Source organism: Kribbella sp. DT2, from assembly GCF_049844575.1.
Lineage (GTDB): Bacteria > Actinomycetota > Actinomycetes > Propionibacteriales > Kribbellaceae > Kribbella.
The window spans coordinates 594,802-637,230 of record NZ_JBNCLH010000005.1; the positions used below are offsets into that span (position 1 = coordinate 594,802).

At 70.5% G+C, this 42,429-nt stretch carries 40 protein-coding genes (1 of these 40 only partly in view); 12 read left to right on the forward strand and 28 right to left on the reverse strand.

Annotated features, from left to right (window positions below):
* Positions 1-1,508, reverse strand: partial view of a succinic semialdehyde dehydrogenase gene (locus tag ACLQ2O_RS24370; RefSeq protein ID WP_425835181.1) — the 5' portion only. It extends 85 nt beyond the left edge of the window; 1,508 of the gene's 1,593 nt are visible here — the first part of the coding sequence; its start codon is at positions 1,506-1,508; its stop codon lies beyond the left edge, outside the window.
* A gap of 137 nt (positions 1,509-1,645) precedes the next feature.
* Here ACLQ2O_RS24370 and ACLQ2O_RS24375 point away from each other — a divergent pair, with 137 nt between their 5' ends.
* Positions 1,646-3,091, forward strand: coding sequence for a hypothetical protein (locus tag ACLQ2O_RS24375; RefSeq protein WP_425835183.1), 1,446 nt, complete (start codon positions 1,646-1,648; stop codon positions 3,089-3,091).
* An 8-nt stretch (positions 3,092-3,099) separates the two neighbouring features.
* Here the strand turns inward: ACLQ2O_RS24375 and ACLQ2O_RS24380 are convergent, their stop codons facing one another.
* The 11 genes from ACLQ2O_RS24380 to groES form a co-directional block, all read right to left on the reverse strand.
* Entirely contained in the window at positions 3,100-3,492 is a 393-nt protein-coding gene (locus tag ACLQ2O_RS24380; RefSeq protein ID WP_425835185.1) for a hypothetical protein, read from the reverse strand.
* 78 nt (positions 3,493-3,570) lie between these two features.
* Complete coding sequence (locus tag ACLQ2O_RS24385; protein ID WP_425835187.1) at positions 3,571-4,299, reverse strand: alpha/beta hydrolase; 729 nt, start codon at positions 4,297-4,299, stop codon at positions 3,571-3,573.
* Positions 4,296-5,402 carry a GuaB3 family IMP dehydrogenase-related protein gene (locus ACLQ2O_RS24390; protein WP_425835189.1) on the reverse strand — a complete coding sequence of 369 codons (1,107 nt, stop codon included), beginning with the start codon at positions 5,400-5,402 and terminating at the stop codon, positions 4,296-4,298. Before ACLQ2O_RS24390 ends, ACLQ2O_RS24385 begins: the two co-directional genes overlap by 4 nt.
* Positions 5,403-5,477: 75 nt before the next feature.
* On the reverse strand, positions 5,478-6,197 hold the full coding sequence (locus ACLQ2O_RS24395; RefSeq protein WP_425835191.1) for a hypothetical protein: 720 nt from the start codon (positions 6,195-6,197) through the stop codon (positions 5,478-5,480).
* 12 nt (positions 6,198-6,209) lie between these two features.
* Complete coding sequence (gene guaB, locus ACLQ2O_RS24400; RefSeq protein ID WP_425835193.1) at positions 6,210-7,721, reverse strand: IMP dehydrogenase; 1,512 nt, start codon at positions 7,719-7,721, stop codon at positions 6,210-6,212.
* A 163-nt stretch (positions 7,722-7,884) separates the two neighbouring features.
* Positions 7,885-9,237: a hypothetical protein gene (locus ACLQ2O_RS24405; RefSeq protein ID WP_425835195.1), complete on the reverse strand. Its 1,353-nt coding sequence runs from the start codon at positions 9,235-9,237 to the stop codon at positions 7,885-7,887.
* Positions 9,230-9,835, reverse strand: a complete 606-nt coding sequence (shbA, locus tag ACLQ2O_RS24410; protein ID WP_425835275.1) for an RNA polymerase sigma factor ShbA — start codon at positions 9,833-9,835, stop codon at positions 9,230-9,232. The genes ACLQ2O_RS24405 and shbA overlap by 8 nt, the downstream gene beginning before the upstream one ends.
* A 121-nt stretch (positions 9,836-9,956) precedes the next feature.
* Positions 9,957-10,688: a MerR family transcriptional regulator gene (locus ACLQ2O_RS24415; RefSeq protein WP_425835197.1), complete on the reverse strand. Its 732-nt coding sequence runs from the start codon at positions 10,686-10,688 to the stop codon at positions 9,957-9,959.
* Positions 10,689-10,736: 48 nt separating this feature from the next.
* Positions 10,737-12,449, reverse strand: coding sequence for a CocE/NonD family hydrolase (locus tag ACLQ2O_RS24420; RefSeq protein ID WP_425835199.1), 1,713 nt, complete (start codon positions 12,447-12,449; stop codon positions 10,737-10,739).
* 194 nt (positions 12,450-12,643) lie between these two features.
* On the reverse strand, positions 12,644-14,263 hold the full coding sequence (gene groL / locus ACLQ2O_RS24425) for a chaperonin GroEL (protein ID WP_425835201.1): 1,620 nt from the start codon (positions 14,261-14,263) through the stop codon (positions 12,644-12,646).
* Positions 14,264-14,383: 120 nt separating this feature from the next.
* Positions 14,384-14,680, reverse strand: coding sequence for a co-chaperone GroES (gene groES / locus ACLQ2O_RS24430; protein WP_184798551.1), 297 nt, complete (start codon positions 14,678-14,680; stop codon positions 14,384-14,386).
* Positions 14,681-14,998: 318 nt separating this feature from the next.
* Between groES and ACLQ2O_RS24435 the strand changes: the two genes are divergently transcribed.
* The 3 genes from ACLQ2O_RS24435 to ACLQ2O_RS24445 all read left to right on the forward strand — a co-directional run bounded on the left by ACLQ2O_RS24435 (position 14,999) and on the right by ACLQ2O_RS24445 (position 18,185).
* Positions 14,999-15,607 carry a peptidoglycan-binding domain-containing protein gene (locus tag ACLQ2O_RS24435; RefSeq protein WP_425835203.1) on the forward strand — a complete coding sequence of 203 codons (609 nt, stop codon included), beginning with the start codon at positions 14,999-15,001 and terminating at the stop codon, positions 15,605-15,607.
* 83 nt (positions 15,608-15,690) lie between these two features.
* Positions 15,691-17,007 carry a family 43 glycosylhydrolase gene (locus ACLQ2O_RS24440; protein WP_425835205.1) on the forward strand — a complete coding sequence of 439 codons (1,317 nt, stop codon included), beginning with the start codon at positions 15,691-15,693 and terminating at the stop codon, positions 17,005-17,007.
* 14 nt (positions 17,008-17,021) lie between these two features.
* Positions 17,022-18,185, forward strand: coding sequence for a THUMP-like domain-containing protein (locus ACLQ2O_RS24445; protein WP_425835207.1), 1,164 nt, complete (start codon positions 17,022-17,024; stop codon positions 18,183-18,185).
* 119 nt (positions 18,186-18,304) lie between these two features.
* Here ACLQ2O_RS24445 and ACLQ2O_RS24450 read toward each other — a convergent pair whose 3' ends face one another.
* The gene (locus tag ACLQ2O_RS24450) at positions 18,305-18,754 is read right to left on the reverse strand and encodes an SgcJ/EcaC family oxidoreductase (RefSeq protein ID WP_425835209.1); all 450 of its coding nucleotides are present in this window, start codon (positions 18,752-18,754) and stop codon (positions 18,305-18,307) included.
* A gap of 77 nt (positions 18,755-18,831) precedes the next feature.
* Between ACLQ2O_RS24450 and ACLQ2O_RS24455 the strand changes: the two genes are divergently transcribed.
* Positions 18,832-19,284 (forward strand): MarR family winged helix-turn-helix transcriptional regulator, encoded by a 453-nt coding sequence (locus tag ACLQ2O_RS24455; protein ID WP_425835211.1) that lies wholly within the window; start codon positions 18,832-18,834, stop codon positions 19,282-19,284.
* Between the two features lie 3 nt (positions 19,285-19,287).
* Here ACLQ2O_RS24455 and ACLQ2O_RS24460 read toward each other — a convergent pair whose 3' ends face one another.
* Genes ACLQ2O_RS24460 through steA form a run of 7 tightly spaced genes read right to left on the reverse strand, consistent with a single transcriptional unit; the run spans position 19,288 to position 27,261 of the window.
* On the reverse strand, positions 19,288-19,953 hold the full coding sequence (locus tag ACLQ2O_RS24460) for an NUDIX domain-containing protein (protein WP_425835213.1): 666 nt from the start codon (positions 19,951-19,953) through the stop codon (positions 19,288-19,290).
* Positions 19,950-21,674: a CTP synthase gene (locus ACLQ2O_RS24465; RefSeq protein ID WP_425835215.1), complete on the reverse strand. Its 1,725-nt coding sequence runs from the start codon at positions 21,672-21,674 to the stop codon at positions 19,950-19,952. The genes ACLQ2O_RS24460 and ACLQ2O_RS24465 overlap by 4 nt, the downstream gene beginning before the upstream one ends.
* Before the next feature lie 21 nt (positions 21,675-21,695).
* Positions 21,696-22,721 carry a glycosyltransferase family 4 protein gene (locus ACLQ2O_RS24470; RefSeq protein WP_425835217.1) on the reverse strand — a complete coding sequence of 342 codons (1,026 nt, stop codon included), beginning with the start codon at positions 22,719-22,721 and terminating at the stop codon, positions 21,696-21,698.
* Entirely contained in the window at positions 22,718-24,307 is a 1,590-nt protein-coding gene (gene murJ / locus ACLQ2O_RS24475) for a murein biosynthesis integral membrane protein MurJ (RefSeq protein WP_425835219.1), read from the reverse strand. Before murJ ends, ACLQ2O_RS24470 begins: the two co-directional genes overlap by 4 nt.
* Positions 24,308-24,335: 28 nt before the next feature.
* Positions 24,336-25,139 carry a hypothetical protein gene (locus ACLQ2O_RS24480; protein ID WP_425835224.1) on the reverse strand — a complete coding sequence of 268 codons (804 nt, stop codon included), beginning with the start codon at positions 25,137-25,139 and terminating at the stop codon, positions 24,336-24,338.
* The gene (locus ACLQ2O_RS24485) at positions 25,139-26,083 is read right to left on the reverse strand and encodes a copper transporter (protein ID WP_425835226.1); all 945 of its coding nucleotides are present in this window, start codon (positions 26,081-26,083) and stop codon (positions 25,139-25,141) included. Before ACLQ2O_RS24485 ends, ACLQ2O_RS24480 begins: the two co-directional genes overlap by 1 nt.
* The gene (gene steA / locus ACLQ2O_RS24490) at positions 26,080-27,261 is read right to left on the reverse strand and encodes a putative cytokinetic ring protein SteA (protein ID WP_425835228.1); all 1,182 of its coding nucleotides are present in this window, start codon (positions 27,259-27,261) and stop codon (positions 26,080-26,082) included. Before steA ends, ACLQ2O_RS24485 begins: the two co-directional genes overlap by 4 nt.
* A gap of 138 nt (positions 27,262-27,399) precedes the next feature.
* Here steA and ACLQ2O_RS24495 point away from each other — a divergent pair, with 138 nt between their 5' ends.
* Positions 27,400-27,882, forward strand: coding sequence for a MarR family winged helix-turn-helix transcriptional regulator (locus ACLQ2O_RS24495; protein ID WP_425835230.1), 483 nt, complete (start codon positions 27,400-27,402; stop codon positions 27,880-27,882).
* Complete coding sequence (locus tag ACLQ2O_RS24500) at positions 27,879-28,322, forward strand: hypothetical protein (RefSeq protein WP_425835232.1); 444 nt, start codon at positions 27,879-27,881, stop codon at positions 28,320-28,322. Before ACLQ2O_RS24495 ends, ACLQ2O_RS24500 begins: the two co-directional genes overlap by 4 nt.
* On the opposite strand, the gene recN is transcribed toward ACLQ2O_RS24500, so the two are convergent.
* From recN to ACLQ2O_RS24530, 6 genes are all read right to left on the reverse strand, one after another.
* Entirely contained in the window at positions 28,319-30,043 is a 1,725-nt protein-coding gene (gene recN / locus ACLQ2O_RS24505) for a DNA repair protein RecN (protein ID WP_425835234.1), read from the reverse strand. The two genes, ACLQ2O_RS24500 and recN, sit on opposite strands and share 4 nt — an antisense overlap.
* 4 nt (positions 30,044-30,047) lie before the next feature.
* Entirely contained in the window at positions 30,048-31,013 is a 966-nt protein-coding gene (locus ACLQ2O_RS24510) for an NAD kinase (protein WP_425835236.1), read from the reverse strand.
* Positions 31,010-31,828 (reverse strand): TlyA family RNA methyltransferase, encoded by an 819-nt coding sequence (locus ACLQ2O_RS24515; RefSeq protein WP_425835238.1) that lies wholly within the window; start codon positions 31,826-31,828, stop codon positions 31,010-31,012. The genes ACLQ2O_RS24510 and ACLQ2O_RS24515 overlap by 4 nt, the downstream gene beginning before the upstream one ends.
* A gap of 8 nt (positions 31,829-31,836) precedes the next feature.
* Positions 31,837-32,721, reverse strand: a complete 885-nt coding sequence (locus ACLQ2O_RS24520) for a hypothetical protein (protein ID WP_425835240.1) — start codon at positions 32,719-32,721, stop codon at positions 31,837-31,839.
* Between the two features lies 1 nt (position 32,722).
* Positions 32,723-33,271 carry a phasin family protein gene (locus ACLQ2O_RS24525; protein ID WP_425835242.1) on the reverse strand — a complete coding sequence of 183 codons (549 nt, stop codon included), beginning with the start codon at positions 33,269-33,271 and terminating at the stop codon, positions 32,723-32,725.
* A 171-nt stretch (positions 33,272-33,442) separates the two neighbouring features.
* On the reverse strand, positions 33,443-34,552 hold the full coding sequence (locus tag ACLQ2O_RS24530; protein ID WP_425835244.1) for an HAD-IIA family hydrolase: 1,110 nt from the start codon (positions 34,550-34,552) through the stop codon (positions 33,443-33,445).
* Positions 34,553-34,576: 24 nt separating this feature from the next.
* Between ACLQ2O_RS24530 and ACLQ2O_RS24535 the strand changes: the two genes are divergently transcribed.
* The 4 genes from ACLQ2O_RS24535 to ACLQ2O_RS24550 all read left to right on the forward strand — a co-directional run bounded on the left by ACLQ2O_RS24535 (position 34,577) and on the right by ACLQ2O_RS24550 (position 38,352).
* On the forward strand, positions 34,577-35,731 hold the full coding sequence (locus ACLQ2O_RS24535) for a DUF1015 domain-containing protein (RefSeq protein WP_425835246.1): 1,155 nt from the start codon (positions 34,577-34,579) through the stop codon (positions 35,729-35,731).
* A 79-nt stretch (positions 35,732-35,810) separates the two neighbouring features.
* Positions 35,811-36,395, forward strand: a complete 585-nt coding sequence (locus ACLQ2O_RS24540) for a DUF1989 domain-containing protein (protein WP_425835248.1) — start codon at positions 35,811-35,813, stop codon at positions 36,393-36,395.
* Positions 36,392-37,504 (forward strand): tRNA-dihydrouridine synthase, encoded by a 1,113-nt coding sequence (locus ACLQ2O_RS24545; RefSeq protein WP_425835250.1) that lies wholly within the window; start codon positions 36,392-36,394, stop codon positions 37,502-37,504. Before ACLQ2O_RS24540 ends, ACLQ2O_RS24545 begins: the two co-directional genes overlap by 4 nt.
* Positions 37,501-38,352 (forward strand): polysaccharide deacetylase family protein, encoded by an 852-nt coding sequence (locus ACLQ2O_RS24550; RefSeq protein ID WP_425835252.1) that lies wholly within the window; start codon positions 37,501-37,503, stop codon positions 38,350-38,352. Before ACLQ2O_RS24545 ends, ACLQ2O_RS24550 begins: the two co-directional genes overlap by 4 nt.
* Here the strand turns inward: ACLQ2O_RS24550 and ACLQ2O_RS24555 are convergent.
* On the reverse strand, positions 38,343-39,902 hold the full coding sequence (locus ACLQ2O_RS24555; RefSeq protein ID WP_425835254.1) for a PucR family transcriptional regulator: 1,560 nt from the start codon (positions 39,900-39,902) through the stop codon (positions 38,343-38,345). The two genes, ACLQ2O_RS24550 and ACLQ2O_RS24555, sit on opposite strands and share 10 nt — an antisense overlap.
* 76 nt (positions 39,903-39,978) lie before the next feature.
* Positions 39,979-40,866 carry a hypothetical protein gene (locus tag ACLQ2O_RS24560; protein ID WP_425835256.1) on the reverse strand — a complete coding sequence of 296 codons (888 nt, stop codon included), beginning with the start codon at positions 40,864-40,866 and terminating at the stop codon, positions 39,979-39,981.
* Between ACLQ2O_RS24560 and ACLQ2O_RS24565 the strand changes: the two genes are divergently transcribed.
* Complete coding sequence (locus ACLQ2O_RS24565; protein WP_425835258.1) at positions 40,831-42,258, forward strand: hypothetical protein; 1,428 nt, start codon at positions 40,831-40,833, stop codon at positions 42,256-42,258. The genes ACLQ2O_RS24560 and ACLQ2O_RS24565 overlap by 36 nt on opposite strands.
* Positions 42,259-42,429: the final 171 nt, after the last annotated feature.

A 42,429-nucleotide genomic window follows, 5' to 3' on the forward strand; every position in this document is an offset into this window, starting at 1 on the left:
GCAATGGGCACCACCCGCTGCGTCGCGATCGCCTGCGGGTCGACGTACCGGCGGATGCCCTCGACGCCTTGGCGACGGCCGAGGCCGGACGAGCGCATGCCGCCCATCGGGGTGTCGATCGAGCCGAAGGTGGCCGCGTAGCCCTCGTTCACGTTGACCGTGCCCGCCACCAGTTGCGCGGCGATCGCGCGGCCGCGGCGGCCGTCACGGGTCCAGACGCTGGCGTTCAGCCCGTACTCGCCCTCGTTGGCCCGCTCGATCGCCTCGGACTCGTCGGAGAACCGGTACAGCGACACCACCGGCCCGAAGGTCTCGTGGTCGAAGCACTCCATCTCCGGAGTCACGCCGGACAGCACGGTCGGCTCGTAGAACAGCGGACCGAGGTCCGGCCGGGCCTTGCCACCGGCCAGTACGACGGCGCCCTTGTCGCGGGCGTCGTCGACGTGCCGGCTGACCGTCTCCAGCTGCGCCTTGGAGATCAGCGAGCCCATGTCGACGTCCCAGCCGGTCCCGGCCGAGAGCTTCAGCTTCTTCACCCGGTCGAGGAACGCGGTCACGAAGGCGTCGTAGATCTGGTCGGCGACGTACAGGCGCTCCATCGAGACGCAGAGCTGGCCGCCGCTGTTGAAGCAGGCCCGGACCGCGCCCTCCGCGGCCCGGTGCACGTCGGCGTCGCGCAGCACGAGCATCGGGTTCTTGCCGCCGAGCTCCAGGCTGGCGCCGATCAGTCGCTCACCGGCCTGCTTCGCGACCAGGCGGCCGGTCCTGGTGGAACCGGTGAAGCAGACGTAGTCGACGTTCTGGATGATCGCGCCGCCGACGGTCGGGCCGTCGCCGTTCACCAACTGCCAGGCGTCACGCGGCAGACCGGCCTCGTGCAGCAGCTCGACCGCCCGGAGCGCGGTCAGCGGGGTCTGGCTGTCCGGCTTGAGCACCACCGCGTTCCCGGCCAGTACGGCGGGCAGGCCGTCGGCCATCGCCATGCTGAGCGGGTAGTTCCAGGGCGAGATGATGCCGACGACGCCTTTCGGCACGAACCGCTGCTCGGCCCGGGTCAGCACCGGGAACATGCCCAGCTTGCGCTGCGGCCCGAGCAGCTCGGCCGCCTTGCGCGCGTAGTACCGGGCGGTCAGCGCGACGTGCGCGACCTCCTCGAACGCCTGCTTGCGGGCCTTGCCGGACTCCAGGATGACCAGGTCGACCAGCTCGTGCCGGTGGTCCAGGACCAGGTCGTGGTAGCGCAGCAGGATCGCGGCCCGGTCGGCCAGCGACGTTCCCTTCCAGCTGCGCTGCGTACGCCGGGCGGAGCGGACGGCGGCGACCACGTCGTCCACGCTGGACAGCGGCAGCTCGGCGACCGGTTGGCCGGTGGCCGGCGCGTACGACGTACGGGTGCCCGCCGTGGCTCGCAGCAGGCCCGCCAGCCGCCGGACGACCGACTGGTCGGTGGCCCAGGAAGCGGTCGGGTCCAGCTCGGGGTCCGCGGGGATCGAGGTCTGCTCGCTCATTCCTCCAGGCTACCTGTGGGTAATCAGATGTGTCAGTACCGCGCCAGTGGCACGGACTCACACGCGTCAGGTGAGGTGGATCACTGCGGTTGGCACTAAGGTGATCCGTTGAGTCAGCGAAGGGGTGGAACGTCAAGATGGTGGACAGCGGGGGGCTTTGGACGCCTCCTGAGGACGAGCTCGGTGAGGCGCTGCAGACCGCCCAGGTGCTGATCGAGGAGGGCCGCGCCGACGAGGCCGGGCCCTACCAGCAACGGGTGATCGAGCTGGCCCGGGAGCGGGCCGGCGACCGGCCGGACCATTACGAGGCCAAGCACCTGATGGCGGCCACGCAGTACGAGCTGGCGGGCTCGCTGAACGCCTCCGGTCGGCACGAGGAGGCTCTGGCCGCGCTGCACGAGGCGCAGCTGGGCTACACCGAGCTGAGCGACGCCGGCGTACTGGACGCGACCTCGTTCCTGGCTGACGTCCGCGCCCGGCGTGCGATGACCCAGGCGCACCGCGGCTGGGGCGCTACCGCCGTACTGGAGATGGACGGCGCGGTGATCGCGTACGGCCAGCTCGTCGGCGGTCCGGACAGCCTGCACCACCAGCCCGACTTCGCTCGGGTGCTGGCGATGAACGCCCTGATCCTGCGCCGGTACGGCGATCCGGACCTGGCCGTGGCCTCCGCTGACGCGGCCGTTCAGCTGTTCCTGCAGCTGGCCGGGCAGATCAACGAGAGCGCCCAGTCCCTGTCGTACGCGCGCTACCTGTGCTCGGCGACGGCTGTCTCGGCCGACATCCACGCGTCCGAGCACCGGCTCGACCTGGCCCTGGAGGCGGACGAGATCGGCCTCAGCACGGCGGACACGCTCGCCGACTCCGAGTCCGCGACCGACCTGCGCACTCTGGTCGCGGCGCTGGCCCGCAAGGGCCGGCACCTCAACGAGGTCGGCCGGGTCCTGGAGGGCGAGAACTGCCTGCGGACGGCGTTCGCCACCGACGAGGAAGCGGCCCAGCGGGTCGTCGACGAGCTGGACCGCGGCATCCCGCCGTCACTGACGTCGGCGCTGGAGACAGCGGAGATCAAGCTCGGCCCGTTCGAGCAGTACTACCGGCTGCTGGCGCTGAGCGAGCCCGCGCCGGGGATGACGCTGGCGACCGTGTCCGGCCGGACCGACCCGGAGTCGGCCTGCGTCCGCGCGACCGAGCTGGCCGAGCTGGTCCGCCCGCTGCTCGCGCACGACGCGGAGACCGCGCTGACGCTCGGCCTCGAGGCGCACTACCTGTTCGCGATCTCGTCGGAGCGCGAGTCGCAGCGGATGCGCTACGAGACCAGCACGTACGCGGCGATCTGGGCGCGGCTGCTGCTCGACATCTCGGAGGCGTACCACGCGGCCGGGCAGACCGAGATGGCTCTCGACCTCGCCGGCTGGAGCGCGGAGGTGGCCACCGCGCTGATCCCGTTCAGCACGAGCAGCACCGAGGTCGCCGACCTGGCCGGCTCCTGCTACCGCCACCACGGCGACCTGCTCGCGGCCAAAGGCGACTTCCTGGCCTCGCAGCACGCTCACGAGGCCGCGGCGCAGCTGCAGACCTGAGGACGTTCTCAGTCCTGCAGGTCGGGCTTCAGGGCCCCGACGAACAGGCCTGCTTCGGCCTCGGTCATACCGGTCTCGCTGACCACCAAAGCCGTTGCCTGATGCAACTCACCGGACGCCTTCAGGGCCCGGGTGCGCTCGGCCAGGTTGGTGCCGGGCAGGCGGACGACCGGCGTACCGGTGACCGGGGGCACGAAGCGCCCGAGGCGGATGTCGTCGACCACTTCCTTGGCGTGCTTGAGCTCGGAGCCGGTGCGGTCCATCACGTACTTCACCGCGAAGACGCTCTTGCGCGTGGTCAGCAGGAAGCGAACCTGGTCGACGTCCTCGGGGGCCAGTTGCGCCCGCGCAGCGGCGAGGGCGACGTTGTCGGCTTCGGTGCGGCGGCTGAACAGTCCCATGGGTTCATCCTTCCAGAACCACCCAACCCGCGAGCGCCCGCCACAGGTGTCTCACCTCACGAACGGCGCGTCCACGCCTCAGACCTCGAGAAGCCTCAGAATGTGCGGCCACGCCCGTACGCCGAACGCCCGGTCGGCGTCCTCACTGCCACCCCGAGCCATCTGCTGGCCGGCGTTCTTCGGCTGCTCGCCCGGCAGGATCACCCGGTGCCCGGCCTCCTCCGACACCAGCACCTCGGTGACCAGCGAACCCCGACGGCGTACCAGCTGCTCGGCGAACTCCGCCGACGGCCAGACCTTGTCGTCACCACCGGCCAGCAGCAACAGCTCGCCGCGGAACCGCTCGGCCGGGATCTCCGCGTCCGTCGCCTCGGCCGGGAACTTCCGCAGCCGCTGCCGGTAGCCGTCGACGTACGCGGGCGGATCTTCGGCCGGCTCCCAGTCCAGGTCGAACGGCACGAACGGCAGCGACTTGCCCTGCCAGGTCCAGTGCGAGGTCTGTACGCCGTCCTCGATCCAGGACCAGACGTACGCGGACGGCGCCTGCGCGACCACCCCGTCGATCCGGTCGTCCACGGTGCCGAGCAGCAGCGCCGCCTCGGCACCGAACGACGTGCCCATCACGACCAGCCGATCGTTGCGGGCCGCCAGCTCGTCCAGCGGGAACGACTCCAGCGGGACCTCGCTGACCCGCGCGTCGAACCACGTCGGCGCGAGGACGTCGTACCCCGCGGCCTCCAGAACCCGCGCCCGCCCGACGTCCGGCGTACCGCTGGAGCCGTGCAGCAGGAGGACGCCGGTGCTCAACCGACGACGACCTCGACCCGCTGGAACTCCTTGAGCTCCGTGTACCCCGTGGTCGCCATCGCGCGCTTGAGGGCGCCGACCAGGTTCATCGTGCCGTCCGGGACCCAGGACGGGCCGAACAGGATCTGCTCCATCGTGCCGGTGACGCCGACCTCGACCCGCTCACCGCGCGGGAGGTCCGCGTGCCAGGCCTCGGCACCCCAGTGGAAACCGCCGCCGGGAGCGTCGCTCGCGCGGGCCAGCGGGGAGCCGACCATCACCGCGTCGGCGCCGCAGGCGATCGCCTTCGCGACGTCGCCGGAGCGGCCGACCGAGCCGTCGGCGATGACGTGCACGTACCGGCCGCCGGACTCGTCCATGTAGTCCCGGCGGGCCGCGGCCACGTCGGCGACCGCCGACGCCATCGGCACCGCGACACCGAGCACCTTGCGGGTCGTGTGCGCGGCGCCACCACCGAAGCCGACCAGTACGCCGGCCGCGCCGGTCCGCATCAGGTGCAGCGCGGCCTGGTGGGTCGCGCAGCCACCGACGATCACCGGGACGTCGAGGTCGTAGATGAACTGCTTGAGGTTCAGCGGCTCGGCCTGACCGGAGACGTGCTCGGCCGAGACCGTCGTACCGCGGATGACGAACAGGTCGACCCCGGAGTCGACCACGTGCTTGGCGAACTGCTTGGTCCGCTGCGGCGACAGCGCGCCGGCCACGGTGACGCCGGAGTCGCGGATCTCCTGCACCCGCTGGGAGATCAGCTCGGGCTTGATCGGCGCCGAGTAGATCTCCTGCAACCGGGTGGTCGCCTGCTCACGGCCGAGGGTGACGATCTCCTCGAGCAGCGACGTCGGGTCCTCGAACCGGGTCCACAGCCCCTCGAGGTTCAGCACCCCGAGACCGCCGGCCTTGCCGATCGCGATCGCGGTGGCCGGTGACATCACCGAGTCCATCGGCGCGGCCAGGATCGGCAGCTCGAACCGGTACGCGTCGATCTGCCAGGCCACCGAGACCTCCTCGGGGTCCCGGGTCCGCCGCGACGGCACGATCGCGATGTCGTCGAACGCGTACGCCTGCCGGCCGCGCTTGGCCCGGCCGATCTCGATCTCGGTCATGCCCGCAGCCTACCGAGGACCGACGGGCCGGACCTACTGCGCCCGCCCCTCCGGGTCCGTGCGGGTGATCACGTACTACGGCCGCCAGGCCCGCTGCCGGTCGAGCTCCGCGCGCAGCTTGGGGCCGAGCACGGTCTCGACCCCGGCGCCCGGTTGGCCGGGCGCGGGCAGCAGTTCGACGAACGAGACGGCGATCACGTTGTCGACATCGGGGTCCTGCTCGAACTCGCGCTCGAGGAACGCCAGCAACGGGCCGACGGCGGCGGCTCCGTGTTCGTCGTACCGGGTGCAGGCGTCGGAGACGACGCCGCCGAGGAACAAGTGGCCGAGCGGTTTCTGGTACTGCGCGAAGTGCTCCAGCACCTGCCGGTGCAGGAACGGGACCTCGTCGGCCAGGCGGTGCAGGAAGGCGACCACGGCCGGGGAGGCCGGCTTGTCGTCGTACCGGAGCTGGTCGTTCTTCAGCTCGCGCAGCTGGGGCCCGAGCAGGTCCAGGACCTCGTCGTCGCGGTCGCCCGGATCGGGCAGACAGGCGACGTACTTGGTGATGAGCTCCGCGGTCTCGAAGTCGGCGGCCTCGTCCTCCAGGAACGCGAGCAGCGCTTGGAGGTCCCGCGTCGCCTCCGTGCCGCCCTCGGCCCAGCGACGGACCGTGCTGAAACCGAGTGCGATCAGGAAGCTGCCCGGGGTCGGCGGGAGTCCGCCCTCCTGCTGGAAGGCGGACTCACGGTCCCAGTCGGCGCGGAGCGCGGGCACCGCCGCGAGCAGCCGGTCCAGGAACCGGCCCTCGGTCATCGGCGGGCCGGGTCAGCGACCGGAGTAGTTCGGTGCCTCGACCGTCATCTGGATGTCGTGCGGGTGCGACTCCTGCAGGCCGGCCGAGGTGATCCGGACGAAGCGGCCCTTGTCCTGGAGTTCGGCGACGGTGCGGGCGCCGGTGTACCACATCGACTGGCGCAGGCCGCCGATCAGCTGGTGCGCGACCGCGGCCAGCGGGCCCCGGTACGGGACCTGGCCCTCGACGCCCTCGGCGATCAGCTTCTCGTCGCTGCCGACGTCGCTCTGGAAGTACCGGTCCTTGGAGTACGACTTGCGCAGGCCACCGGACTGCATCGCGCCGAGCGAACCCATCCCGCGGTAGGCCTTGAACTGCTTGCCGTTGATGAACACCAGGTCGCCCGGCGACTCCTCGCAACCGGCCAGCAGCGAGCCCAGCATCACGGTGTCCGCACCGGCGACCAGCGCCTTGGCGATGTCACCGGAGTACTGCAGGCCGCCGTCGCCGATCACCGGGACACCGGCCGGCTTGCAGGCCAGCGACGCCTCGTAGATCGCGGTCACCTGGGGCACGCCGACGCCGGACACGACGCGCGTCGTACAGATCGAGCCCGGTCCGACGCCGACCTTCACGCCGTCCGCGCCGGCGTCGACCAGCGCCTGGGCGCCGGCCCGGGTGCCGACGTTACCGCCGACGACGTCGACGCCGCGGGTGGCCGGGTCGGCCTTGAGCTTGCGGATGATCTCCAGCTGGGACTGGGAGTGACCGTGCGCGGTGTCGACCACGAGCAGGTCCACGCCGGCCTCGACCAGCGTCATCGCCCGCTTGTACGCCTCGCCGAAGAAGCCGATCGCGCCACCGACGCGCAGCCGGCCGGCCTCGTCCTTGGTGGACAGCGGGAACTGGTCGCGCTTGACGAAGTCCTTCAGCGTGATCAGGCCGGTCAGCTTGCCGGCGTCGTCGACCAGCGGCAGCTTCTCGATCTTGTGCTTGCTGAGCAGTGCCATCGCGTCGTCGGCGGAGATGCCCTGCTTGCCGAGGATCAGCGGCTGCTTGGTCATCACCTCGCGGACCGGGCGGTCCTGGTTGGTCTCGAAGCGCATGTCACGGTTGGTGACGATGCCGACCAGGACGCCGGCGTCGTCGACGACCGGGACACCGGAGATCCGGTACTGCCCGCACAGGGCGTCGGCCTCGCCGATGGTGGCGTCCGGGCCGATCGTGATCGGCTGCGCGATCATGCCGGACTCCGAGCGCTTGACCAGGTCGACCTGCTGGGCCTGGTCCTCGATCGAGAGGTTGCGGTGCAGCACGCCCAGACCACCCTGGCGGGCCATCGCGATCGCCATCCGCGCCTCGGTGACGGTGTCCATCGCGCTGGACAGCAGCGGGATGTTCACCTCGATGTTGCGGCTGACCCGGGACCTGGTGACCGCCTCGGACGGGATCACGTCCGACTCGTTCGGCTGCAGCAGCACGTCGTCGAAGGTCAGACCGAGAACAGCGAACTTGTCGGGTACTCCGGAGGGGGTGATGTCCATGAGGGATGCAGGCACCTTTGCACGGCGAGAACGGGACACCATGGTATGCCGCCCGTGCCCGGTCCCCCGCATCGGTCCCCGGACCTGTGGACCCAGCGGGTTCCGCCCGGGAACCCGCCGGCCGTTCCGGACCCGTCTCGCAGGAGACGGGCCCGGCAATCGATCAGCGGCCGGTGGGGTGGTTCAGCACCCAGAGGATCTGGCGCAGGGTCACCGGGTTCATCGAGCCGTGGGCCCGCTCGAACGCGGCGTGCTTGCCCTCGGCGTACTGGCCGTTGGAGTGCTTGCCCTTGGCGTACTGCTGCTTGGCCCAGCCCAGCGAGTACTCGCCGTTGGAGTGCTTGGCCGCCGCCTGCAGCCGCTGGTTCACGTACTGCTCGAGGCGGGTCGGCTCGACCGGAGTCTCGGACGGCAGCGACGGCTTGGTGTCGTCGGCGGGCTTCGAGTCGCCGGCAGGCTTGGAGTCGTCAGCAGGCGGATCGGACGGCTTGGAGTCGCCCGCGCCACCGGTCTGGTCGCCCGCGCCCTCGGTCGGCTGCTCCGCCGGCTTGGTCTCGACCGACCCCGGCGCGGTCGTCTCCCCGTCGCCGGCCCCGGTCTCGCCACCCGGCGTACCGGCTTCGCCACTGCCCTCGCTCGGCGCGGTGGTCGGGTCGGTGCCCGGCGTCTCGCCGGTCTGACCGTTGCCGCCGTTGTCGGTCGGCTCGGTCGGCGGTGGGTCGGTCGGTGTCGTCGGCGGATCGGTCGGCGTGGGCGGCGGCGGCTCGGTCGGCTCGTCGATCGGCGTCGTCGGCGGGTCGCTCGGCTTGTCCGTCGGTTCGTCGATCGGCTCGTCCACCGGGGCGGTCGGCTTGTCGACCGGCTTGTCGTCGACCGGCTGGACCGGCGGCAGCAGCGGGTCGCGCGTCCCGGCCTTGATGTCCACCTTCGGCGGGGCGTACGGCGGCTTCGGCATCACCGTCTCGAGCTCGGTCAGCCCGAGCGCCAGCGGGTCGCTCAACCGCTGATCGGCCCTGCGCTCGTCGACCTCGCGCTGGTCCTTGATCTTCTGCTGGTAGTCCTTGGTGACCTTGACGATCTGCGACTTGTCGAGCAGCGGTGATCCGTCGAGCTTCTCCTGCGGGAAGCTGGTCTGCGGCCGCAGCTGCTCGACGACCTTCTCGACGATCTTCTCGTACGGCGCCAGCGGGTCACCGTTGACGGCGGCCGCGACGCCCGACACCGACAGCGCCGCCACCGCGGCGACACCGACGGCAAGACCACGGGCGGCGATCTTGCGGGTGAACGGATCGGTCACCGGGTTCAGCGCCGCGCAGCGGGCCAGGAAGCTCTCCGGGTCGTCGATCGTCTCCACCGGGAGCTCGTCCTCGACCTCGACCGCCAGCCGCAGCTCGGCCAGCAGTTTCAGGGTCGGGTCGTGCTCGCCCGCCTCCCACGCGGACTCTCCACCGGCTGCGAGCAGGTCGAGCAGCGCGTCATCGGCTTCGATCGCGTCTAAGTCAAAGCGCTCAGCCATTCCGCTCCTCCCCTGCTCCTCGCTCCAGCTTTGCCTCATGCCCCACAAACCCCCTGAGCGTGTTCAACGCCCGATGCTGTGCGACCCTCACCGCCCCCGGTGTCATCCCCAGTGCCCGGCCGGTCTCTTCGGCTGACATCCCCGCAACCACCCGGAGCCGCAGGATCTCCCGCAGTTTCTCCGGCAATCTTTCCAGCAGGCCCACGATGTGCTGGACCTCCGAGTGTCTGACCGCGTGCTCCTCCGGCGTCGGGGACTCGTCGGCCCCGTCCGGCAGGTCCGGCGTCGACACGTCGGCGACCGCGAAGGCGCGCTGCGCGTCGGCGACCTTGCGGGCCGCGATCCCGTACACGAACGCCTCGAACGGCCGACCCTCGTCGCGGTAGCGCCCGAGCGCGCCGAACACCGCCACGCAGACCTCCTGCGCGACGTCGTCGACCATGTCGGCGCCACCTGGGTAGGTCCACAGCCGGGAACGTACGTACCGGTGTGCGACAGCGCGCACCCGGGTCAACAGGTCGTTGAGTGCCCCTGGATCCCCACTCCCGGCCAATGCGGCCAGATCCCGGAGCTCGACCCGGTCATGGGTGTGCGGCATTTTCACCTCGGCCACCCTCGCCCCCTCGTGTCAGACCGGTCAGCCTGCAAGATGCTACGGCCCAGAATCCCCGCTGCCTAGAGGCAACTGATGATCAGTGAGTTATTTTCATTACGAGCTGTTACTGCCTGCGGTGCTCCGCCGGGAGCAAGCCCGCAACCTGCCGCAGCACGTCCAGCTGGGCGGGGTTGTAGAGCTCCTTGAGGGCCACGCCGACCGCGCGTCCGACCTGCCGGATCCCACCCGGCGCGTCGAACTGGGCGGCGACCACGTCGGGGTAGGTCGCGAACAGTTCGACGACATGGATGACCATCCCCTCGGCCACCTCGCGCCGGGTCTCCTCGTCCGCGCCGGCGGGCAGACTGTCGAAGTCCCGGCCGGCCTGAGTGTGCTGGTACTCGGCCAGCATCCGCCGCCACGCCTCGATCCCGCTCGGGGCCAGCACCCGGCTGTACACCACCATCATCGCCCGGTCGGCCTCGGAGAACTCCTCGATGCCCGGCGCCAGAGCGGCCGGCAGATCCGTCGGCAGGCTCTGCCGCAGGATCAGCGCCAGCTCGGCCCGGACCCGCTGGATCCGGTCCGCCGCGGCTGCCAGTTCGGCGTCCAGCAGCCGCAGTGCCTCTTCCGGGTGCTCGTCGGCGTCGCCCATCGCCGCGATCTGCGGCAACGACATGCCCAGATCGGTCAGTCGCCGGATCCGCAACAGCCGGACCAGGTGGGCGACGCCGTACTGCTTGTAGCCGTTGGTGCTGCGCTCGGGTTCCTCCAGCAGACCGACCTTGTGGTAGTGCCGCACGGTCTTCAGGGTCGTGCCGGCCAGCTCGGCCAGCTGCTTCGTGCTCCACCCCATGGTCTCCCCTTCTCGCTCGGTCCCGAAGCTACAAGCTCACCGGCCCGGTCAGCGCCGTGCGGACGGCACAATGAAGGTCGGACGGCCGATCGGCAGCTTGCTCGTGTAGCCGCTGAGGTAGGTGTCCAGGTACGGCGAGCGCGCGCCCTCGGTGGAGACGTCGTCGGCCGGGTTGTCCAGGTCCAGGTCGAGCCGGACGTCCTTGACCTTGATCATCTCCTGGCTGGGCGTGTCCACCCAGTCACCACTACGCGGCGGGACGGTGCCGATCTCGACGGCGATCCGGTGCCCGGCCGCCAGCGTCCAGTCGGTCGACTTGAGGTCGAAGGCCACCCGGCCCGGCTTCACCAGGGACACCTGCTCGTCGAACATCACGGCTTTGCCGTCCGGGGCGACGTCGTACAGCTTGATCATCAGGTTGCCGTTGCCCTTGGCGTTCAGCGCGATCCGCGGGGTGGCGGTGATGCGGGTCTTCTGGGTCAGCGGCTGCGACCAGTTGAAGATGCCGGGGCTCTTGGCGTGCTTGCCTTCGCCACCGTGGTCGACGTACGAACCGCCACGCAGCCTGATCACGGCCGAGCGCTCGATCACCGGCCACTCGTTCTGCGCGCGCCAGGTGCCGGTGCTGTCCTGGATGGAGACCTTCGGGTAGGCGATCGTCGGCTTGACGCCCTTGAGGTACTGGTCGTAGAAGGACAGCGTCTCCTTGAACCAGCCCTTGCGACCCATCTCCAGCCGTCCGTCGACGGTGACTTCGTTGCCGCGCTTGTGGTCCCACTGACCGAGCCAGGCCCGCTGGGGCCCCTTGTGGTTGGCCAGGTACTCCTGCATCGCCTCGGGTTCGGTGTTCCATTCCAGGAAGCCCTGGGTGACGAACAGCGGGGTGTCAGATCCCTTGGCGTGCTGGGCGTAGTCGCGGTCGCGCCAGTACTTCGACTGCGGGTCGGCGATCTGGTAGTCGAACAGGTTCGCGACCAGGCACTCCGGGTTCTTCTCCTCGTACTTGGCGTTGGCCTGGTACCGAGCGTCGTCGTCCGGCAACTGCGGCAGGGAGGCGATGGTGTTGTACGCACTGGGCACGGTGACAGCCGTCGTCCGGGGTACGCCGTTCGAGCGGATGTTGCGGTACAGGTCCCAGATCGGCTCCTGGGCGACGACGGCCTTCAGCGCGTCCTGATTCAGGTTGTTGCCGATCAGGCCGGTGATGGCGTCGTACGACTTGCCGTACATGCCGACCGCGCCGGTCGACCACGGCTGGCGCGCGGCCCAGTCGATCGCCGCCTTGACGTCGGCTTGCTCACCCGGTCCGGCGGCGTCGAGGCAGCCCGTGGATCCACCGAAGCCACGGGTGTCCACCATGACGAAGGCGTAGCCCTGCTTGAACAGGTCGGTGCCCTCGATGAAGTCCTGGAAGCGGTTCGAGGGACCGGTCTGCTTCCAGCCCTCCGGCGCGGTCTGCCCGGAGTGCCCGAAGTACGAGCCGGCCGACAGGATCACCGGAACCTTGGCGCTCTTGGCCAGTCCCTCCGGCAGCAGGACGTCGGCGTGCAGCTCGACGTCGGAGCCGTCGGACGACGGGAAGTAGTGCTGTGTCCAAGTTGCGCCTTCCGGGACACGGTCGTTCTGCTCGTGGGTGACCGAAACGGTCGCGGTGGCGACCGCGACCTTCGGCTCGGCCGCGGTCGCACTGCCGGCGAGTACGCCGGTCAGGGCCAGGACCAGCGCGGTGGCGACCAGTCCGGTCGCACGGAATCTCTTCACGGGGTGCCTCCAAGGTGGCGTACTGCGCGAGCGATCTCACTACGCCATCAGCCAACACTCGGCCCTCGGGGCACACTCAACTCCGCCGGCCGTGAGCCCGGTCACCCGCCGGAAAGGACCGCTGCCCGGCAGGTCCGAGGACCGGCCGGGCAGCGGGTGGTGCTTGGTACGTGGTGCTGGGTGGTACCGAGGAATCAGTGACCGTGACCGTGGCCGTGACCGGCTGCGGCGGGCTCCTCTTCCTCGGGCTTGTCGACGACCAGGGTCTCCGTGGTGAGGAGCAGGGCCGCGATCGAGCCGGCGTTGGCCAGCGCGGAACGGGTCACCTTGACCGGGTCGAGAACACCCTGCGCGAGCAGGTCGCCGTACTCACCGGTGGCGGCGTTGAAGCCGCTGCCGACCTCGAGCTCGGCCACCTTGGCGGTCACGACGTAACCCTCGTAACCACCGTTCTCGGCGATCCAGCGCAGCGGCTCGACCACCGACTTGCGCACGATCCGGACACCGGCGAGCTCGTCGCCCTCCAGGCCCAGGCCGTTCTCCAGCACCGACGCGGCGTGGACGAGAGCGGAGCCGCCACCGGCGACGATGCCCTCCTCGATCGCCGCACGGGTCGCCGAGACGGCGTCCTCGATGCGGTGCTTCTTCTCCTTCAGCTCGACCTCGGTGGCCGCGCCGACCTTGATCACGCAGACGCCACCGGCCAGCTTGGCCAGCCGCTCCTGCAGCTTCTCGCGGTCCCAGTCGGAGTCGGTGCGCTCGATCTCGGCCTTGATCTGGTTGACCCGGGCCTCGATCTCGTCGGACTTGCCGGCGCCCTCGACAACGGTGGTGTTGTCCTTGCTCACGACGATCCGCCGCGCGGTGCCGAGCACCTCGAGGCCGACCTGGTCGAGCTTGAGCCCGACCTCGGGAGCGATCACCTGCGCGCCGGTCAGCGCGGCCAGGTCCTCCAGCATCGCCTTGCGGCGGTCACCGAAGCCCGGGGCCTTGACGGCCACGGAGGTGAAGTTGCCGCGGATCTTGTTCACGACGAGCGTGGACAGCGCCTCGGCCTCGACGTCCTCGGCGATGATCAGCAGCGTCTTGCCCGACTGCACGACCTTCTCCAGCAACGGGAGCAGGTCCGCGACGGCGGAGATCTTGTTCTGGCTGATCAGGATGTACGGGTCGTCCAGCACCGCTTCGCCAGCCTCGGCGTCGGTGATGAAGTAGGGCGAGATGAAGCCCTTGTCGAACTGCATGCCCTCGGTGAACTCGAGCTCGGTGCCGAAGGTGTTCGACTCCTCGACGGTGATCACACCGTCCTTGCCGACCTTGTCGAAGGCGTCCGCGATCAGGCCGCCGATCTCGGCGTCCCGGGCGGAGATGGTGGCGACGTGGGCCATGTCGCCCTTGTCGTCGACCGGGCGCGCGGTCTCGATCAGCCGGGCGGAGACAGCCTCGACGGCAGCCTCGATGCCCTTCTTCAGGCCCATCGGGTTGACCCCGGCCGCGACGGCCCGCAGGCCCTCGTGCACGAGCGCCTGGGCCAGCACCGTGGCGGTGGTGGTCCCGTCACCGGCGACGTCGTTGGTCTTGGTGGCGACCTCCTTGGCCAGCTGCGCGCCGAGGTTTTCGAACGGGTCGTCCAGCTCGACCTCACGGGCGACGGTGACACCGTCGTTGGTGATGGTCGGGGCGCCCCACTTCTTGTCCAGCACGACGTAGCGGCCCTTGGGCCCCAGCGTCACCTTCACCGTGTTCGCGAGCTTGTCGACGCCGCGCTCCAGGGCGCGCCGCGCGTTCTCGTCGAACTCGAGGATCTTCGGCATGGAAAAACCAGTCCCTCTCTGAATTCTTGCGTTCAATGGCCCAGCCGGTTCTGGACCGACTCCGCCCCGGCGCCGGTGATCGGCACCGGGGCGGTGTCAGTCAGAAACTCTGAGCAGTCGTCACTTGCTGACGACGGCGAGGATGTCGCGGGCGCCCAGGATCAGGTAGTCCTGGCCGTCGTACTTGACCTCGGTGCCGCCGTACTTGGAGTAGATGACCTTGTCGCCGACGGCGACGTCCAGCGGGACGCGGTTGCCGTTGTCGTCGATGCGGCCGGGGCCGGTGGCGAGGACCTCGCCCTCCTGCGGCTTCTCCTTGGCGGTGTCCGGGATCACCAGGCCGGACTTCGTGGTCTGCTCGGCTTCGAGCGGCGCAACGAGGACACGGTCCTCGAGCGGCTTGATCGTGACCGACACTTGCTGACCTCCACGGTCGAGTTCTTGATGATTCACAGTGCGTCAGGACGGCCGTCCCGCCGCCTGCCGTCGCGGGGGTCAGGGGCCGGGGCCGCTGGCACCCTCCTAGGGAGAGTGCCAACACTGAATCTAGGCCGCGATTAGCACTCGGTCAACTCGAGTGCCAGAACTCAGCCATCGGCGAACACCACGAAGGGCCGTTCCCGGCCCCTGGAGCCCGCTGTGACGCGTTCCGTACTTTCCGCGACCGAGGGCTGGGCGCAGGCCGTACGACGTGGGACCGTTTGGTCTGAGCGACCACGAGTCCGAGGAGCCCAGATGAAACTCCGCCTCGCGTTGAAGAAACCGTCGGGCAAGGCCCTGGTCGCGATCGTGGCGCTGGTGGTCAGTCCGATCGCCGTGGGCGTGGCCGCCGCCGGCGGCCACTCCGACGACAAGAGCACACCCCAGGGCGCGGGGGCGCCGGCCGCGCCTGAGCCGGCACCGGCAGACGTGACTGGGGCGGCGGGTGAGGCCGGCGTACGGAGTGCTGCCGCGGCAGCCGCGTTGGAGCAGTGCCGGAGCGCCAGGCTCGTCCCGGTCGGGAACGCCGGGTGGGGCGTGCCGGCGCCGTCGGTCTGGGAGAGCAGCAGCACCCGCTGCAACCTCAAGTACGGCGACGACCCGCAGCGCGGCAACGAGCGGTTCGGCGACCCGGACACCGCCATCCGCACCCTCCAGCGGAACCTGAACTACTGCTACGGCTCGAAGCTCACGGTCGACGGCGTGTACGGCGGCAACACCCGCGCGGTCCTCAAGCAGGTGCAGCAGCGCCACAAGCTCGCCGCGGACGGCATCTACGGACCTCAGACCCGCTCGGCGATGAACTGGCGGCTCTACCACTCGGCCAAGAGCATCTGGAGCACCGGCTGCTACAGCTCGCTGTGAGCAACCGAATTTTTCCGGAGCCTTGTCAAAAAAATTCGCCGTCCTCTACAGTGCTCGGACGTCGGCGAAGGAGATGACTCCGCATGACCAGCAACGAGCACGGTTCCCCGGTCGGACGACGCTCGGTACTGACCGGCCTGGCCGGTGCTGTGGGCGCGGCCGCCCTCCCCTCGGACGCCGCGACCGGCACCCCGACGAAGCCGCGTCACCCCACCCCCTGGCCTGAACTCGAGCCGTACGGCCTGGCCGACATTCGGCCGGATCTGTGGCCGCGCGAGGACAACTCGTTCATCCTCCCGCTCGAGCTCCGCCCTCGCGACGAGGAGCTCGGGCGGGTGTGGATGCGGGACACCTATGTCAACTGCTTCGTCGTCGACGGCCGGCCGTTGTACGTCGCCACCGGCACCACCCGCCCCGCCGACCCCGGCGGCTCGTCGTCCTGGAACGACGGTCTGTTCGTGTGGGTCGCGTCCTCGTTGCGCGGGCCGTGGCGGCTCGCCGACACGACCGGTATCCGGCCGGACGCGGAAAAGGGCAAGGTGTGGTCCCCGGAGTTCGCCGGGGAGAACCGGCCCGGGCGCACCGTCGTCGCCGGGTGGCAGGAGTACTGGAGCGACGAAGAGCTCGGCAAGCGGGGAAACGTCTGGGCTCCCGAGCTGCACTACTTCCGTGACACCTGGTACATCGTGGCCTGCATGGGCGACCCCTCCCGCAAGGTCGGCTCGTTCCTCCTCGTCAGCGAAGGCGGCGTGGAGGGCCCGTACCGGGTTGCCGAGGGCAACCTCGACAAGCCGTTCGGGGACCCACTGGCCAGCGGGCCGGAGATCGTCGCGCCCGGCGCCTACCACCACATCGACGGCAGCCTCTACTCCGAGGGCGGCGACGCGTGGCTGGTGCTGCACAACCACGTGTACGCGAAGTTCCGGGACGACATGGAGGACATCGTCCCTACCACCGGCCTGCCGACGTTCCAGCAGTGCCCGTACCCGCCGGAGCCCTATCTCGAGGGGTCCTACGTGTTCAAGCACGGGCGCAAGTACTACCTGCTCCACGCCGCCTGGGACCGGGTCTCGACCGCCGCGGACGGCGCCACCCGGCATGCCTACGACCCGGCCGGCCCGGGCCGGCAGCAGTACCACTACAACGCGGTGATGGCAGTCTCCGACCACTTCGAAGGCCCCTACTCGCAACGGTGGACCGCAGGCGTCGGCGCCGGTCACAACAACATCTTCGCGGACGCCGACAGACAGCTGTGGGCGACATTCTTCCGCAATCCGCGTTTCGGCTACTGGGCCGACCCGTCACGCCGCGACGAGGCGGCGGTGCCGGGCGTCGTACGGATGGAGTGGACGGGACCTGCGAGCAACCGCATCTACGTGCAGCGACGCCGGAGTCAGTAGCGCACAATGAGCGCGTGACACCCGACTCGATCACCGCACTGCTCACCCCAGCGGGATCCGTCGTACTGGCTGAGGCCTGCGCGGCCTTCTCCCCCGGTGGCGAGCTGAAGCTGGTCGAGCAACTCCGCCGCCGGTACGACGCTGCGGTGGTCACCGCCGCGGTCACGCAGGCATCGTTGAGGCAACGGGCAGTCGCCAAGTTCGGCGCGGACGACGCGGCCCGGATGTACTTCACCCCGGACGGGCTGGAGCAGTCCACTCGCACCACAGTCGCCGCACACCGCTCTGCGCGGATCGCATCAGCCCTACCCGGGTCGTCGGTCATTGACCTGGGCTGCGGGATCGGCGGCGACCTCATCAGCGCAGCACGCGCCGGCCTGCGAGTCACTGGCGTCGAGCGCGACCCGGCGACGGCTGCCGCCGCTGCGGCCAACCTGTCTGCGCTGGGCCTGTCCGGTGAGGTGCTGCTCGGCGACGCGGAGGAACAGGACCTCACGCCGTACGAGGTGGTCTTCGCCGACCCGGCTCGACGGGCGGACGGGAGGCGCGTTTTCGACCACAACGCGTACTCGCCGCCCTGGTCGTTCATCAGCTCGCTGCTGGAGGGCACGGCCTGCGTGAAGGTCGCACCGGGGATCCCGCACGACGCCGTACCGGAGGGGGTCGAGGCGGAGTGGGTCAGCGACGCCGGTGAGGTCAAGGAGGCCGCGCTGTGGTCCGGCAAGCTGTACGGCGGTGCCGCGCGCCGGGCGACGCTCCTGCCGAGTGGAGCGTCGATTGCCGGAGCACCCGAGGCTCAGGTCGGGCCGGTCGGCCAGTACATCTACGAGCCGGACGGCGCCGTGGTGCGCGCCGGTCTGGTCACGGCCGTCGCGGCAGAGGTCGACGGCTGGCTGCTCGACCCGCGGATCGCCTACGTGACCGGGCCGTTCCTGGTGGAGACGGCGCTGGCGTCGGCGTACGAGATGATCGAGACGCTGCCCTACAAGGAGAAGGCCCTGAAATCGTGGGTCCGGACCAACGACATCGGGACGCTCGAGATCAAGAAGCGCGGCGTCGATCTCGACCCGGCGGTCCTGCGGAAGAAGCTCTCACCGAAGGGATCGCGGTCCGCGACGCTGATCGTCACGCGGATCGGCCGCGACGCCGTGGCGTACTCCTGCCGCCGTCCGGCCTGACTTGCACTCACGCAGTATTCGAACATATACTCGAACACGAGAGCGGGCCTCCGGGAAGCCTGCCGACGGGCGAGGTGCTGCGCTCGTTGCCGACGACTCCCGGGGGCCCGCCACTAACGTCACCGTGTCGCCAGCGGAGCGCTGGCCGGCAGGAAACGGAACGAGACCGCCTCCATCAGGCGAGCGTGCTTGGTGTTGTGGAAGGCGGCGATCCGCCACCGGCCGTCGCCCTCGCGGACCAGCGTGTAGGTCTGCACCTTCGCCAAGGTCGCGGGCTTCTTCTTGGCGACATCACCGCGGGTCACCACGATCGCCGCGCGCTCGCCGTACAGCCGCACGTCGAGCACCTCGGAGTACAGCTTCGTGCCCTTGAGGAACTTGCCGAACAGTGCCGCGTGCCCGGCCGCGATGTCGGCCCGGCCGCGGTAGACGGTCCCGACGAACGTGACGTACGTGGCGTCCTCGGTGAAGTTCTCGCCGTACGCCGTGGCGTCGCCGCGGTTCCAGCTCTCCGCCAGCCGGTCCAGCACCTGGCGAACCTCGAGCTCGCCCCGCGTGGTGTCGGTCATGATAGCTTCTCCCAGTCAGTAGTTGTATCGAGTAAGTATCTGCACTGATGCAGATACTAGCCGAGGGGAGACCGCCGATGTCAACCAGGAAAGAGTCCAGCGCGGTGTTCCGGCGCTACCTGAGCTCGATGGTGCTGCACAGCCTCACCAGCGCCGAGGCCGCCGGGCTCAACGCGACCGACTACTTCACGCTCAACCTGCTCGACCTCGAAGGCGCCCTGACCTCAGGTGAACTGGCGACCCGGACGGGCCTGACGACCGGCGCGACCACGCGGCTGATCGATCGGCTGGAGAAGGGCGGACACGTCCGCCGGGTCCACGACCCGGCCGACCGCCGCAAGGTGATCGTCGAGATGGCGGAGGCCCCGGAGGGTGTCACCAAGGCCGTCGCGGGCGCGCGCCGGCGGCTCGGCGCGGTGATCACGAGCTACCCGCCCGAGCAGCAGGCGCTCCTGTTCGACTACTTCGCCCGCGCCGCTACGGCGTACCAGGAATCGACGCAGGAGCTGGTCGAGCAGCGCAACGCCTGATCGTCAGTGGTCCTTGGCGGGCCACGGTGAGTCGGCCGGGCGGAGGGCGTCGAAGCCGTCGCCGTTGAGTGCGGTCCAGGCGGCCAGCGAGCCCATCACCAGGATCGGGTTGTGCAGGTCGCCGGCCAGTGCCGCCTTGACGACGTCCTCGAGCGGCGCCCAGACCGTCTCCATGTCGGCTTCCTCGTGCAGCCGGTCGTACACCTCGTCGGCCGGCGAGAGGTCGCGCGCCAGGAAGATGCGCACCGCCTCGGTCGTCAGCCCGGGTGAGGTGAAGGCGTCCACGAGCACCCGCCAGTCGGCGGCCTTGGTCGCGGCCTCCTCCCACAGCTCCCGCTCGGCCCCGAGCCGGTAAGCCTCACCCTGTACGTCGAGCAGCCCCGCGGGCGGCTCGAGCAGCCGGTAGCCGACCGGGTGCCGGTACTGGCGGACCAGCAGCATCCGGTGGTTCTCGTCGAGCGCGACCACGCCGACCGCGCCCGGGTGGACGACGACGTCGCGGGTGAAGGGCTCGCCGCCGGCAGGCGGGACCACCTGGTCCCGCCGTACGGAGATCACGCGGCCGGTCGCGTGCACGGTCTCCGAGGAGCTCACCTCCCAGGAGGTCGGCACATCAGCCAGCCCGCTACCGAACCGCAGCTCGGCAGCGTCAGCACCAGCCTCTGTCATCGGGCCTTGGCCTTGGCGGCGCCGGCCTTCACCGGCTCCTTGGTGGCCGCCGGGACCTCCTCGACCGGCAGCCGCGACTCACGCTGGCGGACCAGCGCAGCGGCGATCAGGCCCGAGAACAGCGGGTGCGGCTTGGTCGGCCGCGACCGCAGCTCCGGGTGCGCCTGGGTGGCGACGAAGAACGGGTGCAGCGCCTTGTCCAGCTCGACGAACTCGACCAGCTCGTTGTCCGGCGACAGCCCGGAGAACACCAGCCCGGCGTTCTCCAGCTTGTCGCGGTAGGCGTTGTTGACCTCGTAGCGGTGCCGGTGCCGCTCCTGCACCGACGGTGCGCCGTACAGGTCGCGGACGATCGACCCGTCGGCAAGGTTCGCCGGGTAGAGGCCGAGCCGCATCGTGCCGCCGAGGTCACCGGAGCCGGAGACGATGTGCTTCTGCTCCTCCATCGTCGCCACCACCGGCTGCGTGGCGTCGGGGTCGAACTCGCTGGAGTTCGCGTCGATCAGGCCGGCCAGGTCGCGGGCCACCTCGATCACCATGCACTGCAGGCCCAGGCACAGCCCGAGGATCGGGATGCCGTTCTCCCGGGCGTACCGGATCGCGCCGATCTTGCCCTCGATGCCGCGCACCCCGAAACCACCGGGGATGCAGATCGCGTCCACGTCGCCGAGCAGCTTCGCGGCCGTTTCCGGCGTGGCGGCCTCGTCGGAGGCGACCCAGCGCAGGTTCACCTTGGCGTCGTTGTCGAAGCCGCCCGCGCGCAGCGCCTCGGCGACCGAGAGGTACGCGTCCGGCAGGTCGATGTACTTGCCGACCAGCGCGACGGTGACCTGGTCCTTCGGGTGGTGCACGACGCGCAGCAGCTCGTCCCAGCGGGTCCAGTCGACGTCGCGGAACGGCAGGTTCAGCCGCCGTACGACGTACGCGTCGAGCGCCTCGGAGTGCAGCACCTTCGGGATGTCGTAGATGCTCGGCGAGTCGACGGCGGCCACGACGGCCTCCACGTCGACGTCGCACATCAGCGAGATCTTGCGCTTGACCGCGTCCGGGATCGGCCGGTCGGCACGGCAGACGATCGCGTCGGGCTGGATACCGATCGAGCGCAGCGCGGCGACCGAGTGCTGGGTCGGTTTGGTCTTCAGCTCCCCGCTGGGCGCCATGTAGGGCACCAGCGAGATGTGCAGGAAGAACACGTTGTCGCGGCCGACGTCGTGCCGGACCTGCCGGGCCGCCTCGAGGAACGGCAGCGACTCGATGTCACCGACGGTGCCGCCGATCTCGTGCAGCACCACGTCGACGTCGGGGCCGGCCATCGCCAGCATCCGGTCCTTGATCTCGTTGGTGATGTGCGGGATCACCTGGACGGTGTCGCCCAGGTACTCGCCGCGGCGCTCCTTGGCGATCACCGAGCTGTAGATCTGCCCGGTGGTCACGTTGGCGACCTGCGACAGGTCGCGGTCGAGGAAGCGCTCGTAGTGCCCGATGTCCAGGTCGGTCTCGGCGCCGTCGTTGGTGACGAACACCTCGCCGTGCTGGAACGGGTTCATGGTGCCGGGATCCACGTTGAGGTACGGATCCAGCTTCTGCATGGTCACCCGGATGCCCCGTGCCGTCAGCAGACTGCCGAGGCTGGACGCTGTCAGCCCCTTGCCGAGACTGGAGGCCACACCGCCGGTGACGAATACGTGCTTGGTCTGCTGGGAATTCGAAGCCCTGTCCACGGGCCTTCAGCCTACCTGCTGTCAAGCAGTGGTCGCGACGAGCCCCGCGTAGATGTCCAGCAGAAACTTCCCGACAGCGTCTTCGTCCGGCCATCCGGCGGCCAGCTGAAGGCCTTCCGCCCGCCGTAGAGCGGCCTCTTCCGGCTCGGAAAGAAGTTTCCGTACGCCGTCCGCGAGCCCGCGCGTGTCGCCGGGGAAAGCCAGGATCGCGCTGTCGCCGACCAGCTCCGGTACGCCGCCGACAGCGGTCGCCACCGCCGGTACGCCGACCTGCAGCGCCTCCTGCAGCACCAGCGCCCGGGCCTCCCAGTGCGAGGTGAGCAGGAAGACGTCGGCCGCGCCGAGCAGGTCCGCGACGTCGTTGCGGTGCCCGAGCAGGCGGACCGGCAGGCTCTCGGCGTCGATCCGGGCCTGCAGGTTGTCCCGCAGCGGCCCGTCGCCGACCACGGCGAACACCACACCCGGCTCGGTCTTCGCCACCTCGGCCGCGACCGACAGCAGCGTCGGGTAGTCCTTCTGCGGCGCCAGCCGGCCCACGGTGAGCACCAGGGGCGCGTCACCGATGCCCAGCTCCTCACGGACGGCTGCGGACGGCGTACGGACCTCCGGGATGGCTGGAGCCGCGACGGGCGCGAGGCGCGCCTGACGGGCTCCAAGGCGTCGGGCGAGGTCGACCAGGTCAGTGGACGCACCGAGCGTCAAGTCGGCGCCACGGGCCACCAGGCGCTGTCCCAGCCGCATCACGAGGCCGCGAGGCCCTGGTGCGATCACGGCGTTGTGCCAGGTGACCACCAGCGGCCGCAGGTGGGACCTGTCGCGCAGGGCCGCCATGCCGGCCCGGTACCCGTGGGCGTGGACCACGTCGGAGCCCCGCAGGCCCACGGTGGTCGTGACCACTGTGGCGTCACCGAAGTCGAAGTGCTCGGCCGTGCCCGGCGGTGCGCAGACCACGACGTCGTGACCGGCCGCCAGGTAGCGCGGGACCAGGGAGGCGACGTGCTGGCCGATCCCCCCACGCGACTCCGCCAGCAGCAGGCCGATCCTCATTGCTTCTCCTCCACCACGGTTGGGACACCCCGGCGCAGCAGCGCCCGGGCATCCGGACGGTCAACCAGTACGGCGACCACGGCGTACACGATCACGACAGCCAGCCCGGACAGTACGGCGAACAGCAGCGCACTCCCCCAGCCTCCGTCGTCAGCCGGCAGCGACACGAGCCAGCCGGCCGTACCGGCCAGAGCAGCACCGACCACTGCAGCAACAGTCGCCCGGGACAGCCCCTGCAGCACACCAGCTCCAGCAACCCGCTGCAACACCACCAGCAGGACAACCGCACCGGAGAGCATGCCAACGGACATGGCAGCAGCCAGAGCAGGTACGGCGTCCCACTCCAGCGTCAGGACCAGTCCGGCAACGGCTACGAGCAGCCAGGCTCCACCGGTGACCAGCGCGACCGAGCGACCCGAGTGCCGGGCGTACAGGATGCGCCCGGCGTGCATCAGCACGGCGAACCCGATGATCGCCGGAGCAAACGCGACCAGTCCGTTGGCGAGTGACGACGCCTGGGCCTCCTGCACCCGCCCGTCGTCGTACGCGAAGATGCGGGCCACCGGGATCGCAGTGCCGACCAGCAGGGCCGCACCGGCACCCCCTGCGAGCATGACTGCCCGCGTGGAGGTTGCGCCGTACAGGGCGAAGGCTGGCTCGTCCTTGGACTCGAAGGCCGCTGCCAGGCGGGGGAAGACCGCGGTGGTGATCGGCACGGCCAGTACGGCGTACGGCAGCAGGTAGACCGCGTTGGCCCAGGTGTAGACCGCGATGCTGCCCTGAACGCCACGGTGGTTGGCCAGCCAGGTGGTGACGAGGAAGGCGACCTGCTGCGCGACCAGTACGGCGAGGCCTGCTGCAGCGAGCTTGCGCAGGACCGGTCCGACCCCTGGGTCCAGCCGGAGGGTCGGACGGATCGGCAAGCGCAGCAGCAGCATGGGGACGAGCACGGTCAGCGCCAGCGCCAGTACGCCGGCAGTAGTCCCCCACGCGAGCAGGTCGGCCGCACCGCGCGACGCCTGGTCGGCCACAGGCGCTTCGACCGCGAAGACGAAGTAGGTCGCGACAACGACCAGGCTGGAGATCAGCGGAGCCAGCGCACCGGCCGCAAACCGCTTGTGGGACTGGAGAACCGCCGTCGCGACCACGGCGATGGCGTAGCCGAAGATCTGCGGTACGAAGATCACCAGCATGCGCGTGGCCGTCGCGCTCGAAGCACAGTCGTCGGAGTCGAGCATCGCCGACGTGTACTGCGACGCCAGAAGCCAAGCCAGCAAGGCGAAGGGGGTCAGCAGCACCAGCGACCAGGTCAGCAACGCACCGATGATCCGGCCTTGGGCAGCCCTGTCACCACGGGCCACCGGACCGGCGAGGATCGGGATGACGGCGCCGGCGAGCGCACCGCCGACAACCACTTCGAAGAGCACGTTGGGCAGCTGGTTGGCCGTGGCGTAGGCCTCGGCCAGGCAACCGGCACCGACAGTTTTGGAGAAGACCAGCCAGCGAGCGAACCCGACCGCCCGTGCGAGCACCGTGACGCCCGCGACCAGCAGTGCGGCGCGGGCGATGCGTCCCCCGGCGCTCACCGGGGTCGAGCCGGCGAGACCGAGCCGCTCACCGGGGCCGTCGGCCCCACTGGTCGATCTTGTCGAGCGTCGGGTTGCCGGCGATCACCTTGGTGAAGCTGACCTTCTCGCTGGCCAGGTTGAGCGCGACGACCGCGCCCAGCGCCAGCACCTTCAGCGGCCGCGGCAGCGACGCCGCCAGCGCCGTACCGGTGATCGCGCCCAGTCCGTTGGCTCCGCAGTCACCGAGCATCGACCGCTCGCCGAGGTCCGACGGAGCGGAAGCGACAGCAGCGCCGACCACGGCGCCGGCAGGCCCACTGGCGACCGGCGCGCTGACCGTGGCGATCGCTTTCAGGGCGCGGCCAGGACGCAGGTCGAGCAGGTTCGCGAGGTTTGCCGTCCCGGCGATCAAGGCGCCGTCGGCAACGATCTCCGCGACCGCGCCAACGCCCTTCGCCGACCGCGGCAGCAAGGCCGCGGCAGCAAGCCCGGCCGCGCCGACGCCGAGGATCTTCACCGCACCGCTGGTCACCTCGCCGCGCTTCAGCGCCGACAGGTGACCCCGAAACCCCTTGGTTTCCGTGGCTCCCGCGAGGTCGTCGTACGCGCCGACAGCACCCGACACCGAGCCGGCCAGCAACGCGGCGGCCTTGACCCGGCCGCTGCCGGACCCGGCCGCGACACCGGCCAACGCACCCAGTACGGCGACCGGTCCCTCCAGCAGCGTGACCGTCTCGCCGCGGTGGTTCGTCCGCTCGAACGGCGCCCGCTGCTCCTTCGGGAGCGACGCTGCAGCACGCTCCAGCCCCGCGGTGGCCGCGGCCGCGACGACCGCTCCGAGCAGGCCCATCAGTTCTCCTTCGCCTGCACCGCGGACGGTGCGACACCGTTCTTCGCGTCGACCCCGCCGTACTGGCCGGCCTTGCCGCCGGCCTGCTCGACCAGGGCGAAGACGATCGTGGCCTGGCCGCTCGGCATGTTCGCGACGTCCACCGAGGAGACGATCTTGGTGGCGTCGTTGTCGCCGCGCATCGCCTTCAGCAGCCCGCCGTCGTGCGCGCTCTCCGGCGCCCCGGCGAGGACCGCGCCGGAGCTGCCGAGGTCGAGGCCTTCGACGAAGTCGACGGTGTCGGCGTACGACGAGTTGTCCGGGAGCGGCGTCGGCGGCTTGGCGGCGATCACGACGACCAGGTTGGCCCGGTCCTTCGGGGTCGGCTTCACCGAGACCAGCTTGGAGTCCGACAGCCCACTGAGGATCTTGGTCGACTCGGGGTCGAGGGGCTTGGTGTTGTCGTGCGCGAGCACGCCGCGGGCCAGGATCAGGCCGGCCCGCTGGTAGGTGTTGCTGTCGGCTGGGAAGGTGACGTCCGGCGTGACCAGCTCGTTCACCAGCGGCTCGATCAGCTGACGCTGCCCCTGGTCGAACAGCTTGGGGTCCAGCGCGACGCGGGTGGTCACCTGGGCGCCGGCCTTCTCCAGCGAGTCCTGGACCGCGTTGGTCATCTCGCCCTCGGCGGTCGGCAGGGTGATGATCGCGACCTTCTGGTTCGCCAGCTTGCCGTCGGTCAGCCCCGCGGTCACCTTGGCCACGTAGTCGTCGCGGTACTTGTCCAGCGACTTGGCCTGGATCGCGTCCGCCCGCGCCTGCTCCAGCGCGGTCCGGTCCCGTTCGGCCTGGTCGGCGACGACCTGCGAGGCGGTGCCCTTCAGCGGGCCGGCACCGAGCACCACGCCGGCTCCGAGGGCGAAGAAGATCGCCACGATCGAGACGATGTGGTAGCGAAAGTCGATCACGTGAACAGCTCCCGGATGTGGAAGTAGATTTCGTTCCAGCGCGCTCGCAGGATCGACCACAGGATGTCGTCGGCCCCGATGGCGACCATCGCCACCCCGAGCACGAACAGCCCGGACGCGATCAGCGCGACCATCTGGAAGGTGGAGACGCGGCTGCGGTACAGCCGGCCGACACCCTTGGCGTCCACCAGCTTCGCACCGACCCGCAACCGGGTGATGAACGTGCTGGCCATCCCGGCGCGTCCCTTGTCCAGGAACTCGATCAGTGAGTTGTGGGTGCCGACCGCGACGATCAGCGACGCACCCTTGGAGTCGGCCAGCAGCATCGCGACGTCCTCGCTGGTCCCGGCCGCGGGGAACTCGATCGAGTCCACCCCGAGCCGCTCCAGCCGCTCCGAGCCCGGCGCGCGGCCGTCCCGGTAGGCGTGCACGACCACCTCGGCGCCGCACTTCAGCGTCTCGTCCGAGACCGAGTCCATGTCGCCGACGATCAGGTCCGGGACGTAGCCGTTCTCGACCAGGGCGTCGGCGCCGCCGTCGACCCCGATCAGGACCGGGCGGTACTCGCGGATGTACGGCCGCAGCGCGACGAGGTCCTCGCGATAGTCGTAGCCACGGACGACGATCAGCACGTGCCGGCCGTCCATCGCGGTGTGCACGGCCGGTACGCCGACGCCGTCGAGCAGCAGGTCCCGCTCGCGGCGCAGGTACTCCAGGGTGTTCGCGGTGAACGCCTCGAGCTGGGTCGACAGGCCGGCGCGCGCGTCGTCCATCGACTGAGCGACGGTCTCGCTGTCCTGGACGACGCCCTTGGCGACCGCTTCCTCGCCGCGGTACAGCACCCCGTCGTGCAGGCGGACCCGCTCGCCCTCGTGCAGGACCGAGAAGACCTCGCGGCCGATCCCGTCGACCAGCGGGATGCCGGCCTCGACCAGGATCTCCGGACCCAGGTTGGGGTAGCGGCCGCTGATCGAGTCGGCGACGTTCACCACCCCCGCGACCTGGCAGTCGACCAGCGCCTCGGCGCTGACCCGGTCCAGGTCGACATGGTCGATGACGGCGATCTCCCCCGGCTTCAGCCGTTTGGTGAGATTCTTGGTACGCCGGTCGAGCCGAACCACTCCGGCGATCCCGGGCAGCTCAGCGGGGCGTGCTCTACGCAGGCTGGGCAGTTTCATCGCGCTCTCATCCTGCCATGTCAAGAGCCCCCTCCCGAGCCATTACCGGCCGGGAGAGCGTATTCATCGACAGGTACCCGGGTGACGCAGCGTTAAATCATTCCTTCGAAGGAGCGCCGGGTGTGGTATTTTCTTTTCGTGGCGCAACGAAATGATAGGCAGGAACTGGCCCGCGCGGTGATGGACCTGATCGACACCGGTCATCGCCGGATCTCGCGCAAGCTCGACCTGGTCCGGATCAAGGTGCTGGCGACCGTGACGGATCGTGCACCGGTTCGCCCCGGCGAGCTGGCCACCGAGCTGGCCCTGACCTCTTCGGCCGTCAGCCGTCACCTGGCGGCGCTCGAGGACGCCGGGCAGATCGAACTGACCGTCGATCCCGCCGACGCGCGGACCTTCCTGGCCAGGCCGACTTCGGCCGGGCGGCAGGCTCTGCAGGCCGCCACGGACGCCGGTACGGCGGCGTTCACCAGCGTCATCGCCGACTGGACCGACAAGCAGGTCGAGGCCACGCTCCAGGCGGTCGAGCTGCTCAACACCACCTGGGCCGATCACCACGCGGCCGGCGACGGTCCGCGAGCACCGACCAGCCAACGTCAAGCTCGAAGGAGACAACGATGATCCCCCGGAACGTTCAGCTCTCCCGCGCTCTGCTCGCCGTCACCGCGGCGAGCCATCTCGTGATCCCGATCGTCCTGTGGGCCCGGCAGGACTCGCTGCGCGCGGAGATCGTCGCTCAGCACCCGGACTTCGGCCCGGCGACCGTCGACGACTCTGTTCGGGTCGCCCTGACCTCGGCAACGGTATTCCACAGTCTCCTGCTGCTGCTCTGTGCGTTCCTGGTGCTGAAACTCGCCACCGGCAAGCCGTGGACCCGACGCCTGGCGACCGTCTCGCAGGCCCTGTCGATCCTCTTCAGCCTGGTCTCGTGGTCGACCTCGCCCCTGTTCCACGCCGTCGTGCCCGTGCTCGGCGTCGTCCAGCTGATCACGATCGCCCTGCTCTGGACCGGCTCCGCGCGCGGCTTCTTCCACCCGGCCCGCGTGCCGGCCCGGGTCTAGCGCTTCTTCCGCTTGGGCTTCGTACGACGCTCAGCAGCCAGCGCCAGCAGTTCCTCGGCGTGGGCCTGGGCGGCGTCGGAGTTCTCCAAGCCGGCCATCATCCGCGACAGCTCCTTCAGGCGGGCTTCGTCGTCGAGCGCGACCAGGCCGCTGGTGGTGACCGAACCGTCGTCACTCTTCAGTACGACGGCATGGCGATCCGCGAACGCGGCCACCTGCGGCAGGTGGGTGACCACGATGACCTGCGCCTTCTCCGCCAGCCGGGCCAGCCGCTTGCCGACCTCGACCGCGGCCCGGCCGCCGATCCCGGCGTCGATCTCGTCGAAGACCAGCGTCGGCACCGGGTGGGTGTCGGACAGGATCACCTCGAGCGCCAGCATCACGCGCGACAGCTCACCGCCGGACGCCGCCTTCTGCAGCGGGCGGGCCGGGCTGCCCGGGTTCGCCGCGAAGCAGAACTCGATCTCGTCCGCGCCGTACGGGCCCGGCGTCGTCTCGTGCACCTCGACGGTCAGCGTCGCGTGCGGCATCGCCAGCCCGCTCAGCTCCTCCGACACCGCGACCCCGAGCCGCGCCGCCGCCTCCCGGCGGGCCGCGCCGATCGTGCCGCCCAGCTCCGCCAGCTGCGCCTGCAGCTCGCCGCGCTCAGCAGTCAGCTGCTCGACCCGTTCGTCGCTGCCGTCCAGCTCCAGCAGGCGCTCGGCGGACCGCTTGGTCCACGCGATCACCTCGTCGACGGTGCCCTCGGTGTCGCCGTACTTGCGCACGAGACCGGTCAGCAGACTCCGGCGCTCGCTGACGACCGCCAGCCGCGCCGGGTCGGTGTCGACATCAGCCACGTACGACGAAAGCTCACCGGCCAGGTCTGCCGCCAGGTAGCCAAGCTCTCCGGCCCGGTCAGCCAGCTCCGCCAGCTTCAGGTCGTGCTCGCGCTCGCCGTCGAGCACCTGCTTGGCCAGCGACAGGAGGCCCAGTACGTCGCCCGGCCGGGTCGACTCCAGGTCCTCCGACGCCAGCGCCTCGCCTGCGGTCGTTGCGGCCGTACGGAGTCCGTCGGCGTACGCGAGCCTGCCCTCCTCAGCGGCCAGCTCCACGTCCTCACCAGGCAGCGGCTCGGCCTTGGCGATCTCGTCCAGCCCGAAGCGCAGCAGATCCGCCTCGGCCAGGCGGTCGCGCTGCCGGGTCGTCAGCTCGGTCAGCTCGGCCTCGACCTCCCGGTGCCGCCGGTACGCCGTCGTGTACTCGCCGAGCGGAGCCAGCACCGGCTTGCCCGCAAAGGTGTCCAGCGTCTCCCGCTGCCGCGCCGGCTGGAGCAGCCGCCACTGGTCGGCCTGCCCGTGGATCGCGACCAGATCGCCCGAGACCTCCGCCAGAATGCTCACGGGCACCGACGCACCGCCCAGGAACGCCCGGGAGCGGCCCTCCGACGACAGCTCGCGCGCGATCAGCAGCTCGTCGTCGTCCAGCTCGCCGCCACGGTCCTCGGCCTGCTGCACGATCGAGCGCGGCACGTTGCTCGCCCGGCCCTCGACCCGCGCCCGCCGGACGCCGTGCCGGACCAGGCCGCTGTCGGCGCGGCCGCCGAGCAGCAGGTTCACCCCGGTCACGACCATCGTCTTGCCCGCGCCGGTCTCGCCGGTGACCGCGGTGAAGCCCGGATCGAGCTCCAGCGTGGCGTCCTCGATCACGCCCAGGCCGGTGATGCGGATCTCCGAGAGCATCTGTCTAGATCTCCTCTTGTGCACTTCTTTTGCGGCGGTGCTCGGCCGCGCCGCGCCAACCGAGCACCGGCAGGTCGAACTTCGCCACCAGCCGGTCGGTGAACGGCGCCTCGTGCGCCCGGGCCAGCCGGACCGGGGTCTTGCCGCGACGGACCTGGATCCGGGCACCCGGTGGCACCTCGACCATCCGGCGCCCGTCGCACCACAGCACACCACGACCGTGCCAGGCCGCGACCAGCTCGACCATGAGCTGCGAGTTCGGCGCGACCACGATCGGGCGGGAGAACAGCGCGTGCGCGCTGAGCGGGACCAGCAGGATCGCCTCGACGTCCGGCCAGACGATCGGACCACCGGCCGAGAACGCGTACGCCGTACTGCCGGTCGGGGTCGCCAGGACGACGCCGTCGCAGCCCCAGCGCGACAGCGGGCGGCCGTCGACCTCGACCAGCACCTCGAGCATCTTCTCCCGCGCGGCCTTCTCCACCGAGGCCTCGTTCAGCGCCCAGGTGTCGAAGATCAGCTCGTCGCCGACGTACACGTCGACGGCGAGCGTCATCCGCTCCTCGACCGTGTAGCTGCGGTCGACCACGACCTCGACGATCCGCTCCAGGTCGTCCACCTCGGCCTCGGCCAGGAAGCCGACGTGGCCCAGGTTGACGCCGAGCACCGGCGTACCGTGCGGACGGGCCAGCTCGGCGCCACGCAGGATCGAGCCGTCGCCGCCGAGCACAATGATCAGCTCGACGCCCTGGGCCGCCTGGTCGGTGTCGTCGGCGATCTCGACCGGGTGCAGGTCGAGCTCAGCGGCCTCCGCGCCGACCAGCCGCACGATGATGCCGGCCTCGGTCAGCAACTGGTGCGTCTGCCGGGCGACCTCGACGGCCAGGTCACGGCCGGTGTGCGTGACCAGCAGGACGCGCCGCGGCTCGGTGACGACCGGCTCAACCACGCGGACCTGCTTTCTGCTCATTGGGGGCCGTTCTGCACGGCTTCCAGGAGCATCGTCTCATCGAGAGGCGGTGCGGAACGCCGTATCCACAGGAAGTACTCGACATTTCCGGACGGACCGGGCAGCGGGCTGGCCGCCACGCCCTCGACGCCCCAGCCCAGTTGGGCCGCCTTCGCAGCGACTCCGCGAACCGCGTCGGCGCGCAGCTCCGGGTCACGGACGACGCCGCCCTTGCCGAGCCGCTCCTTGCCGACCTCGAACTGCGGTTTCACCATCAGCACCAGGTCGCCGTCGGTCTTGACCACGCCGAGCAGCGCCGGCATCACCAAGGTGAGCGAGATGAAGCTGAGGTCGCTGACGACCAGGTCGACCGGGTCGCCGCCGATCGCCTCGAGAGTGAGGGTGCGGACGTTGGTCCGATCCATCACGGTCACGCGGTCGTCGGTCTGCAGGGCCCAGACGAGCTGGCCGTAGCCGACGTCGACGGCGATCACGCTCTGGGCGTCGTTGCGCAGCAGTACATCGGTGAAGCCGCCGGTCGACGCGCCCGCGTCGAGGCAGCGGCGGCCCTTCACCTGTACGCCGGTGAAGGCCTCCAGCGCGCCGATCAGCTTGTGCGCGCCGCGGCTCGCGTAGCCCGGGTCGTCGGTCTCGGACGTGTCGACGAGAATCGCCGCGTCGGCTCCGACGCCGGTGGCCGGCTTGGTCGCGATGGTGCCCGCGACCTTCACCTTCCCGGCCGTGACCAGCTCACTCGCATGCTCCCGAGAGCGAGCCAGCCCACGCCGTACCAGCTCCGCATCGAGCCGAGACCGCTTGACGCCTCCCTTGGCCACAGCTCCGGTCAGCCCCGGTCGCCCGGTTCGGCGTCCGCCTCCACCAACGCCGCCTGCAACCGCTCGTGCAGCTCGGCGTAGACCTCCGCGTGCTCACCCACCGGCAACTCCCGCAGCCCGTCGAGCCGCGCCATCGTCTCCTCGACCAACGGATGCACCCCGTCGTCGTCGGAGTCGTAGGAACGCTCCACCGGCGCCGGGCTGACGTCACCGCGCGCCTCTTCGTACGCACTCTGCTCCACCACAGGGGCCGTCGGGCGCGGCTGCGCCATGGGCGAGCCGTCCGCGGTGGTCTGCTGGAAGCCAGGCACCGCCGGCGGCGTCGGGCGCGGCTGCACCGGCGTGCCGTCCCGCGAGACCTGCTGGAACCCAGGCACGGCAGGCGGCGCCGGGCGCGGGGGCATGCTCACCGGCGGCCGGGGCTGCGCGACCGGCGTACCGTCTGCTGACACTTGCTGAAAGCCCTCCACCGCAGGCGGCGCCGGGCGCGGCTGGACAGGCGTACCGTCCGCCGACACCTGCTGAAAGCCCTCCACCGCAGGCGGGGTCGGCCTCGGGGTGTACGCCGCAGGTGCTGCGGGGCTGGGAGCAGGTGCTTGCTCCGGCTGGGACTTCGCTGCTTCTTCCGCCTCGAGCTCGGCCATCAGTTCGGCTTCGGCTCGGCGTTCGGACTCTTCGGCTTCCAGCTCAGCCTGGAACTCCGCCTCGGCCAGCCGCTCGGCTTCCGCGCGGGCAGCTTCCTCCAGCGAGGCCGCGAAGGTCTGTTCGGTGTCCTCGGGCTCCGGCTCGGTGTCGTAGTCGGGCACCGGGCGCTCGGTCGGCTCGGGGTCGAAACCGGGCTCGACGTCGGGGTCGAAGGCAGGCGAAACCTGCTCACCGGGGTGTTCGGTCACGTCACGCCTTCTTCGCCGGAGCCTTCTTGGCCGTCTTCTGCGCAGCCGTCTTCTGCGCAGCCGTCTTCTTCACCGCGGCCTTGGCCGGCGCCTTCTTCGCGGCGACCTTCTTCACCGCCGGCCGCTTGCTCGACTTCGCAGGAGCGAGCGGATCACCAGCGGCCCCACCGCCCGCGGCAGCCGGTCGCGCCGCGGCAGCAGCGGTCGTCGCGGCAGCAGATGCAGCCGAACGCGCCTCGACCAGGTCCTTCTCGAGCCTGTCCACCCGCCGGCTCAGCACGCCGACCTCTTCCTGACGGACGAAACCGAGCCGCGACACCGCGCCCTCGACCTCGTTCGCCACGATCGCCTGCAGCAGCTGCCGGTTGCTCTTGCTGGTAGCAACGATCTCGTCCGCGAGGTCGGTGACCTTGGTGGTCAGCCCGGACGTCAGCGCGTCGGCCCCGGTCTGCTGCAGCAGCGCTTTCGCCGCCTGTTGCGCCCGCTGCCGAGTCACCTCGGTCAGCCCGTTCGCCAGCTGTACGTAGCCGCGCAGTGCGTCCATCACCATGTCTGCCTCCTCGCGTCGTCCCCGCCACGGTATCGCGCTCGCCCCGTTACACCACCCCGGACGCCCCTCGCCACCCCGACCACCCGGCCAGAACCCGGCACCGTGAACAGGAAGCCGGGACCTGGGACAGGCTATTTCCTGTCCCAGGCCCCGACTTCCTGTTCACGGTCCCTACTTGTCCAAGCCCACCCGATGCAGCGCCGCGTCGATGGCGATCGACCCCAGCGCCGGCCCCGGCTTCGGCAACGGCCGCCTGCCGCGCCCGACCGCCTTCGCCGCCGGCTTGGCCTTCCCCGTGGGCTCGTCGGTCGCCGCCCAGACCGCGGACAGGATCGCCCGCAGCCCGTCGTACGGCTCCCCTTCGCCCTTGATCGCCACGGCCCCGCTCACGACCTCGGCGGTCCAGCCCTCACACGTGTGCTTGGCCCCGTCGACGGAAACCCCCGGCTGCTTCTGCGCCAGCGCGCTCAGATCAGGAGCGATGTACGTCGGCCGCTGGTCCTTCGGCGCCCGCGCGAGGTCGTGCGCGTCGTGCACCCCGGTCGCCACCCACAGGCTCGCGATCCCGACCGCGTGCGCGCCGGCGATGTCGGAGTCGAGCCGGTCGCCGATCATCAGCGGCTTCTTCGCCTTCAACCGCTCGATGCTCGTCTCCAGCAGCGGCGGCTCGGGCTTCCCGGCCACCACCGGATCCACCTCGACCGCGGCGCGAATCGCCTGCACCAGCGTCCCGTTCCCCGGCGCCATCCCGCCCGCGGTCGGGATCGTCAGGTCGAGGTTCGTCGCGTACCACTTCGCGCCCTCGTTGATCGCGTGCGCGCCGTCCGCGAGCATCACCCAGCTCACGTCCGGGTGGAACCCCTGCGCCACCGCGACCGGGTGCGCGTCGCTCGACCGGACGGGCAACATCTCGTACTCCTCGAGCGCCGAGGTCAGCCCCTCGCCACCGACCACGAGCACCGGCGACCCCTTGGGGAACTCCTCCGCGATCAGCTTCGCCGCGGCCTGTGCCGAGGTGACGACGTCCTCCGCGATCACGTCCAGCCCGAACGACGCGAGGTGCTCGGCGACGACCGCGGCCGGCCGGCTCGCGTTGTTGGTGATGTACCCGATCCGCAGGCCTTCCTTCGCGGCCTTGCGCAGGTTCTCCGGCGCGTCCGGGACCGGGTCCGGCCCGACGTAGACGACGCCGTCGAGATCCAGCAGCGCCACGTCGTACCGACTGGCGAGCGGTTCGTCACAAGCGGACAGTGGTGCTGGTGATTCGCGCTTGCCAGTCATCGGTCCCCCCGTACGATGCCGCCCATGCCTGATGCCACCCTGCGCCTCGATCCGTTGCGGGCCTGGCGGTTCGTCGCGGGCAAGGTGAGTGCGCTCGGTGCGGTCACGTCGCCGCCGTACGACGTGCTGGAACCGGCTCTGGTCCGGCGGCTGACTGACTCTGATCTGCACAACATGGTGAGGCTCATCCTTCCACGCGACCCCGACCTCGGCTCCAGCCGGTACGACGGTGCCGCGCGGCGCCTGGTCGACTGGCAGCAGGCGGGGGTCGTCATCCAGGACAGCCGGCCCGCGCTGTACGTCTACGAGCAGCAGTTCCGGGGTGCTGTGCTGTGCGGACTGGTCGGCGCGCTCGTGCTCGACCCGGAGCGCCGGGTGGTGCTTCCGCACGAGAACGTGATGCAGCAGTGGGTCGATGACCGGTTCGAGCTGATGACCGCGACCGACGCGGACCTGGAGCCGATCCTGCTCGCGTACGGCGGTGGTGGCGCGGCCAGTGACGCCGTCGACGCGGCCCGGTCGGGCGACCCGTGGCTGGTGGCCGACACCGAGAACGGCGCGCACCACCGCATCTGGCGGATCGAGGACCCCGAGCAGCTGGCGATGATCGCTGCCGAGCTGGCCCAGCACGAGGCGCTGATCGCCGACGGCCACCACCGGTACGCGGCGTACCTGGAGCGGGCCAGGCGCGAGCCGAACCGCCCGGGCACTGCAGTAGGTCTTGCCATGCTCGTCGACAACGACCGGCACCCCCTGACCCTCGACCCGATCCACCGGCTCGTGCCGGGCCTGTCGCTGGAGCTAGTGGAACGCCGTACGCCGCACAGCTGGGAGGTGCTCCCCGGACGCATCGACGGCGTACCGGACCGGGTTGCAGTCTCCGACGGGACCTCCTGGGTCACCCTGCGCTCCACAGCCCACCGGGTCGAGCCGACCGTCGCCCTGCTCCACGAGGAACTGCTGCCCGCGTGGGGCGTCGCTGTGGACGACGTGACCTTCCACCACGCGCTCAGCGACGCACTGGCCCTGGCCGGACCGTCACAGGCCGCCGTGGAGCTCGTAGCGCCGCAGCTGGACCAGGTGCTCCAGTCGGCCGTGCGCGGCATCGTCCTCCCGCAGAAGGCGACCTCGTTCGGTCCCAAGCCGCGCGTCGGTCTGCTGTTCCGCACGCTCGACTAGAGGATCCTCCAGGTTCTGCCCCGAACGCTGGAGGATCGCCCCTCCCGATCGAGGGTCCCGCGCTGCTTGAGTTGCTGTCATGCACATCACCGTGCCGGCACGAACCGGCCGAGCCGTCGAAGTCTCCCGCGGCTCCTCGATCCGCATCACCGATGTCGCCGGGCAACAGGTCGGCGACCTCTTCGCCTTCGCCGCCGACGAGTACCTGAGCGCGTCCCACACCCGTACGGCGATCAGCAGGCTCTTCCCCGCGATCGGCGAGTCGTTCGTGACGAACCACCGCCGCCCGATCCTCACCCTGACCGCCGACACCTCTCCCGGTGAGCACGACCTGCTGCTCTCCGCCTGCGACCCGGCCCGGTACGCCGGGCTCGGCGTGCCCGACCATCCGTCCTGTGCGGAGAACCTGACCCGGGCGCTCGCGGGGCTGGGGCACACGACTCCCGTCGTACCGCAGCCGGTGAACCTGTTCATGCGCATCCCGGTGACCGCCGACGGTGACCTGCATTGGTTGCCCGCCGCAACAAAACCCGGCGACTCGATCACCTTCCGGGCCGAGCTCGACTGTGTCGTCGTGCTGTCGGCCTGCCCGCAGGACCTGAACGTCATCAACGGCTCGGGCCCGACCGATCTCGCTCTCGACGTCCTGGAGGACCTCCGATGACCATCCACCCCGCCCTCTCCCCGGCCGTTCTCGGCCCGCTCCAGCTGCCGAACCGCCTGGCCGTCGCACCGATGACCCGGACGTCGGCAACGCCCGACGGCGTCCCGACCCCGGAGATGGCCGACTACTACGCCGGCTTCGCAGCCGGCGGCTTCGGGCTGGTCGTCACCGAAGGCACCTCCACGGATCGCCTGTACAGCCAGGCGTACCTCAACCAGCCGGGCCTCGTCACCGCGGCCCACGTCGAGGGCTGGCGCGAGGTCACGCGCCAGGTCCACGCCAACGGCGGCCGGATCGTCGCCCAGCTGATGCACGCCGGCGCGATCTCCCAGGGCAACCCGTACGCCGACGGCACGGTCGGCCCGTCCGCGATCCAGCCGCTCGGCGAGATGATGCCGGACTACGGCGGCCGCGGCCCGTGGCCGGTCCCGCGTGAGCTGATGGCGGCGGACCTGGACCTGGTCGTCGAAGGCTTCGTGACGGCAGCGCTGAACGCGCTCGCCGCCGGGTTCGACGGCGTCGAGCTGCACGGCGCGAACGGCTACCTGCTCGACCAGTTCCTCACCGACTACACCAACCAGCGCACCGACTCGTACGGCGGCTCGGTGTCGAACCGCGTCCGGCTGATCGCGCGGATCACCGCCGCCGTGGTCGCCGCAGTGCCTGAGTCGTTCGTCGTCGGCGTCCGGCTGTCGCAGACCAAGGTGAACGACCTCGTCCACCGCTGGGCCGGCGGAGCGGCGGACGCCGCGGTGATCTTCCCGGCCGTGGCCGACGCCGGAGCGTCGTACCTGCACATCGCCAGCGAGGGACGGAACTGGATCGACACGGCTCGGCTCGCGGGCGGCCAGACCATCACCGGCCTGGCCCGCCGGCTCACCGGCCTGCCGGTGATCGTCAACGGCGGCATGCACAACCCGGACCAGGCCGCGCAGGTGCTGACCGACGGCCACGCGGACCTGCTGGCGATCGCCCGGGGCGCACTGGCCAACCCGGACCTGCCCCGGCGCCTGGCGGAAGGCCGTGAGCTGGCGGCGTTCGACCGGACCATGCTGCACCCCGCGGTCACGCTGGCGAACGCCGAGGCGTGGCAGGCTGTCAGGTCATGACCTGGTACGACGGAGCGGCAGCGGTCGCGGCGCTCACGTTCGACGTGGACGCGGAGACTCCGGTGCTCGCCCGCGGCGGGCAGTACGCCCAGCACCTGACCACCATGTCGCACCAGTCCTACGGGCCGGACGTCGGCGTACCGAGAATCCTGGACCTGCTGGACGACCTGTCCGTACCGGCGACGTTCTTCGTCCCTGGCTGGGTCGCCGAGCAGCGGCCCGGCCTGGCGGCGTCGATCGTCGAGCGCGGGCACGAGGTGGCTCACCACTCCTACAGCCACCGCCCGCCGACCTCACTGACGCCTGCTGAGGAGCGGGACGACTTCGAGCGGGCCCTGGCCGTGTTCGACGCCCAGGGCATCACCGTGAGCGGCCACCGGGCAGCACTGTGGGAGGCGAGCCGGCAGACGCCTGCACTGGTTGCTGAGCACGGCCTGCTCTACGACTCGTCGCTGATGGGCGACGACCGGCCCTACCTGCTGGAGGCGGGCGGCGTGGTCGAGCTGCCCGTGCACTGGTCGCTGGACGACTGGGAGCAGTACGCGTACCTGCCGGCGCCGGAGATCGGCTCGGTGATCGAGTCGCCGCGCAAGGTGCTGGAGCTGTGGAACGCGGAGCTGGACGGCATGCGTGTCTACCGCTGCCTGTTCACGCTGTGCCTGCACCCGTTCCTGTCCGGGCGGCCGGGCCGGCTGCTCGCACTGCGGGAGCTGATCGAGTACGCCTTGTCCTGCGGGGACGTGAGCTTCACGCGGTGCCGGGACCTCGCCGTACGGGCTGCTGCGGACGAGTCGCTGCCGGTACGGCCGGTGTCCCTGCCAGTGGTCGATCCGTCGGTCTATCCCTGAGAGAGCTCGTCGGCCTCCAGGGCCAGGTACAGGTCCACCCGGTCTTCAGTCCGTACGGCGTCGCGGCCGGTGAGCTCGGTGATCTTGGCCAGCCGGTTCCGCAGGGTGTTGACGTGGATGTAGAGCGCGGCGGCGGTGGCGGCGTACTGGCCGTCGTGCTGGAGGAAGGCGCGGAGCGTGCTCTCCAGCCGGGCGTCCCGCCTGCGGTCGTACTCGCGCAGCGGCTGCAGCACGCCGGCGGCGAAGCTGCGCAGGGTCTCCGGGTCCTGGAGGCCGAGCAGCACGCGGTGGGTGCCCAGCTCGGCGAAGGTGGCGATCGACTGGCTCGGCCTGCGCCGGAGTACCTGGCAGGCCTTGCGGGCCTGGACCAGTGGCTCCCGAAGCAGGTGCGCGGTGGGAGCCGGCTCGCCGAGGCCGATGACTACGCGCTGGTCCGGGAACCGCTTGGCGACGGCCTGGCGTAGCTCGTCCGCCAGCTCGCGCGTCTCCTGCTGAGGACGTTGCAGTACGGCGACCACGTCGTGGCTCCCGCCCGCAACGACGACTGCGAGGCTCCGGTCGAGGAAGAACGCTCCGACTGTCTCTGAGAGGCCGGGCAGGGTCGCGTGCGGTCCGACGGCGAAGGCAGTCGCCAGGACGAGCAGTTCGCCGTACGGGTCTACGCCGAAGGCACGCAGCCGATCAGGGACCTCTGCGGCTCGCTGTGCTCCGGACAGGATCATGTCCAGCAGCTCACTGGCGAACCGCAGCTCGATCGCCTGCACCGCCTGCTGCTTGGCGACCTCCAGACTCAGGAAGCGCGCCGCCTGGTCGAGCGCGTCCTGCTCGGCCCGGCTCAGCGCGCTGACCGGCTTCAGGCAGAGCAGTGCGGCGTCGGTGTCGCCCACTGCACCGACGAGGAAGACGGTCGCCTTGCCCTGTTCACCGCCCAGGTCGATCTCCAGCGGCGGCGGGTGCCGAGCCAGGCCCGCCGCGGCGAGGCGCAGCTGCTCGGGCGACAGCGTCGTACCGGCTGATGCCAGTAGACGCGCCATCCGGTCGACGACGGCCAGGGGCAGGTCGTGCTCTCTCCTGAGCACAGCCAGTACGCCGGACGCGCCGGCGCCGTGCGAGATCGCCTGCGCCAGGGCGTCGCCTCGCCTGACCAGGTCGACCAGGGCTTCTCGGCGCTGATCAGCCTGCGTCGCCGAGGCCGCTTGGGTGACGGCGGTGAACGGTACGTCGATGGAGATCTGGAGCAGGGGGAGGCCGTAGTGCTCGCAGGCCTGGATCAGGTCGCTGGGTGTCTGTGGTGTCTCCGCGCGGAGACCGAAGACGATGCCCGCTGCTCGCGCCCGGTGGGCGGCCTCGACGAACGTGCTGGGTGGGGTCTGGGGCAGCCAGAGGCCGTTGGTGAGGACGATCTCGCCCTCGCGGAGGTAGGGGGAAGGGTCGGGCAGCTCGGTGTTGTGGACCCAGAGCGCTTCACGGGTGAGCGCTCCGTCGGTTCCAGGGACGAGCAGGTCGAGCTCCAGCGAGGAGTCCTCCAGGAGCCCCGCGAGCGTCAGCACGGTCCGAATGTACCCAAACGACGAGCGGCCCGGGTGGACGGTGATCGCTCACCATCCACCCGGGCCGTTCAGTCACTCAGTCCTTCTTGTCCTCGTCGACCTCGACCTCGCCGTCGAGCGCGTCGTCGACAACAAGCTCGTCGCCTTCGTCGTCGGTGTCGACCTCGTCAACGGTCTCGACGTCGTCGGTGTCGTCCTCGCCGTCGATGTCAGCCTCGTCGGTGACCTCGATCTCGTCGGTGTCAGCCTCGTCGGTGACCTCGATGTCGTCGGTGTCGGCCTCGTCGGTGACCTCGATGTCGTCGGTGTCGGCCTCGTCGGTGACCTCGATGATCGTGTCTTCCTCGTCCTCGTCGTCGAGGTCGGTGAAGTGCAGGCCTTCGAGCTCCGCGGCGCGTTCGGCGGCGCCGGTGGAACCGTCCTGGTCGGCACCGGCAGCGCGGTGGAACCAGATCAGCGCGTCGTCGGCCCGGCCGGCCTCGGCCAGCGCGTCGGCGTACGCGTACCGCAGGCGCGGCAACCAGTCCGCACGGGTGCGCTTGGTCAGCTCCGGTACCTCGAGCGTCTGGATCGCGGCAGCGGTCTGGCCCATGTCACGCCGAGCACCGGCGGCCACGATCAGCATCTCGATCTGCGTCGACTCCTCGAGCTGCACAACGACCGGCTCCCGCGACAGCGCGAGCGCCTTCTCCGGCCGGCCGAGCGCACGCTCGCAGTCGGCCATCATCGCCAGCACCTCGTGGTTGCCCGTCATCCGCCGTACCGCGCGGAACTCGGTCAGTGCCTCGTCGTAGTGCTCAGCCAGGTACGCCGTGATGGCGACTGCCTCGCGGACACCACCCAGTCGCGCCGCCAGCCGGCGCGCGACGCGGGCGTGCTGGTAGGCAAGCTCCGGCTGGTCGTCCAGGAACTGTCCGGACGCGACCAGGTGCTGGGCGACCAGGTCGGCCAGGCTCCGCGGCAACGACCGCAGCTCCGCCTTGACCCCACGGTCGAGCTCCGCACCGGTGATGCCGGCCGGAATCGCCGGGTCGTCGCGACGCGGACCTGCCTTCTCCTCGTCACGCCGGTCGTCCCGCCGGTTGTCGCGGCCCCGGACGTCTCTGCGTCCCGCAACCCGCTCATCCCGCCGAGGCCCACCGGTCCCCCGCTGATCCCGCCCACCACGCTCCGGCCGCTGGAACCCACCGGACCGCTCACCACCACGCGAAGCTCCACGGTCGTCCCGCTGAGACCCACCAGACCGCTCGCCACCGCGCGAAGCACCGCGGTCATCCCGCTGGAACCCACCGGACCGTTCGCCACCCCGCGCCGCACCGCGATCGTCCCGCTGGAACCCGCCGGACCGTTCGCCACCGCGATCGTCGCGCTGGTAACCACCCGAGCGCTCACCACCACGCGCCGCACCACGGTCGTCCCGCTGGTAACCACCGGTCCGCTCGCCGCCCCGCGCAGGTCCGCGGTCGTCGCGCTGGAACCCGCCAGAACGCTCGCCGCCCCGCGAAGGACCACGGTCATCCCGCTGGAAGCCACCGGAGCGTTCGCCACCGCGATCATCCCGCTGGAAGCCACCGGAGCGCTCGCCACCGCGGTCGTCGCGCTGGTAACCGCCGGTCGGGCGCTCAGTGCGTCCACCAGAACGGTCGTCCCGTCGGAAGCCACCCTCACGGGCGCCTCCACGGTCGTCACGCGAACCGCCGCGGTCGTCCCGGGACGCGCCCCGGTCGTCGCGGCCGCCCGCACGGTACCCACCGCTCGAGGCTCCTCGATCGTCGCGACCACCTGCGCGGTAGCCACCCGTCGAGCCACCGCGGTCGTCGCGCTGTCCTCCGCGCGGACCGGCCGGGCCGTCCTCACGGCGGTCGCGACGGAAGCCTTCGTCGTCACGCCGACCGGGCCGTCCACTGCGGTCGTCGCGACGCGAGTCACCGGACAGCTGTCCCTTGAAGGGATCGCGCTCGCCCTTGTCGTCCCCGCGGGAACCAGCGAATCCACGCCGGTTGTCACCGTCACGGGGAGCACCGCTCCGCGGTCCACCGGTACGGGGAGCTCCCCCGCTCCGGGGGCCTCCACCCGTACGCGGAGCTCCACCAGAACGCGGCGCACCACCACTACTGCGCGGCCCACCAGAACGGGGACCATCGGCACGACCGGACGCGCCCCGGTAGCCGGAGCCACCAGAGGAGCTGGAGCCGCCGGATCCACCCGAGCTGCCGGCGCCCGATCGTCCACGGCCAGTGGAGTCGGAACGCCCACCGCCTGCTCGTCCGGGACGGCCGGCTCCACCGGACGAACCACGGCGATCACCCGAGCCGGGACGGGGGTTACGAGGTGGCGTAGCCACGGTGACTCCTAACGGTCGTGCGTAGGTGTTGCGCTCAGACAGACAAAAATACAGGGTCGTACGAACTTCGTCGGGCCCCCACAAAATGCTAAGGGCCACCCCGGTGTGGGGTGGCCCTTAACAGTGTGAATGTCCGGCGACGTCCTACTCTCCCACGACCTCCCGGTCGCAGTACCATCGGCG

Bases quoted from the DNA above. Each gene is read 5' to 3' on its own strand.
- ACLQ2O_RS24375 (WP_425835183.1), top strand. From the start codon at position 1,646: ATGGTGGACAGCGGGGGGCTTTGGACGCCTCCTGAGGACGAGCTCGGT.
- ACLQ2O_RS24380 (WP_425835185.1), bottom strand. From the start codon at position 3,492: ATGGGACTGTTCAGCCGCCGCACCGAAGCCGACAACGTCGCCCTCGCC.
- ACLQ2O_RS24390 (WP_425835189.1), bottom strand. From the start codon at position 5,402: ATGACCGAGATCGAGATCGGCCGGGCCAAGCGCGGCCGGCAGGCGTAC.
- ACLQ2O_RS24395 (WP_425835191.1), bottom strand. From the start codon at position 6,197: ATGACCGAGGGCCGGTTCCTGGACCGGCTGCTCGCGGCGGTGCCCGCG.
- guaB (WP_425835193.1), bottom strand. From the start codon at position 7,721: ATGGACATCACCCCCTCCGGAGTACCCGACAAGTTCGCTGTTCTCGGT.
- ACLQ2O_RS24405 (WP_425835195.1), bottom strand. From the start codon at position 9,237: ATGGCTGAGCGCTTTGACTTAGACGCGATCGAAGCCGATGACGCGCTG.
- shbA (WP_425835275.1), bottom strand. From the start codon at position 9,835: ATGCCGCACACCCATGACCGGGTCGAGCTCCGGGATCTGGCCGCATTG.
- ACLQ2O_RS24415 (WP_425835197.1), bottom strand. From the start codon at position 10,688: ATGGGGTGGAGCACGAAGCAGCTGGCCGAGCTGGCCGGCACGACCCTG.
- groL (WP_425835201.1), bottom strand. From the start codon at position 14,263: ATGCCGAAGATCCTCGAGTTCGACGAGAACGCGCGGCGCGCCCTGGAG.
- ACLQ2O_RS24435 (WP_425835203.1), top strand. From the start codon at position 14,999: ATGAAACTCCGCCTCGCGTTGAAGAAACCGTCGGGCAAGGCCCTGGTC.
- ACLQ2O_RS24440 (WP_425835205.1), top strand. From the start codon at position 15,691: ATGACCAGCAACGAGCACGGTTCCCCGGTCGGACGACGCTCGGTACTG.
- ACLQ2O_RS24450 (WP_425835209.1), bottom strand. From the start codon at position 18,754: ATGACCGACACCACGCGGGGCGAGCTCGAGGTTCGCCAGGTGCTGGAC.
- ACLQ2O_RS24455 (WP_425835211.1), top strand. From the start codon at position 18,832: ATGTCAACCAGGAAAGAGTCCAGCGCGGTGTTCCGGCGCTACCTGAGC.
- ACLQ2O_RS24460 (WP_425835213.1), bottom strand. From the start codon at position 19,953: ATGACAGAGGCTGGTGCTGACGCTGCCGAGCTGCGGTTCGGTAGCGGG.
- ACLQ2O_RS24470 (WP_425835217.1), bottom strand. From the start codon at position 22,721: ATGAGGATCGGCCTGCTGCTGGCGGAGTCGCGTGGGGGGATCGGCCAG.
- ACLQ2O_RS24480 (WP_425835224.1), bottom strand. From the start codon at position 25,139: ATGGGCCTGCTCGGAGCGGTCGTCGCGGCCGCGGCCACCGCGGGGCTG.
- steA (WP_425835228.1), bottom strand. From the start codon at position 27,261: ATGAAACTGCCCAGCCTGCGTAGAGCACGCCCCGCTGAGCTGCCCGGG.
- ACLQ2O_RS24500 (WP_425835232.1), top strand. From the start codon at position 27,879: ATGATCCCCCGGAACGTTCAGCTCTCCCGCGCTCTGCTCGCCGTCACC.
- recN (WP_425835234.1), bottom strand. From the start codon at position 30,043: ATGCTCTCGGAGATCCGCATCACCGGCCTGGGCGTGATCGAGGACGCC.
- ACLQ2O_RS24510 (WP_425835236.1), bottom strand. From the start codon at position 31,013: ATGAGCAGAAAGCAGGTCCGCGTGGTTGAGCCGGTCGTCACCGAGCCG.
- ACLQ2O_RS24525 (WP_425835242.1), bottom strand. From the start codon at position 33,271: ATGGTGATGGACGCACTGCGCGGCTACGTACAGCTGGCGAACGGGCTG.
- ACLQ2O_RS24530 (WP_425835244.1), bottom strand. From the start codon at position 34,552: ATGACTGGCAAGCGCGAATCACCAGCACCACTGTCCGCTTGTGACGAA.
- ACLQ2O_RS24535 (WP_425835246.1), top strand. From the start codon at position 34,577: ATGCCTGATGCCACCCTGCGCCTCGATCCGTTGCGGGCCTGGCGGTTC.
- ACLQ2O_RS24540 (WP_425835248.1), top strand. From the start codon at position 35,811: ATGCACATCACCGTGCCGGCACGAACCGGCCGAGCCGTCGAAGTCTCC.
- ACLQ2O_RS24545 (WP_425835250.1), top strand. From the start codon at position 36,392: ATGACCATCCACCCCGCCCTCTCCCCGGCCGTTCTCGGCCCGCTCCAG.
- ACLQ2O_RS24550 (WP_425835252.1), top strand. From the start codon at position 37,501: ATGACCTGGTACGACGGAGCGGCAGCGGTCGCGGCGCTCACGTTCGAC.